This window comes from Paenibacillus albidus, from assembly GCF_014644435.1.
GTDB lineage: Bacteria > Bacillota > Bacilli > Paenibacillales > Paenibacillaceae > Paenibacillus_AQ > Paenibacillus_AQ albidus.
Map to the genome: position 1 here is coordinate 1 of NZ_BMKR01000041.1, position 57,671 is coordinate 57,671.

The 57,671-nt window shown below is 50.6% G+C and carries 51 protein-coding genes (1 of these 51 running past the window's edge); 11 read left to right on the forward strand and 40 right to left on the reverse strand.

From position 1 onward, the window contains the following. On the reverse strand, nucleotides 1-803 hold an 803-nt coding region (locus IEY53_RS29020; protein WP_229696424.1), incomplete at its 3' end, for a serine hydrolase domain-containing protein. 156 nt (nucleotides 804-959) lie between these two features. Here IEY53_RS29020 and IEY53_RS29025 point away from each other — a divergent pair. Then, nucleotides 960-1,106, forward strand: a complete 147-nt coding sequence (locus tag IEY53_RS29025; protein ID WP_189031179.1) for a DUF948 domain-containing protein — start codon at nucleotides 960-962, stop codon at nucleotides 1,104-1,106. A 97-nt stretch (nucleotides 1,107-1,203) separates the two neighbouring features. Here the strand turns inward: IEY53_RS29025 and IEY53_RS29030 are convergent, their stop codons facing one another. The 3 genes from IEY53_RS29030 to IEY53_RS29040 are packed head-to-tail and all read right to left on the reverse strand — an operon-like array spanning nucleotide 1,204 to nucleotide 8,368. After that, nucleotides 1,204-3,588, reverse strand: a complete 2,385-nt coding sequence (locus tag IEY53_RS29030; RefSeq protein WP_189031181.1) for a GH36-type glycosyl hydrolase domain-containing protein — start codon at nucleotides 3,586-3,588, stop codon at nucleotides 1,204-1,206. A gap of 57 nt (nucleotides 3,589-3,645) precedes the next feature. Next, the gene (locus IEY53_RS29035) at nucleotides 3,646-7,692 is read right to left on the reverse strand and encodes a glycoside hydrolase family 2 protein (protein ID WP_189031183.1); all 4,047 of its coding nucleotides are present in this window, start codon (nucleotides 7,690-7,692) and stop codon (nucleotides 3,646-3,648) included. Further along, nucleotides 7,685-8,368 (reverse strand): hypothetical protein, encoded by a 684-nt coding sequence (locus IEY53_RS29040; protein WP_189031185.1) that lies wholly within the window; start codon nucleotides 8,366-8,368, stop codon nucleotides 7,685-7,687. The genes IEY53_RS29035 and IEY53_RS29040 overlap by 8 nt, the downstream gene beginning before the upstream one ends. A 96-nt stretch (nucleotides 8,369-8,464) precedes the next feature. Between IEY53_RS29040 and IEY53_RS29045 the strand changes: the two genes are divergently transcribed. Next, a complete protein-coding gene (locus tag IEY53_RS29045) occupies nucleotides 8,465-9,325 on the forward strand; it encodes an AraC family transcriptional regulator (RefSeq protein ID WP_189031187.1) in 861 nt (286 codons plus the stop codon). A 273-nt stretch (nucleotides 9,326-9,598) separates the two neighbouring features. Here IEY53_RS29045 and IEY53_RS29050 read toward each other — a convergent pair whose 3' ends face one another. The 5 genes from IEY53_RS29050 to IEY53_RS29070 all read right to left on the reverse strand — a co-directional run bounded on the left by IEY53_RS29050 (nucleotide 9,599) and on the right by IEY53_RS29070 (nucleotide 14,526). Continuing rightward, nucleotides 9,599-10,066, reverse strand: a complete 468-nt coding sequence (locus tag IEY53_RS29050; RefSeq protein ID WP_189031189.1) for a GNAT family N-acetyltransferase — start codon at nucleotides 10,064-10,066, stop codon at nucleotides 9,599-9,601. 279 nt (nucleotides 10,067-10,345) lie between these two features. Next, nucleotides 10,346-10,687, reverse strand: coding sequence for an FMN-binding negative transcriptional regulator (locus tag IEY53_RS29055; RefSeq protein WP_189031258.1), 342 nt, complete (start codon nucleotides 10,685-10,687; stop codon nucleotides 10,346-10,348). 1 nt (nucleotide 10,688) lies between these two features. Continuing rightward, nucleotides 10,689-11,372, reverse strand: coding sequence for an MOSC domain-containing protein (locus IEY53_RS29060; protein ID WP_189031190.1), 684 nt, complete (start codon nucleotides 11,370-11,372; stop codon nucleotides 10,689-10,691). A gap of 180 nt (nucleotides 11,373-11,552) precedes the next feature. Next, nucleotides 11,553-13,118 carry a tetratricopeptide repeat protein gene (locus IEY53_RS29065; protein ID WP_189031191.1) on the reverse strand — a complete coding sequence of 522 codons (1,566 nt, stop codon included), beginning with the start codon at nucleotides 13,116-13,118 and terminating at the stop codon, nucleotides 11,553-11,555. 178 nt (nucleotides 13,119-13,296) lie between these two features. Then, on the reverse strand, nucleotides 13,297-14,526 hold the full coding sequence (locus IEY53_RS29070) for a family 8 glycosyl hydrolase (RefSeq protein WP_189031260.1): 1,230 nt from the start codon (nucleotides 14,524-14,526) through the stop codon (nucleotides 13,297-13,299). A gap of 293 nt (nucleotides 14,527-14,819) precedes the next feature. Here IEY53_RS29070 and IEY53_RS29075 point away from each other — a divergent pair, with 293 nt between their 5' ends. Next, entirely contained in the window at nucleotides 14,820-15,896 is a 1,077-nt protein-coding gene (locus IEY53_RS29075) for an LLM class flavin-dependent oxidoreductase (RefSeq protein ID WP_189031192.1), read from the forward strand. Between the two features lie 72 nt (nucleotides 15,897-15,968). Here the strand turns inward: IEY53_RS29075 and IEY53_RS29080 are convergent, their stop codons facing one another. Beyond that, nucleotides 15,969-16,985, reverse strand: coding sequence for a GNAT family N-acetyltransferase (locus IEY53_RS29080; RefSeq protein ID WP_189031197.1), 1,017 nt, complete (start codon nucleotides 16,983-16,985; stop codon nucleotides 15,969-15,971). Nucleotides 16,986-17,187: 202 nt separating this feature from the next. Between IEY53_RS29080 and IEY53_RS29085 the strand changes: the two genes are divergently transcribed. Together IEY53_RS29085 and IEY53_RS35470 are read left to right on the forward strand one after the other, a co-directional pair. Next, nucleotides 17,188-19,203: a hypothetical protein gene (locus IEY53_RS29085; RefSeq protein ID WP_189031198.1), complete on the forward strand. Its 2,016-nt coding sequence runs from the start codon at nucleotides 17,188-17,190 to the stop codon at nucleotides 19,201-19,203. Between the two features lie 606 nt (nucleotides 19,204-19,809). Next, nucleotides 19,810-20,088 (forward strand): GNAT family N-acetyltransferase, encoded by a 279-nt coding sequence (locus IEY53_RS35470; RefSeq protein WP_229696426.1) that lies wholly within the window; start codon nucleotides 19,810-19,812, stop codon nucleotides 20,086-20,088. A gap of 70 nt (nucleotides 20,089-20,158) precedes the next feature. On the opposite strand, the gene IEY53_RS29095 is transcribed toward IEY53_RS35470, so the two are convergent. The 4 genes from IEY53_RS29095 to IEY53_RS29110 all read right to left on the reverse strand — a co-directional run bounded on the left by IEY53_RS29095 (nucleotide 20,159) and on the right by IEY53_RS29110 (nucleotide 25,168). Further along, complete coding sequence (locus tag IEY53_RS29095) at nucleotides 20,159-20,572, reverse strand: VOC family protein (protein WP_189031199.1); 414 nt, start codon at nucleotides 20,570-20,572, stop codon at nucleotides 20,159-20,161. A 176-nt stretch (nucleotides 20,573-20,748) separates the two neighbouring features. Then, nucleotides 20,749-21,459, reverse strand: a complete 711-nt coding sequence (locus IEY53_RS29100; protein ID WP_189031200.1) for a hypothetical protein — start codon at nucleotides 21,457-21,459, stop codon at nucleotides 20,749-20,751. Between the two features lie 1,361 nt (nucleotides 21,460-22,820). Beyond that, complete coding sequence (tyrS, locus tag IEY53_RS29105) at nucleotides 22,821-24,080, reverse strand: tyrosine--tRNA ligase (protein WP_189031202.1); 1,260 nt, start codon at nucleotides 24,078-24,080, stop codon at nucleotides 22,821-22,823. A gap of 485 nt (nucleotides 24,081-24,565) precedes the next feature. Next, entirely contained in the window at nucleotides 24,566-25,168 is a 603-nt protein-coding gene (locus IEY53_RS29110; RefSeq protein ID WP_189031204.1) for an MFS transporter, read from the reverse strand. A gap of 445 nt (nucleotides 25,169-25,613) precedes the next feature. Here IEY53_RS29110 and IEY53_RS29115 point away from each other — a divergent pair, with 445 nt between their 5' ends. After that, nucleotides 25,614-25,856 carry a hypothetical protein gene (locus IEY53_RS29115; RefSeq protein WP_189031206.1) on the forward strand — a complete coding sequence of 81 codons (243 nt, stop codon included), beginning with the start codon at nucleotides 25,614-25,616 and terminating at the stop codon, nucleotides 25,854-25,856. Between the two features lie 91 nt (nucleotides 25,857-25,947). Beyond that, nucleotides 25,948-26,787 carry a copper amine oxidase N-terminal domain-containing protein gene (locus IEY53_RS29120; RefSeq protein ID WP_189031208.1) on the forward strand — a complete coding sequence of 280 codons (840 nt, stop codon included), beginning with the start codon at nucleotides 25,948-25,950 and terminating at the stop codon, nucleotides 26,785-26,787. Nucleotides 26,788-27,268: 481 nt separating this feature from the next. On the opposite strand, the gene glmS is transcribed toward IEY53_RS29120, so the two are convergent. The 8 genes from glmS to IEY53_RS29160 all read right to left on the reverse strand — a co-directional run bounded on the left by glmS (nucleotide 27,269) and on the right by IEY53_RS29160 (nucleotide 39,574). After that, the gene (glmS, locus tag IEY53_RS29125; protein ID WP_189031210.1) at nucleotides 27,269-29,101 is read right to left on the reverse strand and encodes a glutamine--fructose-6-phosphate transaminase (isomerizing); all 1,833 of its coding nucleotides are present in this window, start codon (nucleotides 29,099-29,101) and stop codon (nucleotides 27,269-27,271) included. A 706-nt stretch (nucleotides 29,102-29,807) separates the two neighbouring features. Beyond that, on the reverse strand, nucleotides 29,808-31,148 hold the full coding sequence (glmM, locus tag IEY53_RS29130) for a phosphoglucosamine mutase (protein ID WP_189031212.1): 1,341 nt from the start codon (nucleotides 31,146-31,148) through the stop codon (nucleotides 29,808-29,810). 107 nt (nucleotides 31,149-31,255) lie between these two features. Beyond that, nucleotides 31,256-32,785: a CdaR family protein gene (locus IEY53_RS29135; protein ID WP_189031213.1), complete on the reverse strand. Its 1,530-nt coding sequence runs from the start codon at nucleotides 32,783-32,785 to the stop codon at nucleotides 31,256-31,258. After that, nucleotides 32,778-33,608: a diadenylate cyclase CdaA gene (cdaA, locus tag IEY53_RS29140; protein ID WP_189031215.1), complete on the reverse strand. Its 831-nt coding sequence runs from the start codon at nucleotides 33,606-33,608 to the stop codon at nucleotides 32,778-32,780. Before cdaA ends, IEY53_RS29135 begins: the two co-directional genes overlap by 8 nt. Before the next feature lie 205 nt (nucleotides 33,609-33,813). Next, nucleotides 33,814-34,428 carry a zf-HC2 domain-containing protein gene (locus IEY53_RS29145; protein ID WP_189031216.1) on the reverse strand — a complete coding sequence of 205 codons (615 nt, stop codon included), beginning with the start codon at nucleotides 34,426-34,428 and terminating at the stop codon, nucleotides 33,814-33,816. 120 nt (nucleotides 34,429-34,548) lie between these two features. Continuing rightward, complete coding sequence (gene sigW / locus IEY53_RS29150; RefSeq protein ID WP_189031217.1) at nucleotides 34,549-35,115, reverse strand: RNA polymerase sigma factor SigW; 567 nt, start codon at nucleotides 35,113-35,115, stop codon at nucleotides 34,549-34,551. Between the two features lie 606 nt (nucleotides 35,116-35,721). Next, the gene (gene ppc / locus IEY53_RS29155) at nucleotides 35,722-38,514 is read right to left on the reverse strand and encodes a phosphoenolpyruvate carboxylase (RefSeq protein ID WP_189031218.1); all 2,793 of its coding nucleotides are present in this window, start codon (nucleotides 38,512-38,514) and stop codon (nucleotides 35,722-35,724) included. Nucleotides 38,515-38,680: 166 nt separating this feature from the next. Further along, the gene (locus tag IEY53_RS29160) at nucleotides 38,681-39,574 is read right to left on the reverse strand and encodes a LysR family transcriptional regulator (protein ID WP_189031219.1); all 894 of its coding nucleotides are present in this window, start codon (nucleotides 39,572-39,574) and stop codon (nucleotides 38,681-38,683) included. 166 nt (nucleotides 39,575-39,740) lie between these two features. Here IEY53_RS29160 and IEY53_RS29165 point away from each other — a divergent pair, with 166 nt between their 5' ends. Genes IEY53_RS29165 through IEY53_RS29180 form a run of 4 tightly spaced genes read left to right on the forward strand, consistent with a single transcriptional unit; the run spans nucleotide 39,741 to nucleotide 44,842 of the window. Continuing rightward, the gene (locus IEY53_RS29165) at nucleotides 39,741-40,712 is read left to right on the forward strand and encodes an ABC transporter ATP-binding protein (RefSeq protein WP_189031220.1); all 972 of its coding nucleotides are present in this window, start codon (nucleotides 39,741-39,743) and stop codon (nucleotides 40,710-40,712) included. Between the two features lie 19 nt (nucleotides 40,713-40,731). Continuing rightward, nucleotides 40,732-41,823: an ABC transporter substrate-binding protein gene (locus IEY53_RS29170; RefSeq protein ID WP_189031221.1), complete on the forward strand. Its 1,092-nt coding sequence runs from the start codon at nucleotides 40,732-40,734 to the stop codon at nucleotides 41,821-41,823. Nucleotides 41,824-41,828: 5 nt separating this feature from the next. After that, nucleotides 41,829-43,508: an ABC transporter permease gene (locus IEY53_RS29175; protein ID WP_189031222.1), complete on the forward strand. Its 1,680-nt coding sequence runs from the start codon at nucleotides 41,829-41,831 to the stop codon at nucleotides 43,506-43,508. Next, a complete protein-coding gene (locus tag IEY53_RS29180) occupies nucleotides 43,505-44,842 on the forward strand; it encodes an INTS11 family MBL fold metallo-hydrolase (RefSeq protein WP_189031224.1) in 1,338 nt (445 codons plus the stop codon). The genes IEY53_RS29175 and IEY53_RS29180 overlap by 4 nt, the downstream gene beginning before the upstream one ends. 284 nt (nucleotides 44,843-45,126) lie before the next feature. On the opposite strand, the gene IEY53_RS29185 is transcribed toward IEY53_RS29180, so the two are convergent. The 18 genes from IEY53_RS29185 to IEY53_RS29275 form a co-directional block, all read right to left on the reverse strand. After that, entirely contained in the window at nucleotides 45,127-45,405 is a 279-nt protein-coding gene (locus IEY53_RS29185; RefSeq protein WP_189031226.1) for a holin, read from the reverse strand. 39 nt (nucleotides 45,406-45,444) lie between these two features. Next, a complete protein-coding gene (locus tag IEY53_RS29190) occupies nucleotides 45,445-46,137 on the reverse strand; it encodes a M15 family metallopeptidase (RefSeq protein ID WP_189031228.1) in 693 nt (230 codons plus the stop codon). Continuing rightward, nucleotides 46,109-46,498 (reverse strand): hypothetical protein, encoded by a 390-nt coding sequence (locus IEY53_RS29195; protein ID WP_189031230.1) that lies wholly within the window; start codon nucleotides 46,496-46,498, stop codon nucleotides 46,109-46,111. The genes IEY53_RS29190 and IEY53_RS29195 overlap by 29 nt, the downstream gene beginning before the upstream one ends. Continuing rightward, nucleotides 46,491-46,691 carry a hypothetical protein gene (locus tag IEY53_RS29200; protein WP_189031232.1) on the reverse strand — a complete coding sequence of 67 codons (201 nt, stop codon included), beginning with the start codon at nucleotides 46,689-46,691 and terminating at the stop codon, nucleotides 46,491-46,493. Before IEY53_RS29200 ends, IEY53_RS29195 begins: the two co-directional genes overlap by 8 nt. A 3-nt stretch (nucleotides 46,692-46,694) precedes the next feature. After that, nucleotides 46,695-46,976 (reverse strand): hypothetical protein, encoded by a 282-nt coding sequence (locus IEY53_RS29205; RefSeq protein WP_189031234.1) that lies wholly within the window; start codon nucleotides 46,974-46,976, stop codon nucleotides 46,695-46,697. Nucleotides 46,977-47,055: 79 nt separating this feature from the next. Beyond that, complete coding sequence (locus IEY53_RS29210) at nucleotides 47,056-47,193, reverse strand: CD1375 family protein (RefSeq protein WP_189031236.1); 138 nt, start codon at nucleotides 47,191-47,193, stop codon at nucleotides 47,056-47,058. A gap of 47 nt (nucleotides 47,194-47,240) precedes the next feature. Further along, nucleotides 47,241-47,561, reverse strand: coding sequence for an XkdW family protein (locus IEY53_RS29215; RefSeq protein ID WP_189031237.1), 321 nt, complete (start codon nucleotides 47,559-47,561; stop codon nucleotides 47,241-47,243). Between the two features lie 15 nt (nucleotides 47,562-47,576). Beyond that, the gene (locus tag IEY53_RS29220; RefSeq protein ID WP_189031239.1) at nucleotides 47,577-49,046 is read right to left on the reverse strand and encodes a hypothetical protein; all 1,470 of its coding nucleotides are present in this window, start codon (nucleotides 49,044-49,046) and stop codon (nucleotides 47,577-47,579) included. Between the two features lie 11 nt (nucleotides 49,047-49,057). Continuing rightward, nucleotides 49,058-49,669 carry a YmfQ family protein gene (locus IEY53_RS29225; RefSeq protein WP_229696427.1) on the reverse strand — a complete coding sequence of 204 codons (612 nt, stop codon included), beginning with the start codon at nucleotides 49,667-49,669 and terminating at the stop codon, nucleotides 49,058-49,060. Beyond that, nucleotides 49,659-51,071, reverse strand: a complete 1,413-nt coding sequence (locus IEY53_RS35475; protein ID WP_229696428.1) for a hypothetical protein — start codon at nucleotides 51,069-51,071, stop codon at nucleotides 49,659-49,661. Before IEY53_RS35475 ends, IEY53_RS29225 begins: the two co-directional genes overlap by 11 nt. Nucleotide 51,072: 1 nt before the next feature. After that, nucleotides 51,073-52,137 carry a baseplate J/gp47 family protein gene (locus tag IEY53_RS29235; protein WP_308424264.1) on the reverse strand — a complete coding sequence of 355 codons (1,065 nt, stop codon included), beginning with the start codon at nucleotides 52,135-52,137 and terminating at the stop codon, nucleotides 51,073-51,075. Then, complete coding sequence (locus tag IEY53_RS29240) at nucleotides 52,124-52,555, reverse strand: DUF2634 domain-containing protein (protein WP_189031241.1); 432 nt, start codon at nucleotides 52,553-52,555, stop codon at nucleotides 52,124-52,126. The genes IEY53_RS29235 and IEY53_RS29240 overlap by 14 nt, the downstream gene beginning before the upstream one ends. Then, complete coding sequence (locus IEY53_RS29245; protein WP_189031243.1) at nucleotides 52,555-52,848, reverse strand: DUF2577 domain-containing protein; 294 nt, start codon at nucleotides 52,846-52,848, stop codon at nucleotides 52,555-52,557. The genes IEY53_RS29240 and IEY53_RS29245 overlap by 1 nt, the downstream gene beginning before the upstream one ends. Nucleotides 52,849-52,854: 6 nt before the next feature. Then, nucleotides 52,855-53,817, reverse strand: a complete 963-nt coding sequence (locus IEY53_RS29250) for an XkdQ/YqbQ family protein (protein WP_189031245.1) — start codon at nucleotides 53,815-53,817, stop codon at nucleotides 52,855-52,857. Between the two features lie 12 nt (nucleotides 53,818-53,829). Continuing rightward, the gene (locus IEY53_RS29255) at nucleotides 53,830-54,531 is read right to left on the reverse strand and encodes a LysM peptidoglycan-binding domain-containing protein (RefSeq protein WP_189031247.1); all 702 of its coding nucleotides are present in this window, start codon (nucleotides 54,529-54,531) and stop codon (nucleotides 53,830-53,832) included. A 1-nt stretch (nucleotide 54,532) separates the two neighbouring features. Next, on the reverse strand, nucleotides 54,533-56,488 hold the full coding sequence (locus IEY53_RS29260) for a phage tail tape measure protein (protein ID WP_189031249.1): 1,956 nt from the start codon (nucleotides 56,486-56,488) through the stop codon (nucleotides 54,533-54,535). A gap of 200 nt (nucleotides 56,489-56,688) precedes the next feature. Next, nucleotides 56,689-57,111, reverse strand: coding sequence for a phage tail assembly chaperone (locus IEY53_RS29270; protein WP_189031250.1), 423 nt, complete (start codon nucleotides 57,109-57,111; stop codon nucleotides 56,689-56,691). A gap of 113 nt (nucleotides 57,112-57,224) precedes the next feature. After that, nucleotides 57,225-57,671 carry the 3' portion of a phage tail tube protein gene (locus IEY53_RS29275; protein WP_189031251.1) on the reverse strand. Its footprint extends 24 nt past the window's final position, so 447 of the gene's 471 nt are visible here — the last part of the coding sequence; its start codon lies beyond the right edge, outside the window — the gene reads right to left on this strand; the stop codon is at nucleotides 57,225-57,227.

The following is a 57,671-nucleotide window of genomic DNA, read 5'->3' on the forward strand; positions in this document are numbered from 1 at the left end:
GAATCGAGCGGCGTCTTCGTATTGACCATACCCAGAGGTTCCGTAATATATCGATGGATAAAAGGGGTGAAGTTCAAGCCGCTGACTCGCTCGATCAGAATCTCGGCTAGCGTAAATCCGTCATTGCAGTAAACCGAATAAGCGCCTGGGTCCGCCTTTAAGGTCTGACCAGCCAGTTGCTTCAGCAGTGTGTCGTGGGCGTAGGTATCGTTATCTTCGAATAAATAGGCGTTCGTATTCGTCGACCCGTTCAGCCCGGAAGAATGATTCAGTAGCATGCGCGGCGTAATCTGTTTATAGCGTTCATCCTTCATCCTAAACTCGGGAATATAATGGACGACCGGCGTATCGAGATCGATTTTCCCTTGGTCAACCAACTGCATGACGGCAACCGTGGTAAACATTTTACTCGTCGAGCCGATTCCGTACATCGTGTCTGTCGTGAGCGGCTTCTGTCCCTGCTCGTCATTCTTGCCGAACTGGCCGGATACGACGATGTTGCCATGATCGATAAGGGTGTATTGCACACTGTTCGTATCGTAAGCTGCCGTGAGGAGTTCGGCTTTCTCCTTGGCAGCTTTCATGGTTAATTCGTAGGTGAGTCCAGCTTCGTTAGAAGGCAAGTCCACTTCCGCCGTTGACACAGTTATCGGAGCAGCACTTGACTCAATCACCTCAGATGTATTTAGTGCCCCTGCTGTGTTCTGCATCTCAGCTACTGGTGTGTTGTCGCTGCAGGCGGTTAACAGCAAAAGCAGACACAAAAATAGCACAGCTACAGTTATCCATCGACTTTTCATCATTTAAACTCTCCGTTCCGAAGTTTTGGTAGAGATGTACAAAATTAGTATATTAATATACTAATGAAAAATTAGTATTTATGCAAAACTGCCCATTCGCTTAATGAGGCCATGACAGTCTAATACTTTATTTTCTTTTACATGAAAAGGAGGTGCAGCATGATTATTGAGCTCAGTATCACACTCGGAGAAACGACCCGGACGCTGGCCGAAATAAGGAATGCGGTCCATGGGCTGACACGGGAAGCTTCCCAGCTTATCCATACCGCAGGCCAGGTAACCAAAGATGTCCGCGGCAAAATGTAGACCATCGCTCCTCTGTTTGAGTCGGTGCACAAACTAAAGACCGCCCTTTTCTTTCCCCTGAAGAAAGGCTGGACGGTCTTTAAGCTGGTTTACACAGCTACATTATCACTTCAACCTGCACTGAAACTTTCCCGGCATACGCCGGAATAACATTCCCCTCCAGCTTTTGCCCGTCGACCCGTATTTCCTGCACACCTTTGCTGCTGCGGCTGCTATTATTGACCTTGATCTCATACCTGCAGCCCCTGAATCTGCGGGTGACCGAGAACCCCGGCCATTCGGCGGGAATACACGGATCTATCGACAATCCTTCAAGCACCGGCTTGATCCCCAGTATATATTGAGTGACCGCCACATACATCCATGCGGCTGTGCCCGTGAGCCAGGATACATTGGCCAGACCGAACTTGTCGGACTCGGGCCCGAACAGATTGGATGCATAGACGTAAGGTTCCGCCTTGTAACGGCTGAGTCCGGCTTGTTCCATGGCTACATTCGGCAAAAGCTGGCGGTAATATTTGTAGGCCAGATCGCCTCTTCCCAACATACATTCAGCGATGATCGCCCAGGTATTGGCATGGCAGAAGACAGCTCCATTCTCCCCGGTCCCCTTGTTGTAATTGGTCAGCGGATCGGCCGGATCAGGAAAAACAGTAATGGAAGGATGTAGCTTCTTGATGCCCAGCTCCGTATCCAGAATGTCGCGCACACTGTCCATGGCCTGTAAGGCTTTGCTTGGTTCCGCCATGCCGGAGAGCGTGGCCCAGGTCTGGGCGTTAAGCCAGATTTGGGCTTCCTCATGCTCGGCAGTACCCAGAAAACGCCCGTCATCCATCACGGCCCGCCGGAACCACTTCCCATCCCAGCCCAGGCTGTTGACCAGCCGCTGTTGTTCCTCATACATGGCTGTATACCCCGCCGTATCTTCGGGATGTCCCGCGAGTGGCGCCAGCTCCTGCATGCGCAGCAATACCATTCCAAGCTGCATCGCCGTCCAGATGCTCTCCCCTTTGCCCTGCCGGCATACCCGGAACAGCTGGTCATTCCAGTCGGAACGCAGCATCAGCGGGAAGCCGTTTGGTCCGAGCCGGGAAGCCGTAAAGTCTATCGCCCGCTTCAGATGCTCATAGACGGTAGCCTCCCCGCCGTCATAGAACGGAATGCGGTCCTGAAGGAACGAGGCATCGCCCGTCTCTGCCAGAATGTCCCACACAGACAGCGCCGTCCACAGGTGATCATCCGAATGGATACTGGTTACCGGTTCCCAGCCTTCATGCGGGAAGAAATAATGATTCACATGGCCGTCCCGGTACTGCTGGCCGAGCAGCAGACGAACCTTGTCTTTGGCCGCTTCCGCATCAAAGGGGACAACGGCCAGTGCATCCTGGGCGGTATCGCGGTAGCCCACACCCCGGAATGTGCCGGTTGCATAGAACGAAATATTGCGGGAGAACAGGAAATTGCGCTGGGCCTGATAGGGGTTCCAGATATTGATCATCCGCTGCGCATCCGGATCGGGCAGTTCACAATTCCATGCCTCCAGATAACCGTCCCAGCTCCCGCTTAAAGCCTGAAACGAACGGGCGACAAAGTCCTTTTCCCTGGAACAGGCCATTGCTGCTTCAATCTCTGCCTCCGACATCGCGGTTCCGAGAAAAAAGTTGACGGTGCGCGTCTCGCCCGGCTGGAGCGTCAGCTTCACCTGAAGCGCACCGCAGGGATCACCGCCCAGCAGGGTCGAACCTGTACAACCGCCCTGCTCGATCGCTGCCGGATTGGACTCGCTGCGGTAGCTTCCGATAAAGGCATCCCGGTCCCCGTCATAACTGTGCAGCGGCCTATCCGCCATGAAATAGACAAGCGGCGTTTCCTCTGGTTTGGGCTGATTCTCTACGCCGTACTTATATACGAGCGCCTCCTGCCCGTGATACATCACCGACACCTGATGTTTGTTGTAGCATTGCCACTGCAATTCACGCATGAATTCCATCATGCCGAACTCGGCATAGGCATATACATTCAGCGTCTTCACAACGCTGCTGTTGTTCGTCAATGTCAGATTCCAGATCAGGGAATTCTCAAACGGGCCGACAAAATACAGCGTCTTTGCGGACACTCCTTCTGAGCAGGCCTCAAACCGGGTATACCCCATGCCGTGGGCACTTGTCCAAGCCTGCGGTTTGTTCAGGGCAGGCTCATAGGTAGGGCACCAGTAGCTGCCGGACTCTGCATCCTGCACATAAATATACGGCCCCGAGCGGTCGGTCGGCAGGTGAAAGAACCGGTAGCGGGTGATCCGCCAGATTTGCGGGGACTTGTAGAACGCCACTCCTCCACCTGCGTGGGACAACATCGTATGAAAGGTCCCGTTGGAGAGGTAGTTCATCCAGGGTGTCGGCATATCATGCCGTTTGAATTCCACTTCCTTGGCTTCATCCCGAAAGGAATAGTAATCTTCAGGCGTTTCATGTTCATATCTCATCCATCGGCCACTCCTTTATATTCAAGCTCACTCTTATTAAAAAGTTCCCAGCTTAGCCTACTTGGGCTCCACCTCATCCATTGTCATCCGGTAGTGCAGATTGTTCATATAAGTTCCGTCAGGGTTCATAAATACCATTCCGAACCGCAGCTCCTCTTCCCCGCCCTGCACGATGGCCATCAAACGGTTCACGCCCGGGCACAGGGTAATTCCGGCCTCCGGCTCCGGAACAGCCAGGCCGTTCAGATAAATCTCGCAAGGCGTTCGAGACAATATACGTAAATACCCTTCGCGGTGGCTGGCGGCCGGATAGACATTACCGGCCGCTTCGTCCTCAACCAGGACAAAACAGCTCAGGAACCAGAGATTACCTGCCGGATCGGGGATACGGAACAGGCCGTCGGCGGTATTCCGCTCCTTCTTTTTCATCCAGCCATATAAGCCTTCGCCCAGATTATTCAGCGAGAACAAGGGGTCGGTATAATAGGCCTTCATGGCTTCCGCATCCATATGCGGCAGACAGGGCAGTGCCATAACGGCTTCCACCGCCCACTCCCCATCCCCCTTGACACCCGTCAGCAGACCATCGTCAAAGGAAGCGCCCAAATTGCCGAGCAAGCGGGTGTACAGGCGGATGCTTTTGTCGCTCTGCACTTCGGGCAATAGCTGCGAAAAGAGAAGGCACCCCGCACCTACGTTCAGCTGAAGCAGATAATCCCCCGGCTCGCGGGCTTTGTCGCGGTTCAGCTCAACCAGCGCAAGCCTGCTGTATTCCGCCGTATGTCCGCCCACAAAGTAATCTTTCCAGGCCGTCCCTTCCACACTGGTGCACAACACTTCTGCGCCGGGAACCTCCAGGCTGTTAGCTGCCAGGGAACGGTTCACCACCTCTCTCGGTGACAAATGTACCTTGTCGAAGCCGAACAGATCCACAGGGCTTACGCCCCGCACCGCATCATACCTGTAATCTGCTTCCAGATGATATGTCTCGTGAGGGATTACGCTGACCGGAGCCCCCACCAGCCGGGACAAGGCCGGCGAGTCACTGCTCTCTGCCGGGAGCAGCAGACAGCTTCCGCCCTCAGCAACATACCGCCTGAGGTTCTCCGCTGCTTCGGGCGCTTCCAGCAAGGCAGCTTCCACGATTAGCAGGCCGTACCCCGCAAGCGCGGAAGCGGACAGACCCTGTACCCGATCCGCATTAAGCCGCAGCGTATTCAAGAAATGGTCCGCTGCACCACCGCTGCGGACCCAGGCCGCTGCCGGCTTTGCGGCGGGTGCCGAAGGCTCCGTCCTCCCCGCATAAGCCAGCAGATTACGCAGCAGCAGGCAGGCCTGGGGAACCTGCCGGATATGCTCCATCAGCTCCAGCTGGCTGGCCACAAAACTCCCCTGACCGCTGCGGTATTCCAGCAGCGGCGACCACAGGTCTCCGCCGTCTCCGAAATCTCCCGCGCTGCATTCCAGCAGCATGCTGAAATCGCCGGTGACCGGTTTTTCAAAGGCCGCCCTGATGATCGGCAGCGGCCCTTCCTCCCGGACTTCGGGGTGCCAGAACATCAGGTCGTCATCGCCCAGCCCCCGCAGCACAGGGTGGTCGTAGCTCCCCGCATGGGCGCGAATGAAATCGCGCCGGACCAAAGGCAGCTTGCCGATGGACAGGTGACGCTGCTCCAGCAGCAGCAGTCTTCCGCCTGCGCCTACCCTCTGCTTCAGCGCCTGCTCCAGCCGCCCGTCCTGATCCTCCTGCTTGCTGCCGATAATCAGCAGTGTTTCACCGTCCAGCTCCAAGATCTGTTCGGGACCCAGTCTTCTGCAGCCGGGCACCATCGCAGCGATCACATCATAATCCGCGTCATTTCCAAGGAAAGCGGCAGCCCTGCCCAGATCCACTGCTTCAGTCTTGTACCTGGAAGGGAACAGCCTGTACTCAAGCTTCAGCTCCTGTATCCGCTCCTCCCCGTGATACAGCACTGCCGTCAAGACTGCCGCGTCTCCACACTCTGCCGCCCGCGGGGTCCAGGCGACCTCAATCACTCGCCGCCCAGCCGGTGGCTGTTCAAAGGCAAAGCTCTCTGCATGCACGAGCTGCCCGCCCTGCTCAATCCGGCATTCCACCTTCACCTCGCGGGTGTGCAAGGTGTCGTTATAGATATCAAAGCTGCGGTGAATCGGAGCATCGTCAAAAAATGCCCGGTTGTATTCAGCCGCGATTATCACAGCCGGCTGGAAGACAGATGACAATATCTCAAAGGAGGGGTTGGTCCGGTAAGCCGGATACTCCTCAGGCAGCAGTCCATTATGAAGCGTAAGGGAATAGGCAGGAGTCACCTTGGGCTTGGGACCGCTATCTCCGGGGCTGCCGGGAGTCACAGGCAGATTCCGCTCCGGCATGGCCCGCATGAAATAATGGGCGAAATTAAAGGTTGAAATACCGGAAACCCCTTGTCTGCGGGCGTATTCCACGAACAGACGCTCTTTCTCCGCAAGGCCTCTGGCAGCTTCATCCGTATGCCTGTACGCGCTTAGCCCTACATACATGCTGCTGTTCTGGGGACAGATATACCACCAGCCGCCATGCTCGCCAAAGGTGAGCGGAACGCTGCGGTCCCACTGCGCGATGGTGCCGTCGATATTATAGTGGCGGCTCTCCACTTCCGTATGTTCCTTAGGCAGCAGACGGTTGTCCCCTTCCACTATGATCGGGCGGGTAGGATCAAGACTTCGGATGATGTCCATGAACCCGGGAATATGCAGCTTGTAGCCATCCCGGCCATCCACCCAGCGCATCTCATTCTGCACACTCCACATCATGACCGATGGATGATTTTTATCCCGCTGCACCAGCCGCCGCACATGCGCCCGGCAATTGGCAATGTAGTCCGGATGATCTGCCAGCATGGATTTGCCCGAACCGTAGATCGCCGTCTCGTCGATAATCAGCATGCCCTCCTCATCGGCAATCCGCACGTACATCTCAGGGTAAGGCTCCGCATGAAGGCGGATCGAATTGACACCCGCCTGCTTGCACATGCGGTACCAGCTGCGGACATAAGCTTCCGTCTGTTGTGCCGCCCCCTGGAAATGCCAGGAGTCGCCCCGCAGGTTAATCGGCGTGCCATTCAGCACAAACTGTGGACCATCGCACCATAATTCCCGGAACCCGAAGCTTTCTTCCTTGCAGTCGAGGATTGTCCCCCCTGCATAAAGCGTAAGCTCGGCCTGATATAAGAACGGCTGCTCCGGATTCCAAAGCTTGGCGTCCTTCCATTCCAGACGAAATACGGCGCGGCCGGTCAGGCCACCCGGCAGCTCATTCTCACATAGCCGCCCGTTCTCCCCGGCGGTGAAGGTGGTTCCGTTAAGCTGCTGCTCCGCCATAAGAACTGCCGCGCCGTCCGGCTTGTTTTTCTCTCGAACCTTCAGCACCAGTCTGAGCGGTTCCTCCACCACACCGGATGTCTGACTGCCCACCACAACCTCCGCTTCCAAAGATTGCTCCCGGTAAGACGTACGCAGGGTCAGGTCTTCTATAGCTATGGGGGGATAACTCTCCAGGAACACATCCTGCCAGATTCCCCGGGAGATGTAACCGAACCAGGAGCCGGTCAGACCGGTGACCTTTTTGTCTCCGGAAGGCAAAGTTACCTGATCGAAGCTTCCGCAGACGATATGCAGATGGTGCTCCCGCCCTGGGGTGACGAAGGCACCAATATCCAGCCGCAGCGGCAGGTAACCATCCTCCCAGACCGCCACCGGATGCCTGTCAAGATAAATTGCGGCTTGTTGCATAATCCCGTCCAGACGGAATACAATCTTCTGCCCGGCCATCGCCTCCGGCACCCGAAAGCTGCGGTGCAGCACACCAGCCTCCGCTTTATTCCACTCCTTGGGGTAACCGTAGACATCCAGAGGACAGAAGCCATGTTCAGGAATCTCCCCGAAGACTCTGCCCGCCGCAGTCTCATAGGTACTGCGCCAGCTGGAAGGGACCTGTATTTTGCAGGCCTCATAGACCAGCTTCTCCGGCAGACTGCGGCAGAACCGCTGCTCATAGAGCGGCATGAAATCCCATTCACCGTTCAGGCTCATTTGTTTACGCATGTATATCTACATCTCCTTTCTGATAAGCGGGCTCAGCCTGCAGCACAAGGGTAAGATTAAGCCAGATGGTCTGGTCCGGGGGCCTATGCTCCCATTTGATAAAATGCGGCTCCATCAGCTCTACCCAGTTCTCCGGTGTCTGTCGGCTCTGGAGTTTTCCGCTATAGGGTGCCGCTTCCAGAACAGCCGGACGTTCCGAATAAAAAAACAGCAGATTCTCATGAAGCCCGATGATCCCGTATTTATGGCCTGCCCCCGGCTGCTCCTCCTGGTACTGGTAATGGTAGTAAATATAACTGGCCACCCATTCCGGCCGCAGCAGGGCTATTCTTCCATACGCTTCAGCCCCCGGTTGTTTGCGCTTCCAATGTTCCGCACTCACCGGAGCCTGATAATGAAAAATATCCATCATCGGCACCCACAGCCGCAGCTTCGAAGCTCCCGGCCATGCGGCGAACAGCCCGGGCTCCTCCAGTAGCAAGCCGGCAGGTTCGACAGGCTCTCCCTCGCACTCATAATAGAGAAAATAATCATGCTGATGGGCAAACAGACTTAGCGTTGAAACCTTCCCCCGCGCCATTTTTTCCTGTATGTGCATCTTGCGCGAACGCATTAACGAATGCAACTCCGGGTTGTTCCATGCTTCGCACTGGGCCCTGTATAAATACCGCTGCATACTGCACCTCCATCCGTTGTTTTTGTACTCTTTATGTTAAAGCATGGAGCGCCTCTTCACCTTGACGATAATGACCTTGTTTAGCATAATAATGACATGAATATTAAAATATTGTCGCGGGACCTGGGTCTGGAGCCGGGCTTCACCTTCAAGATCCAGAAATGCCCGCTGACCCATGATTATTACGTTCACAGCCACGATTTTTCGGAGCTTGTAGTCATCCTGGAAGGCAGCGCCACCCACATTATTGAAGGGAGAGAGTACCCCGTCTCGGCAGGCCAGGTTTTTTTGATTCATGGCGATATCTCGCACGGGTACAAGGATGTGCAGAATATCCAATACGTCAATGTTATGTTTCATCCAGACCAGCTTCTGCAGCTGCCGGAGCTTCGGCTCCTTCCGGGATTTCAGGCCCTGTTCTACATTGAGCCTTTCTACCGGAAGGAAAGATATTACCAGGGGATGCTCACCCTGAACGGGCAGCAGTTGGGAGAGGCTACCCGGCTTCTGGATCAGATTCTGGAGGAGTACGAGACACAGCCGGAGGGATTCCGGTTAATGATCCGCACTTATTTCACGGCCCTGATCGGGATGCTCTCCAGATCCTATCAGCGCAACAACGGGCAGACGGAGAACAAGGCAATGCGTATTGCCGAGACCGTGACCTATCTGGAAGAACATTTTCTCCAGCCCATAACCCTGCAGGAGCTCGCCGACCGGGCTTACCTGTCGAAACGCCAGTTCCTGCGGGTATTCAGCCGCAATTACCATACGACCCCGATGGATTTTGTGATCCGCAAACGCCTCGATTATTCCTGCACCCTGCTGCGCAATCCCGGCCTGTCCATTTCGCGTGTGGCCATGGAGAGCGGATTCCGCGATCAGAACTATTATGCGAGACAATTCAAAAACAGCTTCCACTGCACCCCTTCCGAGTATCGGGAGAAGCAGCTTTAGTGTCTGAACCCTGAAAAAGCCGGTCCCTCTGAATGGAGGGCCGGCTTGGCTTGTGGGAACAGTATTCAGATAATGTGATCCATTAGCATGATAGTGCTGGGAAATTCCCGGAGTTAGCAGCCGCTTTCGTCCATTAACACAAAAAGATGAAAAAGCCGTGGTTGGAGCAGCATCGGAACTCCTTTAAGTTCGAACACTTAAAGCCGAATCGTGATTTATCGCAGAAAGTCAAAGTGTTTGGCTGACAAACTTGGCGTAATCAGGGGTTATTATTCAAGGTCGAGCATGCGTGATATTGAGCTGCATCCGCGGCGCCGGCCCACCCTGTGTGTTGGCGATGCCGCTGGCGATGAAGCCAACGGATTCGTAGAATCCTATCGCGTGCGGGTTGGCCGTCACCTCTACACGCACACCGCGCCGCGCAATGTCTTCGAGCAGGGCACTCGCGATGCCTTGGCGCATCCAGTCAGGATCAGTGAACAGATCCTCGAGTTCGAGGAAGTCGTCGACAGGACGCGCCGACGCAAAGCCGACGACCCGGCCGTCAACAACAGCGACACGTGCGAACGGCAACATTTCGTCGTCCCACACGAGCCACTCAGGATGAGCAGCAAAGAGATCACGATCGCCCTCAATTGTCAGCGACGCAGAGCGAAAGATGTCGCGCAGAGTATCGACGTCGTCGTCGACTGCGCTTCTAATGACAAGGTTAGACGAAAATAAAGGTTTTTTTTCATTCACGGCCGAGTCTCCTTTTTATATGGAAATTCATGATAGTATCTTCAAATTTATGAGTGTAAAACTATACTACAATAATTATTTGAAAAGTAACCCTGTATTGTACCGTTATAATTATACTTTACCGTCACTTGTGATGCTGCTCCCCTTGTCACTGTTCAACTATCCTGCCCATTCGCTTAATGATTGCACAGAAATAGCCCCTTAGAACGTATACATCGTTCTGAGGGGCTATTAATTGTGTCACATCATATCCAATATTGTCCTTGCTCTATTCGTAATCTACTCTCCAGGTTTCGCATGCGCCGCAGCGATCGTATCCGCGATGCGGATGGCATCCCGGTCACCCGTTTGCCGCAAATGGCCAATCAGACGGCTGCGCCGCTGCGTGGAATGGTCCTGATGGAGCTTCCACTGCCCTTCCATCCGGCTGATGCGGATTTTGAAACCAACCACACCCTGGATCAAACGTCCGTAGACATGGTCCGGAATCTGGCCGTCCCAGGGTAAATCCATGCCCGCTCCGTAATAAGCGATGGTCTGCTCCATGATCCGCTTCAGCTGACCGGCATCCTCTACCGGCTGAAATTCCCCATAGACGTGGCCTGCCCTACCCGTCCTCAGACTACTGCTCTCCGTTCAGTCTGGCAGCCGTCGAAGTCTCATCGCCGCCCAGACGTTTTCTCAGCGTAGCCTGCCAGCTTGCGGATAAGGCATCCACTGCGAGCAGTGCCTCAATCCCTGACCGGTTATCCTTATCCTGATGCATAATCCTGTTGGCATAGGCCACCGTCCGTCCGGCGGAATGACGCTCCCGGAGGATCAGCTCATCCTGAGGGTCCACCTGTCCTTCTTCCAATACGCGAAAATAATATCCGGTGTAACCGGTCTCCTGCACACGCTGAGGAAGGTCCGGCAGTCCGTATTTGACCGACAGCTTGAAGCAGGGCTGCCGGGGCTGGCTGATCTGAACCGTAGCTCCGCCCAGAGAGAAAACATCACCGATACAGACCTCTTCTTCGGTAAGTCCGGTGATGGTCAGATTTTCGCCGAAAGCACCAAAGCTTAGCTCACGCCCTATTTCACGCTCCCAGTAGGGATAATGCTCATACGGATACACACATACCGCCTTATCGGCCCCCCCATGATGCACCAGATCTGCCTGGCCGTCCCCGTCCAGCTGAATTCGGGAAAGATACAATGGCCCGTGAACCGGAGCCTTGTGGATACCTGTCATAATTTCTTTTTTTAAATAAGGTACCTGCTTAGGCATCCCCACATTCAGCGATTTAATCGCTCCGCTTTGCATATCCAGCGCCCCCTCATATCCTTGGTTTATTCCGTAATTATAGCCCGGAAAGAGGGAGGGTGCCAGTACCGCTGCGATACTTGCTGCCGATATGACCGGTGACGATAAGCCCGCTCTCCACTACTCTAATTTGCACAAAAAAATTCCCGATGACATGTTTCTCTTCACCGGGAATTCCGCTTATTCCGTGCCGGCGGCATTCAGTGCAGCCAGCAAGTCTCTTGCTTCTTCATTGTCAGGCTCCAGAGCCAGCGCTCTGCGGGTGTAATGAGCCGCGCCCGCCTCATCTCCAAGCTCATAGCTGCAAATCGCCAGACTGTAGAGCACTGCCATGACCGGGTCCTCAGGGTTCGCTTCGAGTGAGCGCTGCAGAAACGGCAGCGCCGCCTCATACATCCCCATCTCGAACAGCAAAAGTCCGCTGTCCAGCGCCAAATCATAATTCTGCACCAGGGGATAATAACCTTCCCACATCAGTTGGATCCCCTTGTGAATATCAAGCAGTTCCTCATCACTGGCATCTTGAAGCAAGCTGGAAATATGCTCGGCACTTTGGATGAAGAACTCGGCATCATAACCACCCAGCCGCCAGAAGCCCAGGAATTGCTGTACGCCCATCGTATCAATACGCGGGTCTACCCATTCCTTCATGCTGAAGAATTCATCCGGCCCAAAGCGCTCAATCCCCCGCCGGTAAGCCAGTCTGGTCTGGATATAGCTCATCGGTGACGGGAGCATCAGGATGCAGCCGACATTCAGATTCTTGTAGTGGTGGCCCGTGAATAACGAATAGGCCCCTTTGCGCTCAAAAAAGTACTGCATAGCGTGATAATTCGCCGTCAGCGAGAAGCTCCCATGATAAATCAGCTTGGGAGGCTCCACGAACTCCCAGTTCTCCAGCCGATGGTCGCCTTTATCCGCAGTCAGCAGCAGAAAACCCTCCCGGGACAGCTCTCCCAGCCGTTCCAAACATCTCAGTGCCGCTTCCGGGAAAAGCACATGGGAATCGCCCAGCTTCTCCTGATAGAACCGGATCACCTCGTGATAGGGATAAACCTCCTGTTCGTAACTCTCTGCCCGGCGGTAATGATACTCCAGATCGACACTTTGCAGCAGCTCTGCGGGCACGGCGGCAGCGGCGGGATCGGGAATCCGGATCGAGACATCACAGTCAAAGGTTTTGCCTTCATCCACGTAGATCAGTTCCTGCGGAATGCTGCAAAAAAAGTAGTTCGCAATAACCATCAGCGGCTGCTGCAAATCCCCTGCCCCAATATGCGTGTTGGAATGAACCAACTGCAGCTCGGTGTCATTGACCACATCAAAACGGGCAAAATCAAGCACACCTTCCCGCACAAAAGGCTCCAGGCCGGGATGCTGCTGCCAGCTGGCAATATTTTTGACAGGCAAATCACTCATAATATAACGAAAAGGCGGCAGCGGAATACCCGCATAATCCCTGAGCTCGCATAACTTCTGCAAGACATGAAACGCCAGGCGTCCCGCTCCCGCCCCCAGCTCCAGGATGTTGACGGTCTCCGACAGATGGCCTTGCATCGCCCGGTCCTGCAGAAATCCGAAGATCATCTCGGCATAAGCCGTCCCGATCATGGGGTTGCTCGTGATATACTGCGGAACCTGGTCGATATTCCAGGCCTTGATTCCCTGTTCTTCATAATAAGCGCGCTGCAGTTCCCAGATCGGGGCTTCACTGAAGCGGTAACGTTGTGGTGAGTCACTTGTCATCTGTTCTGAACCTGCTCTCTGTGGATCTCTTTTTGTAAAGTAACCTGTCTATTATATTAGATGGAACTCGCCCGTGAAACAACCTTAATCCTGCAATATCCAGATCAAAAAGGAACTGTCCGGGGAGTACAGTGTCTACTCCCCGTGCAGTTCCTCTATGGCTTACTGCCATTATGGTTTAATAGGTCCACCAGTTGCCGGACATGACAATCATGGAGAACAGCTTGATGCTGTCTTCATAATAATCTTCCTGAGGACTGCTTGCCGTATGACTCCAGAGTGAATTCAGCCAGCTTTGGTTAGAGGAGGAGGTCATCGCACTGACACCAAACGGAGCGTAGAAAGCACCGCTGTTGTAGCTTCCGAACAAGGTGCCATTCAGCTTGTAGCCGTCTTTGATATTGCCCGGCGAATTGCCGGCTTTGGCGGCAATCCAGCTGTTCAGCTGATTGAGTTGCGAAAGGGCACGGTTATCTCCTGTCAGCAAATAATCGGTCGTGATCCGCCAAGGGGTGCGGCAGGAATTATAGTTATAGTGACCGTCATTGGGATCCTCCAGGAAATCAGCCGGAGCCGGTTTGTAGGCTCCCCCCGAATATATCACAAAATCCGGCAGCAAACCCGTACTTGAACTATAACCGTTGTACAAACTATTGATGATCGTGTAGGTCTTATTCACTACGTTATCCCAGCGGGCATCCCCCGTCGCACTCCGGAAAGCCTTGAGATGGTTCAGCATGAAATCCGAAGGCCGGGTTGCCGTATTGTAGGAGCCACTGGTCGCCCAATCACCCAGCCGAAGAGTCCACTGGGTCTGGTTGATATCATCCTCCATAATGGCGTTGATGATGTTCTGGGCTGCCTGCAGATAGTTGACCGAACCGCTGCTCCCCCATTGCTTATGGGCCAGCAGCAGCGAGAACGCTATATCCATGTCACCGTCTGTTGCAGAATTATCACCTTCAACATTCTGAAAGCTGCTGTTCTGCTTCCAGGCCATCAAATATGGGTTATTGGCGCTTGGATGCGCTGTATAATAAGAATATAGACCGTCAAAATACGTCTGGGCATTCGCCTCATAACCGGCCATTAATACGGTGGACAACATGCCGTAGCCATGGGCTTCAGAGACCGTCTCTCCGGCAGAATTATATTTAACATAATATTTGCCGGTGCCTGCCGGTTTGAGATAAGCCGCCTTCCACGCGTTCCATTTGGTCTTGACCGAGTTATCCATCGTGGCCTGAGTCACATGATTGGGCTTAATCGAACCGCTAGTATACGTTGTATGCTGAGGAAATGGCTTATTGACTGCCGCAAAGGCTGAGCCCGCCGGAAGAACGATAAGGGCCAGACATAATAGCATCAAAGTTCTCCAGACGAACACGGGCTGCACATCTTTTCTCATCACGAAATCCTCTCCTTTTCAAGTTGGAATCGCTTACACGAGCATACGACAAAATCGGTCGATACACCTCCTCATCTCTTCAGGCAGAAATAAATCGGTTTTTTTGTAAAAATATGTTATGTGTCTTCTACAATATATTCCTCCTTCCTACAGCTTGTCAACATAAATTATGTGGCCAAAGGACATGTTTCAACTTATATAGTTCATAACTTACTAAAGTTGATAAACTATATAAAATATAGTATTATAAAATTTAAGAAATGTTCTACAGATTATGAAGGAGGCGATTTCACATGACCCATGCGGCGAATCACATAGAAATAGGAATCAGCACATTTTTGGAGACTACCCCGGACCCGGTAACCGGTGAGATTATGAGTCATGCGGAGCGGCTGCGTGAAGCGGTGGCAGAGATTGTACTGGCCGATCAGGTCGGCCTGGATGTATACGGAATCGGGGAGCATCACCGGGCCGATTATGCCGGCACGGCGCCTGCTGTTGTACTGGCAGCAGCCGCTTCGGTAACTAAGCGGATTCGGCTCACCAGTGCGGTAACGGTCTTGTCTTCGGATGATCCGGTCCGTGTGTATCAAGCGTTCTCCACACTGGACGGCCTCTCTAATGGCCGTGCGGAGATCATGGCCGGTCGTGGTTCCTTCACGGAATCCTTCCCATTGTTCGGGTACAGCCTGGAGGATTATGATGAGCTGTTTGAAGAGAATCTGGAGCTGCTGCTCGCGATCCGGGAATCGGAACGGGTGACCTGGCGCGGCGGACACCGTCCGGCTATTCACAATCTCGGGGTCTACCCCCGCTCCGTCCAGACCCCGCTTCCGGTGTGGATCGCGAGCGGGGGAAACGCGGAATCTGCAATTCGGGCCGGTATGCTTGGCCTGCCGATTGCCTTCGCGATCATCGGCGGCATGCCGGAGCAATTCGCTCCGCTGGTCTCCTTGTACAAGCAGGCTGCCGCCCGCGCCGGGCATGACCCGAGCAAGCTGCAAATTGCGACACATTCCCATGGTTTTGTCGGGGAGACCAGCGAGCAGGCTGCCGACTTGTTCTACCCTCCGACCGCCGCCCAAATGAATGTTATCGGGCGTGAACGGGGCTGGGGGCAACGTTATGACCGCGCCGCTTTTGATGCTGCCCGCAGTCTGCGCGGCGCCCTGTATGTCGGCGACTCCGAATATGTGGCTGAGAAGATCGTTCTGCTGCATAAAAACCTGGGGGTAACCCGTTTCTTTCTGCACGTGAATGTCGGGACGATGCCGCACCGCGAAGTGCTGCGTGCAATTGAACTGCTCGGCACAAAAGTAGCTCCACTGGTACGCAAGGAACTGGCGCTAAACGCTGCAGCGGATAAGTAACAGTAAGACACGTCTAACTCTAAAAGCCTGCGGATTCCGGCATCCGCAGGCTTTTTATCTTACGCAGCTCGTTTAGAGGGCTTGCTGCTCTTGCAAAATACTCTGTACCTCACCTACCATACGATAAGAACCACGCAGCGGCTCATATCCCAAACGCCGGTTAATGTGCAGAATAGGCGCGTTGGTGGAGTCATTATCCGTGCGGATGTAGGCAGCCCCCTGCTGCCGGGCCAGCAAAATCGCCTGTACTTTCAACCCGTAAGCAATACCCCGGCTGCGGTAATCCCGGCTTACTCCGGTGTATTCATGATACATTCCGTTGGTCTGCGGATTATACAGTACATTGGAAACGCCGACATAGGTGTCTCCATCAGCCACGATAATCACCCGTTCAGGAGCATAGCCGTCCGACTGCAGATACCATTTACGCCATTCCTCGATCACCGGAACTTCACCTGTAAAGCCGGGAATATCCACTAACGTTTGCTTATAGATCTCGTAGATTTTTTGTTCGCTGTCTGTGCCCTGCTCTTCCGCAAGCGTCGTGAACCGCAGCCCTTTCTGTTGTATGGACCGGATCGCTTCTTCCCCGCCTATTGCCCCCCAATCTACCTTCCCTATCTCCACTACAGACTGAAAGGTGTGCCGCTCCGCGGCAAATCCGTTCCGCTCTGCAAACCGGAGCGATTCCGGACTGTCATCCCATGTCTGGGTAACCAGCGTATCGGCTCCCAGTAAGCGGCTCCATTCCAGTGCATGATGCAGCAGAAGCTGCCCCACTCCCTGCTTTCGGCTGTTCACGTCCACAAGCAGCGTCTGGTTCAAATGTCCCGGAGCTGTCCATGGCGCCCTCCAAGTAGTTACATATCCTACAATTTCGCCCTTGGGAGTCACGGCTACCCGCCGGCTCCGGTCGTATCCAGCCAGCCGCCCTTCTTCATCCTTATAGGTGTGACCCACCTTATAGAGCTTGGCATCTTCTTCTTCCAGTTGTTCAGCCGTCGTTGGCTCTGACCAATCTGTATTTAAAAGTGCCGCCAATGCCGTATAATCCTCCGGCAAGCGCAGTTCCCGCAATTGAATGGACATCTTTCCCCTCCTCTATTATCCACAGCTTCATAATTAATACAATGCCAGCTACAATTTAGTATGCCATAGGGTTCAGAGGGGGAATAGGGAGAGTTTAATTATAACCAATATGACAACGGGCTTTGATTGGGAACTGTTAACTAAAGTAAGATTCCACATTTCTAAATCCATGTTATCATATCCCGAAAAGGAAGGTGACCCCATGTCAAATACCTATACCAACCATCGGATCAAAGAAGCCCAGCCCGATTTTGAGGGTGTCAACGGAACTTATTTTAATGCCAGTGCCTACTTCTTCTATCACAAAAGATCGTCCACTGTGGGTGACCGTATTCTGTACACCCGAATTCATCTGAAAATTGATCAGGGCAAAGAAACGCTGGAGACCTTAAAAGCCAACGTAGAGATACATAACAATAAGAACTACAACGTCAACGGACACAGTGAAATCTCCAACCTCGCCAGTGTGGTGCATCAAGGAGTTCTGTATCTGTTTTGGACGGAGAACGGGGATCTCTGGTACAAAAAAACTGCCAATGGCGAGAACTGGACCAAGGAGGAGAAACTTCACCACGCCTTCGAGCGACGTTCGCAGTTTGCCGCCCTTTCACTGAACGGGCGAATTTATCTGATCGGCGGACGGCATATCGATTCCGAACACCGGCTGGTTACTCTCTATATGGACAACGAAGGCATTTGGCACTCCGAAGTAGATAACGGCTGGAAAAACATAAAAAATATATCAGCCTCCGCCTATCATGACTCCACCGGTAAGCTTAGCCTGATGATCGGTGTGGTCACTACCCACGCAAACCTTTGGACCGCGTGCTATCAATGCGAAGTGAACAGCAAGGGTGAGGGAAGCGGACTGCGGCAGATCATCAGCCACCATCATCAGGAATACGACGGGCTTGTCGATTTCATCGCTCTGGAGACTGGTACTGTTCAACAGGGAATCCATGACTCCGCCGTGCAGTTGTTCATTAACGGCTGGCACCGTCCCCATATCTGGGCAGGATACAAAAATAATCAGATGAAGGAGTATAATATCCGCACCGGTACTTGGGGACCCAAAATCACCCGTTCCCATGGACATACGAAGTACCCTACCTGGAAATACATGGGCGCTCTCCAGTACTTTGTGCCGAACGGGGACAACGGCGAAATGCAGCAGGAAATCTGGCTGTATATGAATTATAACGATGATAGTGTTCTAAAACCCGGTAGCAGCAATCTGGTGTTCTGCCGGTACAAGTCCAGCCAATTCAAGCTGATTGCTACAGAAGATGCCACTGTCAGCGAGGATTTCCGGGCGTTGATTGGGGTTGTGGAAGGTGCTCCTCCCTATGTACGCAATGGCAGCGAATCAGACAGCTTCGGCTCTTCCTTCTTTTACGGCCGTTCGCAGACGGAACAGATGTCCATCTCCACACAATTCAATATGGGTGCATACGTTCAAGCAGGCAGCAGCCTGCCGGTCGTCGCGGATGTAACCCTTAAATTCTCAACAGAGCATGCGGAAGCCTTCAATCAAATTACGGAAATCACAACCTCATTCGACAAGTCCATCGTGCCCGTACCGGGAGAGAATGCAGTGACCTACATTTATCTCGCTCCGCATGTGGTGAAAAGGACCTACGAGCTTTATGACTGGAACGGAACGCATCCCCTTGGCATCAAAAGCTACCTGTTCCACGCGACATCGGCCGATGTGGATTTTGACGTGCATAATATTCTTCATACCTATGAGAAACATCCGAATACACATGACTACAAATCTTTTGAACACCGTTTCCCCAGCCTTCCTTCTTATGTAGATCATAAGCGGAGCCTTTCGCTGGATATAAGCTGGGTACCCGGGGAAATCACCGTCTTCTTTCACAGAAAAACAGCAGCTGTCGAGATCGAGCGCAGTAAAGTCTCGGCTGAAATCACTCAAGGCGTCCCAAACATCTTCAATATCGGCGGGAATGCCTCCTATGAGTACGAGATTTCTCATTACTCGGATGTATCCGAGAAGGTCGGTGCCAAACTCGATTTCCCTTTCCCCCGGAACGATCACCCGGAGGATGTGAAGAAAATGGTCGTCCGCATGTTTGTATTCGTGCCCGATGAGAATCAGCTCCAGCATTGTTACTGGATTCCAAAGGGCCAGCAGAATCAGCGCCCTTGGTGTGTTGCATGGTCCGTTCAAGGGGTCAAGCATCAAGGGAGCTAAAACCGGCCTGATGGGGCCGAAATTCCCGACGATATCACCTTCGCCCAGACCGCCATATCTACCGGTAGCTGCGTTTCACAATGAAAGAAGAGGAGCTGTTCATACAGCGCCTCAGTCATCAACGGCGTCCTGTCCGGCGTAGCGATACTAACTCCCCGTCAAACATAACACAACAAATCCTCCAGCTTCATCTTACAAAGCCTGCTGCACTGCCTTCTAAGCTTGGACTTGTAAATATCAAATACAACAAACAGCAGCAGCCCCGGACGAAATAAAGTCCTGGACTACTGCTGTTTATTGGCTATCGTCTCCCGTTAGCCTTCTATGCAGATCTATGCTAGTCAATTAGTCAAAGAAATCACAACCATCATTGGGCCAGATTTAGCACCAAAATCTCTCAGGCCAATCATCTCCATAAATTACTGGAAACATAGTTATCCCCTCCTTTGGATTATCGTGAAAACACGACATTCTCTATCCTTTCCTTGTAACAAAAAAACTGAATAGAGCGAAGGTTCAACTCAACCTAATTTCATCCACAGTAAAACAATCTACCCTTTAGTTGAAATACTCAACAAAACACATCAAAGGACGGTGTTACACCCGTTGAATACAGGAACAAAAGTCGAATTACGACCTGTGTCGCTGGAGGATTTTAGAAGAACATACGAAGCATATCGGCTTGATTGTTTACCGGGAATTGAATATTATCTCACGGCGTATACGTGGAGTGGAAATGTGCGTGCGATCCGCTCCTATGAAAAATGTGGTTTTGTTGTCGAAGGACGTTTACGCAATGATGCCTATGTAGATGGAAAGTACTACGATACCGTTATCATGGGGCTATTAAAAGAAGATTTTAAAATGCGAGAGAAAAGAATATAAAGCAAAAACTAGAAACTGCCTTCGCAATTTCTAGTTTTTTTATGGAGTCAAGTAAGATGTAGTCTACGAATTATCCATTCTCCGCCGCAACCGGGTTAACCGCAAAAATGGAATGAATGTTACCTTCCGGGTCTGCGAAGAACCCCGTGGTGTGCCCCCAAGACATCGACTTCGGTGCTGTAATTCCTGTAGCCCCTTTTGAAACTAACTCCTCATACATCGTGCGGACAGCTTCTGGAGAATCACATTCGAAGTTAAGCTCGAAGGCCTGCCCTTTACGTTCTTCTATAAAGGAATGATGATTGTTCGTGTTATCCGCCATTAATGGTGTTGAACAAATCGCAAGACGAATGCCGCTATTCATAAATTCAGCATAATGGTTCTCTTCAGTAACAGTCTTAAATCCGAGTACATCACGATAAAAACTAGTCAATCTAGGAACATCATGCGCCAAAACAGTAATTCCCTCTAATTTCAATCTCATCTTCACAACTCCACCTTTGCTAAGATATGCAACTGATTTATAGTGCGGACTCTCCTTAATTTTGCTTTGTATCCTATTCCAGTATGAAGCTCCATTATCCTGCCTCTTCGCCGTCGTTAATCTAAAATTTTATTTTCTTTCAACATAGGGGGCATAATGATAATCTCTTTAATGGTTTATTTACAATACTCATACTTTTTAAGTTCATCCCTATATTCCTTCAGCAACAATTGATTTAATTCTGCAAAAGACTCCAGTTTCTCAATCTTCTTAATTAAAGATTTTCGTTTTTTCTCATTTTCGTTTTGAGTCTCTTCCCAAATATCATCAATGTACAAATCTTGAAGTATGAACGAAAAAGGATCATCATTTTGAAGTGCTGCAGAATTCTCCAGCCAATCCATTGTAGCTTCGTTAGTATTTAGTTCTTCTACACTGTCACTACTTATAGCGCTATCATAATGCTTTACTATATTATAAAGTTTGTTAAGTCTTTCAATAGAAGAACCATCATTTCTTACAAATAAATTCTCACCGATCATTTTACTCCCAATCATGTATGCTTGATACAAATGAGAAACTGAAGTCTCGATACAAACAACTGCAGATAAATATTTAGATACACTTGCTTTGTCATGATTTAAAAAGTCATCCAGCTCAAGGCTTCCATAGTTATACTGATGGAATGTAGATTCAATTCTTCTTAAAAAATTCATCAAATATATTCTTTGTTTTTCTTCATATCTAAATCTAAGTGTAGCATTTAATACAAATGCGTTAACCCACTGTATTTCTTTATTATATGGAAGAGTATTATTTTCGGTTAGACTAGATAGGTCAGCAGAAATATACTTATCAAGTAAGTAATTAGAAGGGTTCCACTCCAATGATATCACTCCACTTTTTTTTAACAATGCAAATAGCGTCTAATTTACAAACTTCATAAAACTCCATATGTAAAGTATTCGCGAAATTAATGAACTCCATTAATCCACAACCCTAATTATTGATTTAGGATACTGCTAAACATTAATCCAACCTGCTTTATTTGACTTAATATAATCGTTTGAAAGTCCTCTATGTCGTCTTGATCAAATTACTTGGTAGAATTCATCATGATCCGTATTTTATATAATTCCACAAATCCCTTGAATTCCCTTGTATATTTTGGTCGAAAACTGTAGAAAAGCCCCCAAATTATTATTGGAAGCTTCGTCATAAATTCTATAAGTTCAATATACGATCAATTTCTTTAATTACTTTCCTTGAAGTCGGATTGTAGGCAACACCAGCGGTTGAAATCAATCTACTTCTGGATATTACGGATGATTGCTCCATTAAATTGTTATATGCCCAGTGTAACTTTCTGATTTGAAAATCCTCCACTGATTCAACAACCGTTGTAATATATGCTTTCACCCTCGGCAACTTATCAATAGTGTTATAATTGAAATGGCTCGCTTTACCTAAACGCTTAGAAATTTCCCATCTTTGGACCGGTTCACGAGTTCGGGTAGCCCCGTTTCACTACGGCCTGGTACTTCTCCTCAAGCCCTTTCAGACTCTGCCTCACGGCAGACGCCCTGTCCTCCAGCAAAAAAATTTTACCGGCCCCCCGAGGCGTTACCCCCGAGTTTGGATATGAGCCCCCTAGTCCGGGGCTCAGCGGGACTTTAACCCGCCTGATAATCGTGCAGCCACGCACGCATTATGAGCCCCTCGGACTCCCTTCCACAGACGGTTCATTTCATCTTTTGGACTTATAGAGCTTCTCTTTACGGGTTTCTAAAAAAATCCTGTGTGGGGGAGGGTCTCCCCAGTTCACTGCATCCTCTTTACTACCATGCCTATCCTTACGCTGGAGGATTCTTCGCTGTTGCTCCAAGTTCTTGACAGTTTCCTTGGCCTTCACCCAATTGCTCGAGGCTCGGCTTCCTCTCTCCCTTCTTGCGAGGCCTTTTTGACAACGCGGCAGGGTTCACTTGATGTTACGGCCTGGTAGTTTGCTACCCTGTCTCTGACAGGTACTTTTGCCGATTCGCTTTTACGTACAGCTTTCACCATACTTAAGAATCCTAGCTACGCGGGAGCTTGGTCCCTCCCACGACCGGACTTTCACTGGCTATCTAGATAATGAGTGCTTAGCTGGGCACACCACAACAATAAAAAATACTGTTCATTTGAATAAACAAATGAACAGTATTTCTTTTTTTAAAATATCATCCGACTAATGTTACTTCTTCATGTTTTAAACAAGCTTAACCAGGCTATAATTTTTTCTGCCCTTACGAATAATGACGAAGCGTCCACCGATTGCATCAGCAGAGGATATATTCAGATCAATACTGGTCACTTTCTCACCATTTATTGAGATTGCACCTTTCGAGATATCCTCACGCACCTGGCGTTTCGACTGCACAATACCAAGCTCAACGAGCCAGTCCACAATGTTCTTCGTTTCCTTCGAGGCAATAAAAGTTGGCATTTCCTTGAATCCTTCTTCAATCTCTTCAGCCGTCAAGGAGCGGATATCTCCGCTAAACAAGGCGACACTAATACGCTTAGCCTGAGCTAGTAGTTCCTCACCGTGCACGAAACGAGTCACTTCTTCTGCGAGTGCTTTTTGTGCTTCACGTTTGTGAGGCTCGTTTTCCACCTTTTCTGCCAGCGCTTGGATTTGCTCCTGATCAAGAAAAGTAAAGTATTTCAGATATTTGACCACATCCCGATCATCGGTATTAGCCCAGAAGTGGTAGAACTCATACGGCGTCGTCTTTTGGGGATCAAGCCAAATCGCTCCCCCGGCTGTTTTACCAAACTTAGTACCATCCGCCTTAAGCATGAGGGGGATAGTGAGGCCGAAAACCTTGGCGTCTGCGCCTTCTTTTTTCCGTATTAAGTCAAGACCGCTTGTGATATTCCCCCACTGGTCCGAACCTCCAATTTGTACCTGTACACCTTCACGACGATATAAATGTAAGAAGTCAATGGATTGAAGGATCTGGTAAGAGAACTCTGTAAACGAGATACCGCTATCCAGACGGCTAGATACGATATCCTTTGCCAACATCGTATTGATACTGAAGTTTTTGCCGTAGTCACGCAGAAAGTCGAGCATACTCAGATTTTCAGTCCACTCGTAGTTATTCACCATCCGAACGGTATTGTCACCATCTGTTAGAAACAGTCTGGTCATTTGAGCTGTAAGTCCCTCCACATTCTTTTGCACCTGCTCCATTGTCTGCAAGGAGCGCTCGGTGGAACGACCACTGGGATCACCAATGCTGCCTGTTGCGCCACCTACTAATATAACCGGACGGTGACCAGCAAGCTGGAAGCGTTTAAGCATCATAAAGGGTATCAGGTTGCCGATATGCATGCTGTCACCAGTCGGGTCAATACCACAATAAAGCGAAATCTTCTTTAAATCAGTTAATTCGCGCAGCCCTTCTGCATCCGTTTGCTGATTAATAGCACCGCGCCATTCTAATTCATCAATAATTCCCATCATATTAGCTCCTCTTCCAGCTTTAAATTTGCCAATTTCAATTCTTGTTCAGTACGAACCACTTCCAAGCCTTTAAATATTCCTTTTTTTCAATGCGACGCTGAACTAAGCGTTAGGAGTTCATTTTTTTCTTTTCCGGATACAAAAAAACCGCCCCCCGTCTATTTGACTCAGGGACGATTAAGTATAACCGTGTTACCACCCACATTGCGCAGGCCGCCAATACAGCAAACCGCACCACTCTAGGCAAGATAACGTTTGCCCTGCTCCGCTTGGCATTACCCAAGATACTCCAGAGTGTAATTCGTAGACCGTGTTTGTACCGGGTTGCATCATCCCCCGGCTTTCTGGGACAGGGACAGGTCTTCTACTGACTCGTTCAGCGTATATCGAATATAAAATTACCTGTAGTATATCTATTTTCCATTTCTATGTCAATTAGATTAGCTGCGCAGCCATGAAGAAATAAATACGTACTTCTACTTTTAATATCCCCTATCTATCAACATATCAATAGGTTTTGTTTTTTGATTCTGAAGGGCTCTCATAACGACATTTCCGAGATAGAGCGCAACCATGCCTGTAAAGAAAATAATGAATGTGACTGTAGAAGCAGGTAATGCATCAATAAGAAATATTCCCAAGGAACCAATAAGCATACTGCCTTTAAGGGCAATTTTATTCATAGCAAGGTATGAGCTCCTCAATTCATCTTGTGCTAAATCACCAAGGCATGACTCATAAGATGGGATAAAAAAAATCTCACCAATAACAGCCAGTGCCATTGACAACAAGAGAATCCACGGCTGATTGAAATAGGTAAGAATGGAGTATCCGACTACATAAAATAATGCACCAAAGTAGTAAGAGCCTCGCTCACTTAGTCTTTTTATTAGACGTGAGGCTATTAATGAAAATAATATGACCAGCAAAGTATTTTCTACTCTTAGAAAACCAAACATCTGAAACCCGTCAAAGGACTTATTCAATGCAGAAATGTGAAAATGTTCGACCTCTTTTTGAAAACGGGTAGCTATATAATTACTAAAATGACTTTCCATTGAAAAAAGAAGCATCGTTGACAACATAAAGATCATAAATACCCGATTTTTCAATACAAACCTGTAACTTATAAACAGATCGCTAAAACGCTTGTTTCGATTCCAAATCCTTTACCCATATAACATAGTTCGACCCTTTGCGTTCAAGATGTGCGAAATTGTTGTAGCTTTCATACCCTCGATCGGCAATAACAATCGTTTTCTCTTGAAATTGGGGAACGGCCTACTATTGTAGCCAGCGCCCTTCTTTCATTACACCATCTTCTAGGCTGAATAATAGCATCCACATAAAGCCTATTGCATAAGTCATAGGCTGCATTTAAATGCAGAAGGTTGTAACCTTTGGTGTTCGGTTAACTTTTAAAATAGGTGTTCTGGCATTGGTACTGACGGAGTAAGCAAAACAGTTACTATAGTTAGAGCAGGTGTTTCTGGTTGGAACAAGGATGGAATTGGATCACGTCTAAAACGGATGACCACTATTGGTCAAAAAGGCGGAGAATCTATGACCACTGGATCCTATATGAAAGGTGTTCACTGGCACGATATTACAATTGGCCGCTATGACAGTAATACTTCTTCAGCTAATTTAATTTATTCAAGCTGGGGCTCTTCCCAAACTGGTGGTTATCATATCTGGAACAATAGTCAGGCCACTCATGTATCAGTAAACTATATCAGCGCAGGTGATGAAACTGTTAATATTCAGCTTTAAATGGTAAAATATTTAGGGATGAGTGTTCTTCTCATCCCTTTCTTTATTTCAGCCCTGTTGGTTTTAAAAAAATATCTGGAGGTGACTTTGATTGAAATTATTAAAGCTCGGTTTAGCTGTTACTTTAGCGAGCACCCTATTATTTGGTTTTTCTTATCATTCTTTTGCAGCGTCTACTGCAATAAAGTCCCCTGTTCTATTGCAAATCAATGAGTACCATATTCTCTACACTTATCCAAAGCAGCCTTATATTGATAAGAAACAAAGGCTAATTGTTCCCCTTCGTGCAGTAAGTGAACTACTAGGAGCTTCTGTATCGTATAATGCCGAATTAAAACAAGCAATAATTGAAAAGAATGGCAAGGAAATTATTTTAACAGGGAATTCGAATAAAATAATAGTAGATGGTGTAGTGAAAATAATAGATACTGTTCCAGTAGTATACAAACAATCTTTTATGTTACCTATTCGTGTATTGTTGGATAATATGAATTTAAAGGCAACTCACGATAGCCAAACAGGTGTTTTGCATGTGGACGATGATGCGATCAATAACTTTAATATGTTAAAGGATATTAAGGAATGGGACATTCCTTCTGATAAAATTGCTAATCAGAACGGTATCTTGACAACCACTTTTGATTTGACACTTAGTGAAATAAGTAAAAATCAGCTTCAACAGGGAAGTATCCATTTAACTGCAAAAAATATTAGTGGAAATTCTATTCCTAATGGTAAAGAAGATCTGCATGTTATGTTTTTATTTAATAACACTTATCAAATGGAGGCTGATCTTAACACAACATCAGAACAACGTCCTCGTCCAGCCCTTACAAAAGGTCAAGTATTTCAGCAGAAAACAGAGTTTGCAGCTGGTAATTATGGCGACTTTTTAAAGTATATATTGGCAGTGGGCAGGATTCTAAAATAAAGTAGATATAAGCCACTGAACAATTATTTTTTACAAACTCAAAATAATACGATTCACGTAACTAAAACGAGCCTAGAAGCGATTATAGAGGCTCGTTTTGCCTTGTTTTATTTGGGTGTTTATTCAAATGCTAGCAAGCCAGAACATAATCGATGCGAGCATTAAGAATGCGCGAAAAGTACTGGCCAATTTATCAAAGCGATTGCTTTAGTTTTGTTAAAAAACCATCTATCAAATACCTTCTTTGTAGATTTTATATCCCATTTCTGTTTGACTCGATGGTTTCTTATACCGTCCCCATATCAAAATTAGAACAACTAATTTTGATAAAAATAGGACAGCCTGAATTATTCCTTCAGGCTGTCCTCTAGGTGCATGATCTTGAGCAATCGGTTTTACACTTTTGTCATTAGTTTCACTTATTTTTAACTGGTTTCACTGTTTTATTCCACTGGACATTTATAACTCCTATTCCCTTGAACTACTCCACAGTAACGCTCTTCGCCAAATTCCGCGGTTTATCCACATCGTGGCCCAGGGCCAGCGAAGCGTAGTACGCCAGCAGTTGCAAAGGCACTACGGACAGTGCAGGGCTCAGCAGTGGCAGAGTCTTAGGAATCGCGAAGACTTGGTCAACGGATCTGAGCAGGTCGCTGACATGCTCTTCGTAAGTGATGGCGAGGACGTCTGCGCCACGGGCCTTCACTTCTTTGATGTTGCTGACGGTCTTCTCCAGCACGGATTCTTGGGTTGCCAAGGCAATCACAGGAATACCTTCTTCGATCAGAGCCAGTGTACCATGCTTCAATTCTCCCGCAGCATAAGCTTCGGAGTGAATGTAGGAGATTTCTTTGAGCTTAAGCGATCCCTCTTGAGCGACAGAGTAATCTACGCCACGGCCAAGGAAGAACAGGTGCTTATTGTCGGAAATTTGTTCGGCATAAGCTTGGAGTGCTTCTTTTTGCCCCAGAATCTCTTCGACTTGCTCAGGCAAGGATTGCATTGCCGCCAGGATCTCGGCTACTTGCGCTTCGGACTGTGTTCCACGCACTTCAGCCAGATACAGACCCAGCAAAGTGAAAGCAATCAGCTGCGAAGTGTAAGCTTTGGTGGAGGCTACGGCAATTTCCGGTCCAGCCAAAGTCACCAAAACATCGTTGGCTTCCCGGGCAATGGAGCTGCCCACTACGTTCGTAATAGCAAGTACATGCGCACCATTGGCTTGCCCTTCACGAAGCGCAGCCAGAGTGTCCGCAGTTTCTCCGGATTGGCTGACTACGATCACCAGTGTTTCCGGCGTTACGATTGGCGAACGGTAACGGTATTCCGAAGCAATGTCATTCTCTACCGGAATACGAACCAGAGACTCAATCAGGTTGCGTCCAACCAGACCTGCGTTATAAGCAGTACCGCAAGCAACGATCTGGATGTTGCGGATGTTCTTGATTTGTTCTTCGGTCAGGTTCAGCTCAGGCAGGATTACTTTGTTGCCTTCCGCATTCATACGGCCCCGCATGGTATCGCGGTATGCTTTAGGCTGCTCGAAGATTTCTTTCAGCATGAAATGCTCGAATCCGCCTTTTTCTGCGGTCACTGCGTCCCAATCGACAGTAATCATTTCCCGAGAAATAAAATTACCTTCGATGGTCATCAGTTCGACAGCATCCCGTGTCAATACGGCCATTTCGCCGTCGTTCAAAATATATACGTTACGGGTATATTCCAGCAATGCCGGGATATCCGACCCGATAAAGTTTTCTCCTTCGCCAAGACCGATAATGAGCGGGCTGGCTTGACGTACAGCCACCAGTTTATCCGGCTCATATTCTGTCAGAACACCCAGTGCGAACGCGCCGCGCATGTGCTTGATGGCTTGTTGTACCGCTTTAACGATATCTCCATCATATTCACGAGCGATCAGGTGTGAAATCACCTCTGTGTCCGTCTCGGAAGTGAAGTGGCATCCGCCAGCAATCAGCTCTTCTTTCAGGTCCAGGTAGTTTTCGACAATCCCGTTGTGAACAACCGAGAACTTATGGCTGTTATCCGTGTGCGGATGGGAGTTCTCATCCGAAGGCTTGCCGTGTGTCGCCCAACGGGTGTGTCCAATACCTGCGCTGCCGGTGAGTGGAGTGGCTTCCAGTCTCGACTCCAGGTTTGCCATACGGCCCTGAGCCTTAACCACTTGCAGCCCTTCCTGAGTGAATACAGCAATACCGGCGGAATCATATCCGCGATACTCCAGCTTCTTCAATCCCTCTACCAAGATCCCCTGCGAATTCTGATTACCAATATATCCTACGATACCACACATTATATTTTCCCCCGTCCAATTAGTTGTTGTAATATGGGCGGCATAAGGAAAGAAACCTGCCGTGCGGCATGTTTTTGAGAAAAAGAAACTATTCTGTTGTGTACCTGCTCAACAAAATAACTGTGATTAGCATTCAATTTTTGCAAAAAGAAAAATCATTGTCCTGCAATGGACAACAGCCTTCTCATTTATCGAAAAATGTAAAATGTACAGTCTTCTCCTCTACCCAGGCAGAAATGCATGTTTCCTTCAAATGCACATACCCATGAAATCGTACATTTTATAGTGCACCCATGGCAACGTTGTGTGAAAGGTCGCCCTTCCATTTTCCGTTCTCCATTTACGGCTCTGGTGCATCACCGGGAGGTCCCCGCCGAACATTTCGAACACCTCCACCTCGTCAGCTTACATCTGCCGTGATCCGGTCAAGCCTGCCCAACCTTACGGGCATCATCGGCTTTCCCTTCTCCCCCGCGCAAGACCAAGCTCTGGCGCTTGTAATACGGAAACCTTACGATCCTCACTTTCCTTCTGGAATGACACTTTATCTATTATATGCACCTTACGTCACTTTTGCAATGCCACAGCTCATGAAACCTTAGCTTAGCCTACTCACGCTGGGTGATCCTCTACCTTGGAAGTAAGCCGATGGAGCAAATTCAAAAACCATCCATCCACCGGCTAATTCCGCGAATCCAACGGCTGGTTACACTAATTCCCGCTGCACAACATCCACAATCTGGCCTACAAAAAGATCCAGTTCAGCCTTATCCGGCCCTTCTGCCATAACGCGGATGAGCGGTTCAGTGCCTGAAGGACGTACAAGCACACGGCCATTGTCGCCCAGCTTGCGCTCTACCTCACTAATCGCAGCCTCAATCGCCGGATTGTTCGGATAGTTAGTCTTATCCTGCACCCGCACGTTCACCAGCACCTGGGGATATTTGGTCATCATGGATTTCAGCTCGCTCAGCTTTTTGCCGGATGACTTCATGGTATCCACCAGTTGAATCGCTGTAAGAATGCCGTCACCGGTCGTGTTGTAATCCAGGAAAATCACATGTCCCGATTGCTCCCCGCCCAGGTTAAAGCCTCCGCGGCGCATTTCTTCCATGACGTAGCGGTCGCCCACAGCGGTCTTGGCCGTATTCAGCGCCAGCTTCTCGGTGGCCTTGTAGAATCCGATGTTGCTCATAACGGTGGACACGATGGTACCATCCTTGAGCTTGCCAGCCCGGTTCATCGCATCTCCGCAAATGCACAGAATAAAGTCGCCATCGACCTCGTCGCCATTATTGTCAATGGCAATCAGACGGTCGGCGTCTCCGTCAAAAGCCAGCCCCAAATCCGCTTCATGGCGCAATACTTCCCCGCGCAGCTTCTCCGGATGTGTGGAACCAAATCCGTCGTTAATGTTCAGTCCGTCCGGCTCCGCCCCGATGGCAATAACTTCGGCACCGAGCTCGTTGAACAGGCGTGGTGCAAGCTCATAGGCTGAACCATGGGCGCAGTCGAGTACGATTTTGACACCCTTGAAGTCTTGGGAGATGGTTGTTTTCAAATATTCCAGATAGAGGTATTTGGCGTCATTGTCCACCGTAACCGTACCCAGACCTGAACCTACTGGACGAGGCAGCTCATCAATCTCTGCGTCCATCAGCTCTTCAATCCGCAGCTCGGTCTCATCCGTAAGCTTAAAGCCGTCACCGCCAAAGAACTTAATGCCGTTATCTTCAACCGGATTATGCGAAGCCGAGATCATCACGCCTGCATCTGCCTTGAGCAGTCTTGTAATGTAGGCTACAGCCGGGGTACTGACTACCCCCAGACGGATCACCTGTGCCCCGATGGACAACATGCCGGCAACAAGTGCCGACTCCAGCAGCGGCCCCGAGATCCGTGTATCCATGCCAATAACCACCTTGGGTTTCTCTACATTTCCGGCAAGTACATAACCCCCGCAGCGTCCAATACTGTAAGCCAACTCTGCCGTTAATTCCTTATTTGCAACACCGCGTACTCCATCAGTTCCAAAATACTTCCCCATATCTGTTCTCCTTTAGTATGCTGCTGCAGCTTAATGTAATATTCTATGGTTAATCCGTAATTCCGTGTATCCTTAAGCACTATACAGACGTATTTCCGGGTAAAAGGTTACGTCCCGCCTCCGGTTCCCGCATTCCCATTGGTCCCGTTGTTCCCAGTATTCGCCGTGCCCCCTACATTCCCTGCGTTCCCAGTGCCTTCGCTTCCACTAATTGCGTCCGTATTCTCCGGAGTGGCTTCAGGGAGCAGGGTAGGTACAGGTGTCGCCGTAGCTGAGGGCTCGGGGCTACTGGTAGGGATCTCCTCGGTAACGTCCTCTTCACCCGAGACAGGCTCTGCACTTGGCTCCGGGGTGGGTACACTTCCCGTTACCCCGGCCTCAGGTGCTTCAGTGGCAGGCGGGGCCGTCTTCGACTTCAGCTCCACAGTCACAGTCAGACTTTGCTCTGTCTGATTCAGCGAAAGGAACCGTGGCAGCGACACCTTCAATCTGACCTGATGTGTCCCTGCCTTCAGGTTATCCACATCGGCGACTACGCTTAGACTGCCCGGGTCCAGTGGATCCAGCAGCGTTGCGGCCCCAGACAATGTGAGCGATACCGTCTGGCCGGGAGGGTCCGTAATTACGGCCTCCAGCCCGCTGCCTGCACCCTCCACCCGGATTGGAATATTATCAAACGTTCTCTGAACCACCTCAGAGGTTGATATCGAGACACTCACCTTACCGGGTTCTACCTTTTGTGTTCCGGCAGGCGGTGTCAGCTCAACCTCCAGCTGCCTCGTTCCGGCGGTGTCAATGGAGCCCAGGTCCACAGTAGCTTGATAGGAAGACAAGGCCTCCAAGGACTGCTTGCTCCCATATACCACTATGTTCTCCAGTTCCGGTGTCACTCCGGACAACACCAGTGAATCCGGCAATTTCCCGGTGAAGCCGATATCGAGAGGAACGCTTTTATTCGGAAGGGTTATTGGAATTTCTGCCGATACAGAGGAAGGGTCAATGACGGCATCTTTAATCTCTTTGCCATTTTTGTCATAGGCATAGAGCTTGATTTTTTTCTCCGTAAACGTCTCGTTCTCCCCATCAAGCTCTATCGTCCCCTGTACCTTGACCACCCTGCTCAGTTCGCTGTCAGCCAGTGTAACCTTTGCTGTCTCAGGCTCGATGACCGGAGTCCCAACCTGATAGCCCTCAGCCGGCGCTCCACTGGTATTCACGGTTACCGGAAAAGCTTTGGTATTCCGCAGCTCCACATGCACATTCACCTCACTGGGCGTCATGGACTCCAGAGTTACACCATTGGGCAGAAAATAATTGAGCGGAAGCGTATTGTCGCCCGGCTCCACCTTGCTTAAGTCAAGTGTCACTCTATAAGCATCCGAGAGCTTGAAGGTGAGATCGGAGTTGTTGCCCCGGACCTCCATCCTTACACTGTCGGCATCCTTGGATTGAAGCACATACTTCTCCTCATCCAGTCCGGTGACCTCAATCTGCACATTCTCAATGATCTTTGTATCCAGCCTGACAGTGGTGGATGACACCGGGTCTGTATCTGCATGCACCATCGCCCAGAGGACGATTCCGAGCGCAATCGCCAGAATTTTGGTGAAGGTATTGTTATTAATCCACTTATCCATTGTCCTTGGCCCCCTTCCGTTTCCAGAAAGCAGAACCTTTCTCCTTCAGCGGAGAATTCGCACGCAGCTCTTCATAAAGCTTGGAAATCAGGGACTCTTCCTTAATATCCCGCACAATCTGCCCGTTCATCGCCAGCGAAATCTTGCCGGTCTCCTCGGACACAATGACAGAGACAGAATCGGCCACTTCGCTGATGCCAATAGCCGCACGGTGGCGGGTTCCCAGCTCTTTGCTGATGAACGGGTTCTCGGATAAGGGCAGATAACAGGCAGCAGCCGCGATCTGGTTGCCCTGCATTATGAGCGCACCGTCGTGCAGCGGAGTATTGGGAATAAAAATATTAATCAGCAGCTCGGAGCTGACGACAGAACGCATGGGAATTCCGGACTCCGTATATTCATTCAGTCCCGTCGCCCGTTCAAAGACAATTAATGCCCCTATTTTGCGCTCAGCCAAATAATTCACAGCTTTGATCACTTCACCGATCAGCTTGCTGATCTCCTCATCATTCTCACCGGCCCGTCCAAAGAACTTGCCCCGGCCCAGCTGCTCCAGCCCCCTTCGCAGTTCAGGCTGAAAAATAATAAATATCGCAAACACACCAAAGGTAAACATCTGGTTCATCAGCCACTTGAGTGTGTACAGGTCCAGAAGGGTACTTACGGCCCAAATGACCACCAGCACGAGAATCCCCTTCAGCAGTTGAATCGCCCGGGTGCCCCGCACCATATTGAGTACCTTATAGATAATGTAGCTAACAATCAGGATATCGATTATATCTTTAATGGACTCTTTCCATGTAAGGTCGGTAAAATAACTCATTGCCCAAAACCCCCGTCATCAGATTAGCTGGGTTTATGTAAATTGTCTGTTAGCTCTGTATCATATCTAGGTTATAACGAACAAGCCCAGGTTGCAAGTTTCCGGGCGGTGAAATATCACACAGACAAATTTAAGGCAACAAAAAGCGCCTTCTTTCCGGAAAAAGAGGCGCAGATGATATTCTTGGCAGGTGCAGCTACTGTTATTAACGGTAGGCGACATCAGAGAACATGTTCGTCACTTTATACCAGAGCCAGCTTACTGCTTGGTCTATACTTTGAACTTGCCCGGAAATATGAGCCGTTGAAGCCTGATACAGCGAGCCGTCGATGACAGTGACATTGCCGTTCACTTCACCAAACACCTGAGTTTCACCATTCTCCACCGTGAGATTCCCGGAGATTACTTTGCCGGAAGGAACAATTACCGTATCCCCTTTGATGACAACCTGGTCCAGATCCGTCCCGCGGACCACCAGCTGCCTCTCTTGATTCCAAAAAGTAACGGAGCTCATCAGCATCACCACAAAAAACACCGAGGCCGCTGTTAGCGCCGGATGCTTCTTGATCCAGGTAATAAACCGTCTTTCCTTCTTGGGTTTCGGAATAGAATTCATAATCCGTTCCACCAAATCTTCCGAGGCTACGGGATTCTGGTGCATCAGGGAGAACATCAGCATATCAGTCTGTTCCAACTCTTTAAACTTCAAACGGCAATCCGTGCAGGACAGAAGATGCTCCTTCAGTTCCCTCTGCTGCGGTTTGGGCAAGTCGTCATCCAAGTAATCATGCATCATAGAGACGGCCAGTTTGCATTCCATAGGAGCCAATCCTTTCATGAGTGCTATTTAATTATTTCAAGACCATGGGACAGTGCATAAGACTTGCTTAACTTACATACGTCCCTCCCGGACAGACGTTTCATAAAATAAATTCTAATTTTACATTTTAGGGCCTAATTTTTTACGCAAAAATTCACGGCCCCGGTGAACGCGGGTCTTGATTGTCGTCACGGGCATGTCCAGCACATCACTTATCTCCTGAAGCGACAAATCCTGCAGATATCTGAGAATCATGACCGATCTGTATTTCACGGGCAGGCTGTCAATGGCCTCGTAGATCAGTCTCTGCGTCTCGGACAGCAGAAGTTCGGTCTCCGGCGTCACATTATCACTAGGGATCATGGAATAGCCGTCAATACCCTCCTGGTCGTTCATTTCAGCATCCAGCGAATACACAGGTTTCCGTTTGCGCAATTTATCTATACACAGATTCGTCCCGATCCGGTAAATCCATGTGGAGAACTTCTGTTTATCATCATAACGGTCCAAATTTCTGTACACACGCAAAAAAGTTTCCTGAACAATATCTTCCGCCTCATGACGGTTGTTCAGCATCCGATATCCTAAATGATAAATTTTGTCTTTATATAGTTCCACAAGCTCGGCAAATGCCCTTTGGTCGCCCTTCAAGGCGAGCTTTGTCAATCTGCCTTCCAAATTCTCCACCTGTTAACTCCCCCAGACTTGCCGCCCCTGGTCTTCCCTCTCAAATGAATGTCCATGGTACAAGCATTTAAATCGTAATTCAAGTTTGTGGAAAAATCAAGGTTTGTGTTGTTACCTTCTGTATTAGTGTGGCAAAAGCTGCAGGCCCTCGGCCGGTGATCGAGGCTGCTGCGAGAAACATTTGGACCTCCGGTCGCTGTTTTCCTCCGATTTCTTAATTTATAACCGCACCTGCGGTTGAAATCGGAGAATAAAGGCGCACGCTGACGCTCCTCCAGTTCCAAATTCCCTCGCAGCCAGTAGAGCTGCTGCCAACACCTCATGGATGATGCAACATGCGGACTCAGAAGGCGCTATTTTACCGAAAATAGCGGTTTGCGCCCTTTTGCGGACTGACGATCCGCTATTGCAAAGAAAGTATGCTCCATAGAGCTTCATTCGAGCAAATATCGGCTTCCCAGTCCGGTTATGCTCTAAAAAGGTGCCGCAGCAGCAAATAACGGCCCTCCTGTCCGTCAAGCGGAGTTCGAAGCCCCCAGACAACCGTCACAAAACCAAAAACACCCGCCCTCTAAAAAAGGGCGGGCGGTTGGTTCCATAGAAGGATCAGCCCGTATTCCGCAGTCCGGCGGCAATGCCGTTGATCGTGAGCAGCACTTCGCGCAGCAGATCAGGGTCATCCCCGTCTTTGTCCCGCAGCTCTCTGAGCTCGGCCAGCAATTGAACCTGCAAATAACTGAGCGGGTCCACGTACGGATTGCGCAACCGGATCGATTCCTGAATAACAGGCACGTTATCCAGAATATCCTGCTGGCCGGTGATCTTGAGGATCAGTTCGGAGGTCAGCTTGAACTCGGCCTCAATCTGTCCGAAGATCCGCTGTCTGGCTTCTTCGCTTTTGCCCATGCTGGCATATTCCTTGGCGATGACCAGATCAGCCTTGGCAATGGCCATCTGCAGGGTATCGATCAGGGTAGTGAAGAACGAGAAGTTCTCATACATATGCTGCATGATCTTGAGGTTCTCTTCCTTACCGTCATAGAAACTCTGCAGACCTGTACCCGCTGCATACCAAGCCGGCAACAGATAGCGGCTCTGCGTCCAGGCGAATACCCATGGAATCGCACGCAAATCCTCAAAGCGGTCGCTGTTCTTTCGCTTGGAAGGCCGTGAGCCAATATTCAGTTCTCCCACTTCCGGCAGCGGTGTCGACTCTTTGAAATAGGTCAGGAAATCCGGATCACGGAAGATCAGATCCTGGTATTTGTGAAGCGAGACTTCGGAAATGCGGGCCACGATCTCTTCCCACTTATCTTCATACAGATCGGTATGCGGGGTTCTGGCATTCACTGCCGCGATCACCAGCGCCGAAGTTGCCTGCTCCAGACTGCGGTAGGCAATTCCTTGCATAGAATAGCGGGAGGAGATGACCTCGCCCTGCTCCGTAATCTTGATGCCTCCGCCAATGGTTGACGCAGGCTGAGCCAAGATACTGCGGTTCAGCGGCATACCGCCCCGTCCGAGCGCTCCGCCCCGTCCATGGAAGAATTTCAGCTTGATGCCGAATTCATCGGCCGTAGCTGTAATTTGCTTCAGAGCAACGCGAAGCTCCCAGTTCGCGGTAACCACGCCGCCGTCTTTGTTGCTGTCCGAATAACCCAGCATGATTTCCTGCATATCATTCATGGCTCTTACGGCATCCCGGTATATAGGCATGCTGAGCAGCCGGTGCATAATTTGCGGCGCTTCGTGTAAATCTTCGATGGTTTCGAAGAGTGGCACAGCCTGCAAAGTGCAGACCACGGTACCATCATTGTCCTTGCGGAACAGACCGACTTCCTTGGCGAAGACCATCACCTCCAGAATGTCGCTGGCGGCTTCTGCCATACTGATCAGATAGCTGGTAATACAATGCTTTCCGTATTCGTCCTGCGCCGTAAAGATAGTCCGGTACACTGCCAGACACTCTTCTGTTCCTTCGCTATACGTCTGGTAGGGCGAAGTCAGCGGGCGCGGATCGTTCAGCAGCTTCTCCAGAAGATCTACTTTATCGTCCTCCGACAGCTTGGAGTAATCCGGAGTGATGTTCATTTTCTCCAGAATTTCCGTCATCGCATTTTCATGCTCCTGACTGTGCTGGCGAATATCCAGGGTAGCCGTATGGAATCCGAACAACTCCACTTGGCGGATAAGCTTCTTAATATAAGTGTCGGCCACATAATCGGCATAATGATGCCGCAGGCTGCGGTCGATAACATTCAGGTCATGGATGAAATCCTCAGGAGAGGCGTAACGCTCCGGTGTGCCTTTTTTCTCATCGTCCAGCACGTTCTGTGTCTTGGAGATCATATAACTGAGTTTAATCCGGTAGGGCTCATGGTCATTGCGCCAAGCATCGACCCGATCCAGATTAATAATGTTGCGGTCCGACTCAATGGAATCCACAAGCTCAGGAGTCACACTCACAATGCTCGTACTAAAACTCAAATACTGCATCAGCTCGCGCATAATCCGCTGGTATTCCCGAATAGCCAGCTTGCGCTGCATCCGCAGCGTCTGCAGGGTGACGGAAGAGGTTACCGAAGGATTGCCGTCCCGGTCACCGCCGATCCACGAACCAAAACGCAGATACGTGGGCACATGCCAGTTCTGTCCCGGATAATATTTGCTTAAGCAGCGTTCAAGCTCCTGGTATACGTCCGGCAATACATGAAAAATCGTCTCGTGGAAGTAATACATCCCGTTGCGCACTTCATCGAGTACGGTCGGCTTACGGTCACGCAGTTCATCCGTTTGCCACAGGGTTATCACTTCATTAAGAAGTTTCTCACGAAGCTGTTCGCGTTCCCGGAAGGTCAGAGTAGGATTGTCCAGGCCCATCACATCATCAGAAATCCGTTTGTGAATATCAAGAATAGCCCGGCGCATAGCTTCCGTAGGGTGGGCTGTCATGACCAATTCAAGCGACAGTCCCTTGATAATCTCATAAACTTCCTCATGGGAGAAGTCACGTTCGCGAAGCTCCTGAATCGCGCTCTCGATAGAACCAGGCTGTACCGTCTCCCCGGCGGAACGCTCATAATCACGTTTGCGGCGAATCCGGTGATTCTGTTCGGCAATATTCACCAATTGAAAATAAATGGCGAACGCCCGTATCACCTGGTGGCGATTCTCTGAATCCAGGGAATTGATTAACTCCTTAAATTCACTGTGCAGTTCAGGCAAAAACAATGAGCGCAGCGATTTGCTGGTCTCGCGGATCTTCTCCACAATCTCCAGCAGTTCGTTGCCGCCTTGGTGAACCAAGACCTCGCCCAAAATATTCCCCAGGAACCGTACGTCCCGCCGCAGCAGATTGTTTGAATTGCTTTTGCTGACGGTAGTCGTAAGTTCGGTCATTCTGCTCCCCCCATCCTATTTTCTGGATCAATGTTTATCCATTGTCTATTGAAGCTTTCCTCATATCATACAATAAAACCGCCCGGAAATCTTCATCTTTATTACGCTGTAAAGCGATACAGTAATTTCGATTATACACCAAATCAAGACTTTACACAGCAGGTAATTATAGTTTTACCGACCGCAGCAGCTCAATAAACAAACCGACCAGTGGTGAATAATGGCGGTCCCTGTTGTAGGAGTAGAAGATATGCCTGTGAAAATGATAATCCGGGATAGGACACATCAGCAGTTCTCCCCTATCCACTTCCTCCTGGACAGCCAGCCTTGATATGAAAGAGACATGTTTGCCGCTGGACAGCGATTGCTTGATAGCCTCCAAAGAGTCGAGCAGAATGCCTGCTCTGGGCTGAACCCCGCCTCTCTCAAACCATTTGTCGGTTAACTGGCGTGTGCTTGATTCCTTGTTATGCAGGATGAAATTGGCGGACAAAATAGCGGCCGGACTTAGTTCGATCATTTCGGCAAAGGGATGCGAAGGAGCGAACACAAGGACCAGCTCATCCTCGCATAACGCCTGACTGTGCAGGCTGGGCAGATAGAAAGACTCTGTAGACAGTATTCCCAGGTCAATCTCATGGCTGGCGAGCATTTCTTTGATGACCGGCGACGGCTTAACCGACAAGGACAACGTTACACCGGGATGCTGCTCTCCAAATTTTCCGAGGATCTTCGGCAAAATGTAGGTAGCGGGCACATAACTGGCGCCAATCTTCAGCGTTCCCCGGTCCGCCTGACTGAACTCCTTCACGACCCGCTCCGCTTCTGCGGCGAGTGCGTTGATTTTGACGGCATAATGGAGGAACGCCCTTCCGCTCTCCGTCAGGATCATTTTATCCATTCGCGATTCGAACAGTTTCTCCCCGAGCTGCTGCTCCAGATTCTTCAAATGATACGTCACCGTAGGCTGCTTGAGTCCGAGTTCATCGGCCACTGATGTAATTTTCTTGTGCTTGTCCAATAGTTCCACGATTTGCAGCTTGATCAAATTCAGATTCACCCTGGTCCACTCTCCCCTCTGATTCTTCCACCATACCATCGAAAAATTCTATGAATGTTAAAAGAAATCAGCAAAAAAGTTAATATCGTCGTTACACTCGGCAAATATAGGGGAAATCGTTGGGATTTACACTGAGTACAAGCTTAAGAACAGGCAGGTACATGAGATGAGAGAACTGACACTGAACGGTTTGGCCAAAAAATATGGAGAAGTCCAGGCGCTGCAGCCGGTCCATCTGACTCTTGCTGCGGGGAGCTTCACGACGCTGCTCGGCCCTTCGGGCTGTGGCAAAACCACGCTGCTGCGGCTGCTGGCCGGACTTGAAACCCCGGATGCGGGGGAGATACGGGTAGATGGCGAGGCTATTTTTTCGCTTCAAAAGAAAGTCAGCCAGCCTGTCCACCGCCGGAACTTCGGCATGGTCTTTCAGGACTTTGCCCTCTGGCCGCATCTGACGGTCTTTGAGAATGTGGCTTTCGGCCTGCGGGCCTCCGGCCAGACCAAGGAGCTCCGCAGCCGCGTACAGGAAGCGCTGCGTTCCGTCCGGCTGGAGGGGCTGGAGTCACGCTTCCCCCATCAGCTATCCGGCGGGCAGCAGCAGCGGGTCGCTTTTGCGAGAGCCGTCGTCACCCGGCCCCGGCTGGTCCTGTTCGACGAGCCGCTAAGTGCGCTTGATGCCGTCCTCCGGGACGAAATGCGCCTGGAGCTGCTGTCCCTGGTCAGACATCTGGGCATCACCGCCCTGTATGTGACCCATGACCAGACCGAAGCGATGTCCATGTCGGATGTAGTGGTTGTTATGCATGGAGGAAGTGTGCTCCAGACGGGTGCGCCGGAGAGTATCTACCGCAAGCCCATCCATCCGTTTGTGGCGAACTTTATCGGCAAAACCAACTGGATCGAGCCCGGGAAGCAGATGCTGCGGCCCGAACAGCTTCACTTTGCCCAGCCGGGCCCTGCTGCGCTTTCTTTTCACGGGACGGTCCGCCATGCCAGCTATTTGGGCGACCGCTACGAGATTATTGTGGACATGGAAGAAGGCCGGGGCAGCTGGACGGCGTATCACGATCAGCGGCTGGCTGCCGGAGAAACACTGCAATTATACGTTTTGCCGCAAGACATTCATCATCTAATTTAAATTCTGGGGGGTAATTCTTTTGACATCAACACAAAACAAAAAACGGCTGGGTTCCATTCTTCTAACCACTATACTGGGTCTGACTCTGGCCGGGTGCGGTTCTGCGAACACCCCTGCGGCGGGAAAAGACGGCGAAGCCACAGGCAACACCGGAAATTCGGCGGCCAAGGCAGAGACCTCCGCGCCTGTTGAGAAGACTCTTAGCGGAAAACTTGTCGTGTACAGCGCAGGCCCTGAGGGGCTCGCCAATAAAATTAAAGAAGGTTTTGAAGCCAAAACCGGGGTAACAGTCGAAATGTTCCAGGGTACTACCGGTAAAATCCTTGCCCGGATGGAAGCCGAACAGAGCAATCCCGTCGTTGACGTGGTCGTGCTGGCCTCCCTCCCATCCATGCAAGGCATGAAGAACGACGGATTATTGCTTCCATATAAAGAAGCTGTCCATGCGGACAAGCTCGTCAGTGAATGGTCGGATGCGGACGGCAGTTATTTCAGCTACAGCGCCTCTGCGCTTGGCATTGTCTATAACACAAAGAAAGTGACCACTCCTCCTACCTCTTGGGCAGACCTTGGCAAACCCGAGTGGAAAGGGCTGGTGAACATCCCTGACCCGTCACTGTCCGGTTCGGCGCTCGATTTCATGACGGGTTATCTAAGTGCAAAGGGAGAGGGCGGCTGGGATCTTTTCAAGCAATATAAAGCGAATGAAGTGGCAATGGCGGGCGCCAATCAGGAAGCGCTGGACCCCGTGATTACCGGTGCTAAATCTGTCGTTGCCGCAGGTGTCGACTATATGGCGTACAACGCCAAAGCAGCCGGCGAACCGCTCGATATCGTTTATCCGGCAGAAGGCACAGTAATCAGCCCGCGTCCGGCCGCGATTATCAAAACCAGCCCTAACGTGGATAACGCCAAAGCTTTTATCGACTATCTGCTCTCTGATGAAGCCCAAGGCCTTGTAGCCAAAGCTTATCTGCTGCCTGGCAGAACTGATGTCACCCCAGAGGGCCGCGCCAGCCTGGATGAGATCACAACCTTTGATGTGAAATGGGACTGGATGAACGAACACGGCGATGAAGTATCCACGACATTCACAACAATGTTCAAGTAAGCACAATGAACATTCACTCTCTGCGCTCACTCAAATGGGTGAGCGGCAGTCTGGCCCTGTTTCTCCTGGCGATTCTGGTGCTGCTGCCGCTCCTCCTGATTTTTTGGACCAGTATATATCCTGACCGGCAGCTTGATCTTGCCGCGCCGCTGCGGACGATACTCGGCAATCCTGATCTGCTGCAGGTTCTGCTTAATTCTGTGGGTCTAGGCGTCAGTGTCATTGCATTGACCACTGTCTTCGCTCTGCCGCTGGCCTGGATTATGGCCAAAACCGATCTGGGACGCCACGCCTGGCTCGATGTGGTACTGCTGATCCCGTTCATGACTCCGCCGTATATCGGCTCGATGGGCTGGATGCTGTTCATGCAGACCGGAGGATATATGGAGCAGTTCGTGCCGGCGGCTGCGGTGCTGACGCCCTACTTCTTCTCGTATGGGGGAATGGTGCTGATTATGAGCCTGCATCTCTTCCCGTTCCTCTATTTGCTGCTGCGCAACGCGCTCCTGCAGATCGGAGGCAGTCTGGAAGAAGCGGCCTCTGTACACGGAGCACCCTTCTTCTACAAGTTCAAAAGAGTCATAATTCCGCTGCTGCTGTCCAGCTACGGGCTGGGGGCGCTGCTGATCTTCGTCAAGACGATTGCCGAGTTCGGGACACCAGCCACCTTCGGCCGTAAAATCGGCTTCTACGTGCTGACCTCGGAGATTCATAAATACATCTCCAGCTGGCCGATTGATTTTGGCAAGGCGACCTCCCTGGCTTCTTTGCTGCTCGGCGTATGCCTGGTGATGTGGTATATCCAGACCATCATCAGCAGCCGCTTCTCCTACCGCTTGGTTGGAGGCAAAGGGATACGCAGCAAACGCCATCCGGCTAAAGGGATTGTAGGTGTGCTGAGCTGGGGATACGTAGTCGTATTGCTGGCGGCTTCGATAGGCGTTCCTTATTTCTCGATCGTAACGGCTTCGCTGCTGAAGCTGCGCGGGGAGGGACTATCGTGGGGGAACCTCACGCTGCGGCATTATGCCGAGCTGCTCGCCCCGGGGTCACCGGGCCAACAAGCGCTGCTGAACAGCTTCGGTCTGGCCCTTGTGGCATCCAGTATCGCGGTCATTCTCGGCACATGGTTTGCTTTGACGATCGGCAAGGCCGGCACCCTGCGGCAAAAAATAACCGATCTGTTCAGCCTGCTGCCGAACACCGTACCGGGTATTGTGCTTGTAGTCGGGCTGATTCTCTTCTGGAATTCACGCTGGATGCCCATTCCGCTCTATAATACGTACGGAATGGTGGTCCTGACTTATGTCGTGCTGTTCCTGCCGTACACCGTACAATATGTAAAAGCCAGCTATGGGCAGCTCGACCCGGCGCTCATGCAGGCCGGGCAAATCTTCGGCGGAACCCCGGCGTATGTCTTCCGCCGGATTCTCTTGCCGCTGCTCTTGCCGGGCATGGCCGCAGGCTGGATGATGACCTTCACGATCTCCAATCGTGAACTGGTCGCTTCCCTGCTGATCCTGCCGCCGTCGATGCAGACGGCAGCGACGTATATTTTTGCCCAGTTTGAACAAGGCGCGGTAGCGATGGGTATGGCGATGGCCGTCATTTCCGTCGGCATTACCACCGCCTTGCTGCTCGTGATCCAATATGTAAGCCCAGACAGAAAGCGGAGACATTCATGACAACAACTACTCTATCGATATGGGGAGGTGCGGGAGAGCATGGGCGCTCCTGTTATCTCTTGCAGCACGGAACATCCGCGATCCTACTGGACTGCGGCGTTAAGAAGGAAGGGCCCGGCGAATATCCTTTGCTGGACCGGGAGATTGTCCGGAAGCTCCAGACGGTGTTTCTGTCCCATGCCCACGAAGACCATTCGATTGCCCTCCCCCTGCTCTATAAATACGGATATACAGGTGAAATATGGACCACCCGCGAAACCGCGGGGCAGCTCCCGGGCTATTTTGCGGCTTGGAGCAGGTATGCCGAAGCCAAGGGCGTAGCCTTACCTTATGGGGAAGACGACCTGGCGGCAATGCGGTTTATGTATCTGGAGGATCATGCCGAACCACTGACATGGGTGACCCTTGCGCCCGGTCTTCGCGTGTTGTGGGGCCGCAGCGGGCATCTGGCCGGAGCGGTCTGGCTTGCCCTGGAGTGGAATGGCAAGAAGCTGTTCTTCTCGGGGGATTATACGGAAGAGTCGCTGCTCTTGGCCGTGGACCGGCCGGAGGGGATTTTCGGACAGGAGGTTGCAGACTGCTCCGGGGGAACCGGGGAACCCGGCCGCGTAGCAGTCCCCGCTGACCTGGCCCTTGTCGATGCCGCCTACGGCACCGATCCTGACGGGCAAGCCGCGAAGCTGGGGCAGCTTGAGGCTGCCCTCCGCCTGACACTGGCGGGGAGCGGCTCGGTATTGTTGCCCGTGCCGCTCCATGGGCGGGGCCAGGAGCTGCTGCTGTGGGCCAGCGAACGGTTCCCCTCCACCCGGCTGGTGGTGGAGGAAGCTCTGCTCGCCCCAATAAGATCTTGGAGCGTTGGCTCCGCGTGGCTGCGGCCGGATGCTGGTGAGCGCCTGCAGGCGCTTTTGCGTCATCCGAATCTGGATGTAGTCTCCACGTGGACCGAACGCGAAAAAGCCATGCAGAAGCTGCATGGGGCCCTTGTGTTCACGAACGACGGGATGATGGCCTCCGCCAAAGCACAGTGGTACTACTCGCAGTTGGCCGCTTCCCCCGGCAATCAGGTGATCTTCACCGGGCATCTCCCTAAGGGCGGCTTCGCACGCCGTCTCTTTCAGGAGCAGAGCAGCACGGCCTGTCCCGTGTCTCTTATCCGCTACAAAGTACATCAGGGTCTGCCGGACATCCGCAGCATGCTGACAACCGTGCCGAGTTCCCATACTGTGCTGGTTCATGCAGCTAAACAAGGGACAGATCACGTGGTTAACCTTTTACACGGTGAAGGATTTACGGAGCTATATTCCCTGCTGCCGGGCAGCCGGATCTCTTTTTAGAATTGTATTATTATGTAACTATATTGATTGAACTGAAATTTTTCAAATGGAGGTAATGATCGCAACTGCGGTGAATGTTTGGACTTCCGGCCGCTGTTGTCCCCAGATTTCTTGATTTATACCGCTATTCGCAGTGGAAATCCGGGGACAGCTTATGCTTACGAGGCGAGCTTTCCTATGGAAAGCTTTGGGGCCGACGCTACCGCTCCTACAGTTCCAAAATCCCCCTCCGTTACTTTCTCCTTGTTATTGTATTTTTTAGTTCATTCTATATAGTTCATTTCTTACTTTGCCGACCCGGACCGGTTGTGAAAAGCCAATTCAAACAATCCCGTGGCGGACAAACCCGCCAGGCCACCGGACCAGAGCCGCAGTGCCAACGTTAGATCGCTGAACGGATACGCCGCAGCACCTACCAATAGCCCGATGCACAATCCAATAAAAGGAATAAGCCGGCCCGGAAGCTGCATGCTATTTTTGAACAATTGCACCAGAGCCAGCACAAATACAGCCAGAACCGAAGCAAAGGCCAGCACGTTATTTAGAATATCACTCGTAGTCATCGTAAATCCCTCCTATTCATCTAGTTATTTGCCGATAGATCAGCGTTTGCTTGTAAGCTCAACGGTTCTGGTTGCTGAATCGTAGCCCACCTGTACTCCCAGTGCTTCCGCCAGCACACGCACCGGTACATAGGTGATGCCTTTGTCCAGAATGCCGTCGGCAATCTTCACTCCATTGACTTTGACCACAGCAGTTGTTGCAACGTTCAATTCCTCTCCCCCTTTAATGTTCAGCAGCTTATTCGCCGCATCTACAGCCGCCGCAGACGGTTTGCTCCCCGCCCTGAGCTGCGTGAGCGTCAGCCCGAACGTCATCTGGAAATGGGGATAGTCTTTAAAGCGGGTCCAGTCGCCCCCCCACTCAAATCCCAGCTGTTTGGCTTCCTGCGCCACTTCTTGCCAATCTGCCAGTCTGTTACTGTTGTCATCCCTCTTCATGTCCCATGAGGCACTTTTCCCATCCGGCAGCAGCAGGGCAAAATCGACAGCCAATCCATAGTTGTGGTAGCTATTGCCGCCTTTGGCATGGGTCACAATCGCTCCCTTCACGGTGCGTCCCTGCGCATACAGCTTGTCCTGTTCGGCAATCGTCCGCAGCCCCTGCGTAATGAGAATCGCGATCCTGCGCTGATAACAGCGTTCAATCAACAGCGTAGCAGCGTTTAGAACTACGGGATGCAGACCGGGTAAGCGGGACGCCGATTTATTTTTCACCTGAGCCAGTGTGAGCATCTTGTTCCTCCTTCGGGTTCTTTCTTTCGAAATGAATGAACTGGTCATACGTCCCGGAACGGGTCTGCAGCGCCAGAACAATCAATCCGCCTGTCGTGCCAAGCTGGGCTAAGGCCCAGGCATATTGCAGCCAAAAGTTAAGCTCCGGGAGCTCGGCTCCCAACAGCTTAGCCAGCTCTACCAGCAACACAAGCAGCATGTGGACCGTATAGGCTGTCAGAAAAAAAAGCATTTCCAGCATAAATACGCTGACCACGCCTTTTTGAAAACGTTCATAGAAATAATTTCGGTGGCAAAAAATGATATACCCTGAGCAAGATACGGCAGCACCGTACATCACCATTCTTACGATATCAATCATTTGCATGATGATCCCCTCGATCATAAACCAAATATTTGGCAAACTTATTGCGTTCAATCTCCTCCTGAATCTCCTGCGAGACATTCTGATAACGGCTGATGGTCAAAGTGACGCTGGTAGAGGCTTTGCGCAGTTCCCACTCTTTATCCGCGTGCCGGGGGAGCAGCAATCGCCGAATCCATTGTGACAACATGCTTTAACTCCCCCTGTCTTCCGTGTGGTCAATCTTCAGTTTGCGCAGCACATCCAGTGTCGGCTGCATAAATTCCGAGCGCTCCTTGTCCAAAATGGCCTGCAGCCGGTCCCGGTCCTCTTCGGCACGGTCCAGCAGTTCCCGTGGCACGAGGCTGCCTTTCATTACCGCTCTCCATTGGAACATGACAACGATGAGCAGGATGAAAACCAGCATCACGGCGAGGCCGTATTTTTCGGCAAGTGGAAGTAACTTCTCAATATCTGCTATACGTTCCGCGTCCATTCCCCGCTCCCTCCTCTTCTGAAAATAGCCCCCGGGGAGTCCCGAGGGCAAAATAAAAACGCCTCTTTGGGCGCCATCGTTATTTATCTTCTTCAGTCAAATATTCCAGTCCGGAATCCACCAAGATATCCTTTACGTCCGATTTGAGCGTGAATGGAACCTCATTGTACTTGGTTTTACCCAGTATTACACGTTGCGCGAAGAACATGACCATCATGACATCACCTCCCCTCTAGGCGAGAAACCAATATGGAAGCCGCAGGATCATTTGTACAGTTGAGTAGCCAACTCGGCTATTACGTCCTCAATAAAATCGGATCGCTCAGATTGAGCAGTGATCTGTGCCTTGAGCAGGGCATTTTCTTTTTGAAGCTTCTCCATCTCAGTTAGTTCCGGCGGTTTATTGGCCTCTGCTTCCAGGTAGGCTTCCCAGGCTGCCTGTAGTTCCTCTTCGGTCGGTTGTGGTTCCTCCAGGTTCCATTCTGCGATGTATGGTCCTTTGCCATCGCTGTCGTCGCGGATCTCAAAATCCTTCAGCGGGCTTTTACCTGGAAATAAGTGTAGGATAGCGGACGCTATGTTCATCAGCTTAGTCCTCCTTTAAGATATTCTGAATAAGTGGACGCCCGTAGCGTCTGCCGCAGGGTTTATAGTAACAGTACTAGTGGAAAATAACTCGACACTAATAACATTGCCCGTGTCCGCGCTTATCGGGAATGACGCCTGACAGTAGTAGTGCCCAGTGTGCGTAATGGCTGTTGTGTCCAGAGTATAATATACAGTACTCTGTTTAACCCGCATTACAAGATTACCGCCTACAACTGCGTCATTTACGTATAGTCTTGCCGTTAGTAAGTACACCCCCGACTGCCGGACTGTGAAATGCGACTGTATCGCGTCGTATTCGTTCATATAGTCGTAGTTTTTCACCTGGAACGTAACACGTGTCCAAGTATTAGCAGCTATGGACTGTACGGCTGATTTAACCGCAAACGCTCCAGTCCTTGACTGCGTGTTATTGTCTCCCCAGGGGTTAAGTACACCGCTGGTGATAATGCTGGAATAGGTAGCTTCATGTGTTGCACCTGTCGGTTGTGTCCCATACTTTGTGATTAATGACCCCAAGCCAGCCACTACGCCCGTTGCATTACTCCCGCCCGTATTATTATTTATCATAATATCGGCACTAACCCCATAAATACCTATGCCCCGGTTGGAAATGGTGCAGGTTTCTACTACCCCTTTTTGCCCCTGAATATCAAAGCCTATTGCCGTTGTTGCGGGTGCCACACAAACACATGACAAAAACGTAACAAAACCCCCATCGTACGCCGCGAACCCTGACTGGGTTGTAGAGTTGGCAGTCATACCGACTACAGTCACGCGAGAACAACGTATTAGTGATATTGATTTCACGGTGGCACTGCTACCCGAAATACCAACATATCCGGAACCATAAATCCCCGATAATGTGACGTCCTCCGCGTACGTTCCAGACGCCACATTAATAGCCACGATGTGGTTAACGATTTGCGGTATCATACTTATCGCCTTACCTACCGTCTTAAACGCCCCGCCTGCTGTGTTTGCCAGACCGTTATTGGCGTCATTTCCATCAGTACGGACATAGTACGTGAGTGCAGCAGTCGTCTTTTGCGGTGTTGTCGCTACCGCCGCCTTCCCATTTAACTGCCCCTGAATCCCGCTCGTGACCCCATCCAAATACCCGAACTCCGTATTGGACACAACTCCCGTGCCGATCTTGGAGGCATCGATCGCCGCTGCCGCATTCACATCCGCATTGACAATAACTCCCGGAGCGATTGCCGTTACACCGTCACCGGTACTGGTGACGTCTCCCGTGTGGTTGGGATGGGTATATTTGTTGGCTCCTGCTGCAATCCCGTTTAGTTTCACCTTATCGGCAGCCGACATCCGGCCCGGCTCCGTTGCAGAGGCCTGTTTGACTACTTCCATATCCAAAATGTCCATGTTGCCGTTGAGATCATCAATGTTTACTAAGTCCGTATCTTCCGGCTTTTTCAAATTTAAATTTCCGGTTGTTTTCATTCTTCACTCTCCTATCCGTAAGTTCTTAGTTCCTTCCATGTCATCGGCCGCAGTGCTCCCCATAATAGGGATTGAATGGACTCCCAATACGTAAAGGTATAAGCAAACTCATAAGCGAGATGCGCCGGCTTGATTTCTTCAAGTATCTGAATGAGCCCCGCCATATTGGGCGGTATGCCCAGGATACCGACGAACCGCACTACAAAGCGGTATTCCCCTGGCACCTCTTCCACTAATACATCCCCGCCGCTAAAGGCAGATGCCGTCCGCTGGATCATCTCGGGGGTGGTTGTTCCGGTCCCGCGCATTTTGGCCTTGACCATCTCTCTGCGGTTCACAAGAGATTTCGACGGGTCTGTCGGCAGTCCAAGTTCGGATTCCCAACGTCCTAAGCCCCACGTGGCTGACTCAAGAAAGGCTTGATCAACAATTTCGGGCAAATTCCCCTTTAGATCCCCCGCTTCAATTCCAAGGATCTTTTGAAGTTCGGTCATCTCCATAATATTTTGATAATACAGCGGTAAATACTGCATTAAGTCAACCGGCTGCCCAGCTTCGGGATCGACTGTCGATGTATCATCAGCAAATAAGCCATTACCGTATTGCAGATCACTATATTGCACCTGTTACACCCCCCCTAAGTTGGCCCCAGGTCAACGGACCGGAAGGCATGTAATTGTGGGAGTGTACGCTGGGAGGGTATGTCGCTGGCTTATTGCTCACTCCAGTCCAAGGAACCGACTCAGCAGCATCCACGATTCCACTGTTATTGGTATCGTAAATCAACTTGCTCATATCCCCGGCACCTACACTCGCCAACTGAGATTGTATGGCTTGCATGGTCCGCTGCGGTGTCATGTATTTGGCACCGCTCGTTCCGGACTCTGCTTCCGCTTGGGAGGCGAGTCCATAGTTTTCGACGTTGGATAAGCCCACATCGGATTTATCTACAACAACTGCTCCCGTACGGCCCACAACACTCGTGACGGTATTGACCTGCGCCCCCGCTACCACCCCATCCAATTTGCTTTTGTCGGCTGCACTCATCAGTCCAGCTGTGCTCACGGTTGCGGCTGCGGTGGAAGCTTTAGCATTCCAGTTCGTCCGCTCCACAGCAGTGATATGGCGGACGTTATCCGCCTCGTGGTCGGATAGATCGCCAGCAACGGCGTCAGCCTTGGCCTGCGACCCGGATGGCGTTTCTTTAGCGCTCCAGGCAAGCTTTTCCGCATCCGTTACAAAACGGTTACCAGCATCTTGTGTAATGATAGATGGCGGATGATTCGTAGGGTGCACATAATGGTTAGCGGCAGCAGCTACTCCGGCCAGTTTGGTTTTTTCGGCGGTGGAATAATCGTTGGCCGAAAGTCCTTTCCCTGCTTCTTTCTCTACCTTGCCCGCGAGTTGTGTTGTCATTGTACCGGCAAAATCAGGGTCATTATTCAGAGCATCGGCAATTTCCTTCAAGGTATCCAACGCTTCCGGGGCGGCTGCCACGACGGATTGTATCCGGGCATCCGTCTCCGTCTTGGTATAAGTGTTGGTTTTGTCTGCTTTGGACAGCAGTTGCGTGTCAACGTAAGTCTTCTCAGCCTTACCACTCTCCACGGCCGCCAGCCGGGTCCGTGTATTCGCCACAAGTGCGTCATTAACCCCTTTGTACCGGTTTATCTCGGTCTGCGTAACCGTTACAGCATCCTGCAGCACGTTAATGTCGTCAGCCTCTACGGTATCGCCCGGGGTTTCATAGGTGACGTAGACCTCCGCAGCAGCCGTATATATCTTAATAAGCCTGCGCCACGGTGTGGAGTCGGGAATGGAGATCGTAAAATTCGTAACGCGTTCCCCTGTAAAACGTGAGCCGGTATAGACCCGGACCGTATCATTGTTGATGTTGTCGTGCCGCAATGGCCCCTCATATACTCCCGCCGGGATCGGCAGCTGTTCTTCAATTACATAATTCTTGCCTGTGGGATTTTTGTTTAGTTTTTCTTCAAATACATCTATGTTATCTGGATAAGCCATGTTACACCCCCAAGCTCACTGTGCCTATTAAGGGCACTTCTTCATCGGATAAGGCCACGTTCCCGGTACTGCCGTTAAGCAGCAGATCCCTATAGTCCAGAACGCCATCCGTGGCAAGCAAAAGAGCGCCGACTACAGCATGACTGACATATGTCGTCTCAAATCCGCGGCTTTTACGCCAAGCTTCCAATCCGGATTGAAATACATCAGTCACCCCTTGCAGCGAATATCCGCTGGCCAAGACTACCTTTGCAAAGACATTGATCGTTTTGGCCACGGCCGCAGCAACCGTAACCACCGCTCCAATGGGGGCCTGGCCTTCCCCTTTTCCCGCAGCCGGGTCAATATAATCCTGCACCTGGGCAACCAGCAGTTCAGAAGCCGGTAGCATCCCGGTATCCACAATGACCACTTTGACGGTCTTCGGACCGTTCCATAGTGGAAAAACGTGTGCGCCACCCACCCCGGCAATCTGCTGCGCCCACTCCATGTAGTGATATTTATTGCCGCTGGTTGCCGGACGTCTGGCCGCATCCAGATACCGCTGACGCAGGGCGTCGTCCGATTCGGCATCTTCGCCGGGGATCAGCAGGGCTGTAATTTCCCCCCGGGCCAGGTTCGCAATATAATCCACCGGCAGCAGCACACCGAAATAACGGTTGCCTTCGCTGCCCGCCAGCTCACTTTCCAGACGGTAGGTCCCCGGAGCCAGCTTCTCTACAGCCGTGTAATTCAGCTTGTCCAGCGAAAAACGGCTGCCCAGCGGCACATCCAAAGGTTCCTGGGCGCTGTTCACAAAAACCGCCTTCAACTGCGCCTTGCTCGCCGCCTGCCTGACCACACCGGACCAGGCAATACTGCGTTCCAGATATTCGCCTGTCGCCGTATCCGCAAAATACAGATTGCTGTTGACGTCCAGCTCTATATACATCTGGGCCATTTCGGCAGCCGCCGGAGCCAGCGCATCGTAGATTATGCTGCCTTCACGTTTATCCAGTCCTTCCGGCACCCGGTCCAGCATCCGCTCCAGCAAGGCTTCATACGTCTGATCCTCATACATTGCCATCCATCTCCTTTCTCCACTGAAAATTCCCGTAACGGGTAACTACCGTGCATGAGAGCGCCAGATCATCTCCGCTAAAAGTAACCAACATGTCCTCCAGCGCCGTAATGCGGTCATCCTGCAGCAGGGCTTCACTCACGATCCGTTTGATTTCAGCTCGTACCAGCAGCCGGTCCTGTCCAAGCACCAGATTCCACTCTGTTCCATAATCGGAGCTGTAGATCAGGTGCTCGTACCGGAGTGTACGCAGAATTTTGGCCACGGCCTGTTTTACCGCTTCAAGTCCGTCTGTCTGCCCCGTAATCCGCTGTTTGTCCCAGTCCATCCGGTAAGTCCGGCTGGGACTTTCCATATCCTCCAGAGCTGCCGGATCTGCCTGGCGGAAAGGAATGGGGCCCGCTTGCCCAATCTCCGGAATCATCATGGCGTCACCAGCCTATCCAGCACAATATAGCTCTGCCCGCCCTGCATCCGAACCATCAGCACACGGTCCCCCGCAGCAAGCCCGCGACGCAGCACGACCTCCTGGCCGTTCAGCTCAAGCTTGCTTTCGGAGACCGATTCAGGTAGAACGAGCGCATGGCCGGATAGAATAAACTTCTGATCCACCTGAATCTGGAGCGGCTCCGCAAGGGTGACCGTTCCATAAGAAAAAGCCACCGGATTGGTATTGGAGACCGCCCCGAGGCTTGCTTTTTTTATAATATCGAGCATTACCTTCTACACCACCTTTATATCGAGCGACATCGTATGCTCCCCGCCGGAAAACTTATGACTGCACTGATCCACCAGAAAAAGCTGAGTCTCCAGGGCATCCAGCAGTACATAGATAAGGTTGCCTGCACGGACCCGCAAATCGCCAATGGCCTGCACGGAGAGACTATGCTTTTCCCGGTTATGCAGCTTGAGCAGCATGTCTGCATTCTCCTGGATTTGTGCGGCATTTGCCTTGTCGTCGGCTTTTTTGTACAGATGGAGAATCCCCCACCGTTTCACATTGTCCTTGTCGCTGACCGGATAGAACTCCCGTTTGCCGCTCTCCTTGTTGTCCTTATAGAGATAAATCGTATTGTAGGTGTCATCATCGATGCTTTTTTTGAGCGAATACTCATAGAGATAATGCCCTTCGCCCAGCACCAGATCCAGCTTCATCGAATCCATCCCCCGCAGCGTCAGCTTGCCGAAGTCATCGTAAAAAGTCATCAGCTGCCCCTTCTTCTCCATCTCACCGCCAATGGCCCCCATAATGATATCCAGCAGTTTCTTATCATCTTCTATTAAAGAGGGCATGCGGTAGGTGGCTTCTTCCAGCACTCCGGTCTTCAAGCCGTAGTCCTTGGCAATTTTCGTGATGAGCTCACTGGCTGTAACATCCTGAAGCACATAACTTCCGTTGCCCAGCAGATAGCGGATCTGGTCATAGGCTGTCAGTTTGATCTCCTGATCACTGCCCGAATCGATGCTGAAGATGAACCCGTAGAACACATCGATTCCATCTTTACGGAACTGGATAATATCGCCGTTGCTGACCGTGAATTTGGGGTGCTGGTAGATTCCACTGTCCACAACGGTCATTTCCAGCGTCGATGGTTTGCCTGTCCGGGCGGTCTTCCAGGAGATATCAGAGACAATCCCCGAAATATCCCACATGAGCCCTTCTTTGTTCTTCAAAAGCAATTCCATCCGCTTCACCTCCTACGGCAGCTTAAGGACTTTGCCGATCGGCAGCTTCTTCAGCTCACTGTCCTTTATGCCGTTAAGCTTTTGTATCACCTTGTATTTCTGTCCGTCACCGAGGATCTTTTTGGCAATACTCCACAGATTGTCGCCCGCTTTCATCGTGTACGTCTTGGGTGCCGTTTTATCACTCGCCCGCTTGGGCTCTGTTTTCGCTTCACCTTTGACGATTTTTACGGGACTGGCCTGATAGAACACGTATTTTTTGAGCGAAAGCGAATATTCAATATCTCCGGAGGTTCCCGCACTAAGCTTCCAGCTGAAGCTCTCAATACTGGCAGCCATATTCAAGGCAAAATCATTCGGTGCGGACGAATCCTCACGCTCTCCCTTTAAGCTCACTCCAGATAACACAAAACGGATCGGCCGTCGGCTTTTCATCCATTTCTGGATCATCAGCACATATTCAAAAGGCCGCAGCAGCCGGTTTTGTCCTTTTTTGCCTACGACGACAAAGGGGTAGTGCTGTGCAGGGAAGACACTGTCAATCGTAATCTCCGTCAGCTTCGGATAGGCAATGGCATTGATTTCACCCAGACCGACAATGGTATAGCTTTTGCTGTCTCCCGACTCTTTGATTTCCAGCGTCTCCGGGTTCACAGGCAATCGGAAGAGATCCTCCAGCCCATTAAAACTCAAGAAAAAACCGTATTCTTCCACGTTACGTATACACCCCCTGCGCCGTTGAAACAAATTCCTCATTCAGCTTTTGCCCGATCTTCGTGATGATCGTATCGATGTCCCCGGCATTATTGATATTGCCTGTGGTCACCTGCACCGTTGGCGTCAGCTCCACAAAGTTCTGAATCGCCTGAATCTCCGCCAGCTCGCGCATCATCTTGAGATCCTCACTGGAGATGTCCACGGTGTCGCCTATGGAACCGACCTCATTCACTCGGTTGACGTTATTCAGGTTGCCGCCTTGATTGGCGAACAGATTAGGGGTACCCTGCGTCTGACCTCCGTTTAGTGGCGGTGTAACCATCTTTTTCATTTCTTCTGTAGCGTCTCTTCCCTTATCCGTTAATGAACTTCCAATACCGTCAGCATAGTTTTTACCCTTTTGATAACTGGTATTAAAGGCATCCTTAGTATCCACATAAGTTTTGGACTCTGTCTTTTGTTGGGCAGCTTTGTCCGTCGGTTCGAGCGCTTTAAAGCCTTGACGATACTTATCAATCAAATCGCTGGCACTATGGGGAATTTTCGGTTCAAGCATATCAACCTTTATTTCTCCAATCCCCATCATGTCAAAGAACGGAATAGTGCTTAACGCATCAATCATGGCATTAAATTTACCAAGCACCCAATTGATTGCCTTTGCCATCACCTGCATAAAGCCGCCCGCAAAGCTTTCAGCACCAACCGCCATATTATATAAAGCATTAAGCACGCCCATACCCATGTCATAAAACAATTGTTTCACAAAATCAATAGCAGAATTAACGCCGTTAACAATGCCATCCCAAAGATAATTGAATCCATTTTGCAGCCCAATCCATATATTCTGAAAGACGGCCATTAACCAGCCAAAAGCTCCTACAATGGCGCCAACCACCTCACTTGCCGATACGCCGAGTTGCTGCAGCACGAATATCAGGATGGCAATGACTGCAATCACGATCAGAATCGGCCAGTTGGCAACCAGCCAGGCTGCAGCAAGCAAATATACCTGAACGATCATGGCTGCCAGATAGACCATCGCTATTGCTATAAGAATCGGCTCAATAATAGACCAATTCTCCTGCACCACACCGGCCAGCCAAAGTAGTCCATCCACAATGATCCCGATAGCATTGGCTATCACCAGAAAACCATTTGCCATTGTGTTAATCAGTGGGGCCAGTTGGCCCGAGATGAGCGCTTGATTCAGCGTATCCATTACAGGCCGCAGGGCTCCCAACGCTTTTTCACCGATTTTCCCCATTGCCGCATCAACGTTTTTATTCATCTTGTTCCAATCAGCAATATCTCCTGGTTGTTTTTTTACAGCAGCCTTAACCGCCTTCTCCCCGAAAGACTTAATCTTGTTAAAGGGAGTAACCCAATCGGCTGTTTTCAAAAAGTTTGATATTTTAGAGTCAGGTCTTGGCGGTGTTGGAGGTGTAGGGGGCACCGGAGGATCTTTTTTTAGATTGATCTTGGGTACAGGTACTGGCTCAACCTTAACCTCAGGTTTTTTTTCTTCTTTCTTCTCTTCCTTTTTTGCTTGCTTATCGAACCCTTTCCACCATTCCACCTTCTTGGCCTTTTCTTTTTCCGCCTTGGCAAGCTTCTCAGGAGGAGAAGTATTCACTATACTCATTCCCAGCTGCTGTGACTGACTGGCCTGCTGACTCTGCTCGACTATGATGTCTTTGGATACAACAATCTGTGGCGGAATCTGTTTGAACCCTTCCAGCACCGTATCATTGATATCCTGCAAAGACTGGCCCACCTTGTCCATAGAACGGCTCAGATCATTGGCTGAGCGTATTAGGGTTCCCTGCATGCCCTTAATCGAACGGTTGACAAGATCCAGGTTTGTACCTATGCGCAGACACTGTTTGTGTACCTTTTTCCAAATGCCCAGAGACTTTACAGGCAGCATCATTGCTTTAGAAGTACCTATCTTCATTTTCCCACCCCCTTTATATCACTATCTCCTTTTCCCCTTGCTACGCGACTGCTCCCGCTTCTCCTTCTCCACCCGGACTGCGATCATCGCATAGATCGCGGCACGTTCACGGGAGGAGAGCTTCATCAGCTCATGCGGCAAAATATGCAGCTCATGGAGGGCGTAGTAGGCCAGGTTGGCCTCACTGTCGCCCCCGTTAATTAGTTTTTTACTTCATCCACCAGCTCGTTCATGTCGGTGCCGAAGCCGTTAAGCGCCTGCACCCGTTCACCAAGCGCCGCGAATTCGCCGGGGAGCAGCATTTTGCGCAGCAGCGTTTCCGCCCCAAGCACACCATAGGAGCGCTGCAGTTCCGCATTTTTCAGATCCGGGTGCACCACGCTTGAAGTCATGAGCTTGGCCATATACTCATTGGGATCGATATCGGAGGTGTATACGCCGTTTTTGCCTTTCACTTTGCGGGTAGCCGCTTTGCGGCATTCCTGGTTCTCGTCCTCGGTCATGCTGCGCAGCTTCCAGGCCACCGGGTGACCCTCCTTATCCTTAAAACGCAACGAGACCACAAATTCCTCCGTCGTGTCACAAGCCACATTTTGCGCAAAAAACAAACTTAATTCACTCATGATTATCCTCCTTAAAATTTCAGATCACAGATTGTGTACAGAATAAAGAAGAGACCCGTCGTCGTCACGCCCGGGCCTTGCACTCTCTCATCCCTCTATATTCCCCTTGCCGCTTACTGTCCCGAACCCGCAGGGGCACTGAACGATTGGGCGATCTCCACATCTTCAAACGTAAAGCTTACTTCTTCCTCCAGCGCATCCGATTCGGTATCCAGGGAGGCCATAATTACGCTGTCCAGATTGACGCCTTTGAGAATGATCCGCTGCGCGCCCACACTGGACGAAGGATCTTCATTCGTAACCTCAATATCGAAATATTGATCGACTCCGGTCTTCATATAATCAAGCATCATTTGGCGGAAACGGCTGGTCATATAAAAAATCGTCATCGTCCCGCTGCCCGACCAGCCGGTCGCTTTATGCTGTACCCCGCGCCGTCCCAGTGTCTTCACTTCCGCTTTTGTTTTCTCCACCGTGGCTTCCAGCGTCTTCACATAAAACATCTCTTCCGTCTGTGTGCCGATAACGGCATAAGCGCGGCCTTCCTGGCCCGACAGGGT

What these genes read in the sequence shown, in the direction of transcription:
- IEY53_RS29210 (WP_189031236.1), bottom strand. Translation starts at nt 47,193, where the DNA reads ATGATGGTCATGTTCTTCGCGCAACGTGTAATACTGGGTAAAACCAAG.
- IEY53_RS29070 (WP_189031260.1), bottom strand. Translation starts at nt 14,526, where the DNA reads ATGAGAAAAGATGTGCAGCCCGTGTTCGTCTGGAGAACTTTGATGCTA.
- IEY53_RS29045 (WP_189031187.1), top strand. Translation starts at nt 8,465, where the DNA reads ATGAATATTAAAATATTGTCGCGGGACCTGGGTCTGGAGCCGGGCTTC.
- glmS (WP_189031210.1), bottom strand. Translation starts at nt 29,101, where the DNA reads ATGTGTGGTATCGTAGGATATATTGGTAATCAGAATTCGCAGGGGATC.
- IEY53_RS29195 (WP_189031230.1), bottom strand. Translation starts at nt 46,498, where the DNA reads ATGATTGATATCGTAAGAATGGTGATGTACGGTGCTGCCGTATCTTGC.
- IEY53_RS29145 (WP_189031216.1), bottom strand. Translation starts at nt 34,428, where the DNA reads ATGGAATGCAAACTGGCCGTCTCTATGATGCATGATTACTTGGATGAC.
- ppc (WP_189031218.1), bottom strand. Translation starts at nt 38,514, where the DNA reads ATGACCGAACTTACGACTACCGTCAGCAAAAGCAATTCAAACAATCTG.
- IEY53_RS35475 (WP_229696428.1), bottom strand. Translation starts at nt 51,071, where the DNA reads ATGGCTTATCCAGATAACATAGATGTATTTGAAGAAAAACTAAACAAA.
- IEY53_RS29200 (WP_189031232.1), bottom strand. Translation starts at nt 46,691, where the DNA reads ATGTTGTCACAATGGATTCGGCGATTGCTGCTCCCCCGGCACGCGGAT.
- cdaA (WP_189031215.1), bottom strand. Translation starts at nt 33,608, where the DNA reads ATGAGTTATTTTACCGACCTTACATGGAAAGAGTCCATTAAAGATATA.
- IEY53_RS29060 (WP_189031190.1), bottom strand. Translation starts at nt 11,372, where the DNA reads ATGCAAAGCGGAGCGATTAAATCGCTGAATGTGGGGATGCCTAAGCAG.
- IEY53_RS29030 (WP_189031181.1), bottom strand. Translation starts at nt 3,588, where the DNA reads ATGAGATATGAACATGAAACGCCTGAAGATTACTATTCCTTTCGGGAT.
- IEY53_RS29035 (WP_189031183.1), bottom strand. Translation starts at nt 7,692, where the DNA reads ATGCGTAAACAAATGAGCCTGAACGGTGAATGGGATTTCATGCCGCTC.
- IEY53_RS29240 (WP_189031241.1), bottom strand. Translation starts at nt 52,555, where the DNA reads ATGATTCCGGAGATTGGGCAAGCGGGCCCCATTCCTTTCCGCCAGGCA.
- IEY53_RS29165 (WP_189031220.1), top strand. Translation starts at nt 39,741, where the DNA reads ATGAGAGAACTGACACTGAACGGTTTGGCCAAAAAATATGGAGAAGTC.
- IEY53_RS29235 (WP_308424264.1), bottom strand. Translation starts at nt 52,137, where the DNA reads ATGGCAATGTATGAGGATCAGACGTATGAAGCCTTGCTGGAGCGGATG.
- IEY53_RS29025 (WP_189031179.1), top strand. Translation starts at nt 960, where the DNA reads ATGATTATTGAGCTCAGTATCACACTCGGAGAAACGACCCGGACGCTG.
- IEY53_RS29245 (WP_189031243.1), bottom strand. Translation starts at nt 52,848, where the DNA reads ATGCTCGATATTATAAAAAAAGCAAGCCTCGGGGCGGTCTCCAATACC.
- IEY53_RS29085 (WP_189031198.1), top strand. Translation starts at nt 17,188, where the DNA reads ATGTCAAATACCTATACCAACCATCGGATCAAAGAAGCCCAGCCCGAT.
- IEY53_RS29260 (WP_189031249.1), bottom strand. Translation starts at nt 56,488, where the DNA reads ATGAAGATAGGTACTTCTAAAGCAATGATGCTGCCTGTAAAGTCTCTG.
- IEY53_RS29270 (WP_189031250.1), bottom strand. Translation starts at nt 57,111, where the DNA reads ATGAGTGAATTAAGTTTGTTTTTTGCGCAAAATGTGGCTTGTGACACG.
- IEY53_RS29075 (WP_189031192.1), top strand. Translation starts at nt 14,820, where the DNA reads ATGACCCATGCGGCGAATCACATAGAAATAGGAATCAGCACATTTTTG.
- IEY53_RS29220 (WP_189031239.1), bottom strand. Translation starts at nt 49,046, where the DNA reads ATGAAAACAACCGGAAATTTAAATTTGAAAAAGCCGGAAGATACGGAC.
- IEY53_RS29205 (WP_189031234.1), bottom strand. Translation starts at nt 46,976, where the DNA reads ATGGACGCGGAACGTATAGCAGATATTGAGAAGTTACTTCCACTTGCC.
- tyrS (WP_189031202.1), bottom strand. Translation starts at nt 24,080, where the DNA reads ATGGGAATTATTGATGAATTAGAATGGCGCGGTGCTATTAATCAGCAA.
- IEY53_RS29115 (WP_189031206.1), top strand. Translation starts at nt 25,614, where the DNA reads ATGACCACTATTGGTCAAAAAGGCGGAGAATCTATGACCACTGGATCC.
- IEY53_RS29215 (WP_189031237.1), bottom strand. Translation starts at nt 47,561, where the DNA reads ATGAACATAGCGTCCGCTATCCTACACTTATTTCCAGGTAAAAGCCCG.
- IEY53_RS29080 (WP_189031197.1), bottom strand. Translation starts at nt 16,985, where the DNA reads ATGTCCATTCAATTGCGGGAACTGCGCTTGCCGGAGGATTATACGGCA.
- IEY53_RS29250 (WP_189031245.1), bottom strand. Translation starts at nt 53,817, where the DNA reads ATGGAATTGCTTTTGAAGAACAAAGAAGGGCTCATGTGGGATATTTCG.
- IEY53_RS29175 (WP_189031222.1), top strand. Translation starts at nt 41,829, where the DNA reads ATGAACATTCACTCTCTGCGCTCACTCAAATGGGTGAGCGGCAGTCTG.
- IEY53_RS29065 (WP_189031191.1), bottom strand. Translation starts at nt 13,118, where the DNA reads ATGACAAGTGACTCACCACAACGTTACCGCTTCAGTGAAGCCCCGATC.
- IEY53_RS29185 (WP_189031226.1), bottom strand. Translation starts at nt 45,405, where the DNA reads ATGACTACGAGTGATATTCTAAATAACGTGCTGGCCTTTGCTTCGGTT.
- IEY53_RS29110 (WP_189031204.1), bottom strand. Translation starts at nt 25,168, where the DNA reads ATGTTGTCAACGATGCTTCTTTTTTCAATGGAAAGTCATTTTAGTAAT.
- IEY53_RS29190 (WP_189031228.1), bottom strand. Translation starts at nt 46,137, where the DNA reads ATGCTCACACTGGCTCAGGTGAAAAATAAATCGGCGTCCCGCTTACCC.
- IEY53_RS29095 (WP_189031199.1), bottom strand. Translation starts at nt 20,572, where the DNA reads ATGAGATTGAAATTAGAGGGAATTACTGTTTTGGCGCATGATGTTCCT.
- IEY53_RS29180 (WP_189031224.1), top strand. Translation starts at nt 43,505, where the DNA reads ATGACAACAACTACTCTATCGATATGGGGAGGTGCGGGAGAGCATGGG.
- glmM (WP_189031212.1), bottom strand. Translation starts at nt 31,148, where the DNA reads ATGGGGAAGTATTTTGGAACTGATGGAGTACGCGGTGTTGCAAATAAG.
- IEY53_RS29040 (WP_189031185.1), bottom strand. Translation starts at nt 8,368, where the DNA reads ATGCAGCGGTATTTATACAGGGCCCAGTGCGAAGCATGGAACAACCCG.
- IEY53_RS29135 (WP_189031213.1), bottom strand. Translation starts at nt 32,785, where the DNA reads ATGGATAAGTGGATTAATAACAATACCTTCACCAAAATTCTGGCGATT.